This window comes from Lysinibacillus sp. IITD104, assembly GCF_036698265.2.
Classification (GTDB): Bacteria; Bacillota; Bacilli; order Bacillales_A; family Planococcaceae; genus Lysinibacillus; species Lysinibacillus boronitolerans.
Genome location: NZ_JBAHYH020000001.1, coordinates 406652 through 464322 on the forward strand (window position 1 = coordinate 406652; position 57671 = coordinate 464322).

Consider the following 57671-nt stretch of genomic DNA (forward strand, 5'->3'; position numbering starts at 1 on the left):
GTTTACTGGGTCATCAGTTAAGTTTAAAGGCTGCAGAGATGGAATTAAAAGGTACTATATTCGCTGGATTAACATTAATAGAATATCTACAAGAAATTCAACAAAGCAGACAAATAAAACAATTACCACTTTTTGCTTTTGCTATTCAGTAGATAAATTTCTTCATGGGAGGGCTAAATATAAATGAATTTAATCCTAGAAAACATTAGTAAGAGTTTTAATAATCGAACTGTGCTGAAAAGTGTGAATTTAAATTTTCCATCAAAGGGATGCCATTTATTACTGGGGGAAAATGGGGCAGGAAAAACTACATTAACAAAGATTATTGAAGGTGAATTATCTATAGATTCTGGTCAAGTTTATTTAAAGACTGACAAAAAAAATGTAGTTGATTGCGCCATTCAATATCAAAATTTTGAAGCATTTCAATATCTGAAAATTAGTGAGGTTATAGAGCTCTTTAAAAAAACAATAAAGCAATACGATTTTAATCAAGATCTCTTTAATTTATTGGACCTTAAAAAATTCGAGAAAACTCTAATCAAAAATGCTTCTGGTGGTATGAAAAAAGCAGTCTCCATCTTCATCACTTTTCTACTTAATAAACCTATTATTATTTTGGATGAGCCATTTGCAGATTTAGACCTGAAGAAGAAAAAAGATCTTCGTTCTTTTTTGACTTATTATGCAAGAGAAAAGGAAAAAATTTTAATAATTATTAGCCATGAAGTAAATGAATATGAAGAATTATTTGATACTGTTTCGATATTAGATGATGGTGTTATAAAGGAATCTGATCACTTGGGAAAATTATTAAATAAATATAAAACAACAGATAATTTTGGTATCGAGGACTTATTCTATGCGGTGACTGGAAAAAGGCTGGTGTTAAATAAATGACTTTTATGATTACTAAAATTTACTTAAAGGAAACACTTCGAAATTTTGGAGCACTTATCGGTACTCTATTACCTGCAATAATGTTTTTTGTGATATCTATATTTGTAAAAAATGCAGCTTCAGTCGGTACAGAGACACTTGACTTAATGATTCGTGGTCAGTTTCTTACTACCTGTATATTATTCACTATTTTCTCTGTGGCATTTTCTGGGGGTACTGTTTATTTAACTGATAAGAGATCTGAGCGAGTTTTTGAATGGTTAGATAAAACAAATATTAAGTTTTATAAGTATTTCATAGGTTTAGGTTTAGGTATTTTAATTATATTAAATATATTTTTAACAATTATTTTATTAGCGTTCAGCACAATTACAACACTTGAATTGGTAGACATAGGTAAAATTTTGTTGATCTCTAACTTTACATTCATTGCATTATATCCAATTAATTATGTTTTGTCATCGTTATTCCCTAATGGCAAAACCGCAACAAGTATGTTAGTACCATTGATGTTAATATTACTATTTTCGGTTACCATGACAGATTTATTTGTATCACTAAGTGGTAATGACCCACAAAACTATTATAAGTTTTTAATTTGGAACCCAATGCTATTTTTAAATGATACATTGCATTATATTTTAGGACTAGCTGAATCACCATGGCTGGAATTGACAAATTATTTACTCATTCTTTTAGCCTTATTTATTTTATTATTTATAATTTCAAAAAAGACTTTTCGTTATTTGAAGTAAAGAGTTTTATTCACTGAAAGGAGGTGATACTGATGGAAGAGAAAAACAATCTTTTATCAATAGAATCAAAGATTTACATCGAAGAGCAAGAAGAACTAAATGAAATAGCAGCTTCATTTGGTACATTAAGTACTGTTTCGAGTGGTTCTTGTCCAGGTTCTTCATTAAATACTACTTCATCTGTGTCTACAGCTGGATAAACTTGTATCTGTGAATTAGATGAATAGTATTTTGATGAATCAAAAAGTTAGAGTAGAGCATAGGAGCCTGAAATGAAGAGCAGGAGTAATGATTAAATAAGAACTGGACCAAGGAATTTACAAGAACAAGCCTAAACTTGTCTATCTTTTTCTAATCTTTCAAATTCAGTAATCTCTTTATTTTGGATGAAAAAGATGAAAGATTAAATATGAAATGTTGGGAGAGTATTTAAATGGAAGAATTCGCTGAAAATAAAGTAGAAGAAATGAGCCTTTATATTGAAGAACAAGAGCAGCAGTTAAATGAAGTTGCTGGTACATGGGGCTGTACATCAAGTTTTTCTTGTCCAGCTGCAACTGCAGCAACTGCTTCTTCAGTTGGATGAAATTTGAACTTGAATTTTCTAGAAAATATTAAACGGAGGTATTTAAATGGAAAAACACGAAAAAAATAAAGCAGACGAAATGGGCTTATATATTGAAGAGCAAGAGCAGCAGTTAAATGAAGTTGCTGGTACATGGGGGTCCGCAACAACATTTGCTTCAGCATCTACAATTGGTAGTAGTGCATCAACTGCAAGCTCTGGAGCAACTGCTTCATCATTCGGTTGATAGAGAGGATGGATATTATGAATGACAATCAAAATTTTAATAGAAACCTAAAAGATACTTTATATATCGAAGAGCAAATGGACGTGTCAGAGTTTGCTGGGTTTACAACAACTAGTAGTCTAGCAACAGGCGGATCTTTTGCTTCTGTCGGAAGTTGTGCAAGTTCTGTTTCTACAGGATCATGTATCTCCAGCGCAGGTGACTAAATTTAACATTAAATAATTCTCATACATAATACTCATTAAATATGTTATGTATTTAATGAGTATTATATCATCTTTCCTTTCATTATACTCTCTAAAGCAATTGTCTATACCATTCTTATCGATATTTATTTACATATTTTAAAACATTTTTTCTATGTTATTCAAATTTGAGTTTGAATATTCCGTTTCTTTCTAAATTTTTAAGAGTTACTTTGAATGTCAACAAAAGGTATTCAAATAGAACGTACTACTAAAGCGGAAATAGAAAATATATGGTTGTGATTGATGTTGTATAAAATGTAAAATAATACAAAATATATAAAATTGTTTTTTATACTTATCCTATTGTAGTATTTGAAAGGTGGTGAGAATAATGACGTATAACAAAAAAAAATCAAATGTACTAGAATTGAAAAAAATGGATGTCAATAATAAAAAGTTGAATGGCGTAATGGGTTATTCAACGACAAGTAATTTCCTTTGTATCGGTACACCAAGCATGATGAGTCAATTTACTTGTAGCAAATAAATAGGATCTGTAACGAATAAAGAGTGGAGGTAATAATTATGGATATGCGTTATGTACAGTATATTAATCTTAAAGAAAAATATTATGAGCCTCCACTTGAAAAGGCGACAGAGTCAGCTCTGAAAATTTCTGATGTACCCTTCAATTGGGTTATAAATTCTGACAAACATTGGACATATTATTCTAAGCCAGACTCTGATTTGCCTATTCAGGGTTGGAAGATACATATAAGTTCTATACCAAAAGAAGCTAAAGAAATATTGAGAGTCGTTTCGGATTTTTTGTTTGAGAATTCTGTTCCGTTTAAACATGTATCTAATGTGTGGGAATTAGTATTAAAGAATTCTAAATATGGTGACAGAGCCTCGTCAGGTAAATTTATTACGATCTATCCGAATAACGAAAGTCAGTTTACTTTCCTTTTAGAGAAATTACATTATCTATTGAAAGACTTTTCAAACGGACCATACATACTGAACGATAAAAGATGGTTAGATGGGAATGTTTATTTTAGATATGGGGCATTCAAGGAGATGTATTTAATTAACGGTGCATCAAAAATTCCAGCCATTCAAAATTTTTCTGGTGAATTAATACCCGATTCAAGAGCGCCATATTATACGGTTCCTGATTTTATAGAAGAGCCACTAATTGTTAAAAAAATGTCAGAAGCGCATGGGGAAATACAAACTGCTGTATCAGAGCTTGATAATTATATTATTGAATCTGCTTTGCACTTCAGTAATGGTGGAGGGGTTTATGTGGCAAATCACATTCCTTCAAACACTAAAGTAGTATTGAAAGAGGGGCGACCAAATGCAGGTTTAGATGGTCAAGGAAGAGATGCGGTAGAGCGTTTAAATCATGAAGGTAGTATATTAAAAAAACTCCTAGGATTAGAATCCGTGGTTTCATTCCATAAAATATTCCATGAGTGGGAACATGTATTTTTAGAAGAAGAGTATATTAGTGGGACATCTTTAGATACTTGGATAGCAACGAATTATCCATTCTCTGCACAGCAAAACTCAAGTGAATACTGTGACAATGCATGTTCTATACTAAAACAATTAAAAGATGCTCTGCAATCTATCCATGCTAGAGGCGTTGGTATGGGCGATCTACAGCCAGCCAATGTAATGGTAACAGCTTCTAATGATATTAAACTAATTGATTTTGAAGCAGCGAGTCATTTAAACGATAGTATTCCTTCAGGTTTAATGCGACTTGGTTTTGTAGGTGCTCCAAATCTTTCACGGGAACAGACAGATTGGTTTGCCTTACTTCGTATAGCAAGATATCTGTTTCTACCGATAGGGCCCGTTCAAGATATAGCGGTAGACATCATAAAAAAACATGATCAATGGATTTTTGATCAATTCGGTAGTAAGGCAATGAGATGGATTGAAGAAATTGAAAGTGAATGTAATAAAAGGTGCGTTATACCACAAAAAAGTTTCCTCTCAGCGCCATCTAAATATTTTAATAGATCAGATATACCCAAAATTCTCTCATCAATCAGAGCTGGTATTATTACTGATTTGAGGTGTGATGTCAAACTATTATCGGGGGATATCCGTCAGTATGAAAGTTTAGGTGGTATCTTTAATATACTAACAGGTGGCTTTGGTGTAATCATGGCATTAATGCGCACTGGCGAGGTACCTGAAAAGGCAAAATCTTGGGCAATAAAATATAGTTCGCAAGAAGTTATTAATCAGCTTGACATGGGGCTTTTTTCAGGAAAAGCGGGAATAGCAGGAGTACTTTATGATTTAGGGATGATTGAAAGATCCAAAGCAATCTATGATTCAATAGAAATAGAATCAAATAATGAGGATATTTCAATAAGAACGGGATTAGCTGGAATAGGCTTAGCATTTATATCTGCATCCTATATATCTGATTTTAAGTATATGCTTGATCGTGCTATTAAAATAGGCCTTCAGTTACATTCCCTTCTTGAAAAAGATATAGTGGTAACTTCTAACGATGCTGATGCCATTCCACTAGGGCTAGTAGATGGATGGTCTGGTGTTTCTCTATTTTATAGTGCTTTATATAAAGCTACTGAAGAAAAAGTATGGTTAGAACTTTCTCTGCAAGCTTTAGAAAAAGATATAAGTATATGTACTATGGATAATTCAGGAACGTACCAAGTTATCGATAAAGAAAACACAAGGTTTATTCCGTATCTTGCAGGAGGCAGCGCGGGCATAGGTCTTAGCATGATAGAGTTGAGACATTTGCTAAAGGACAAGAGATGGGAAACTGAATTAAAAGGCATAGGGGAAGTGGCTAGTTCCAAATGCTTTTACGGTTCAGGTCTTTTTCGTGGCTTAGGCGGGATAATTCTAACTGCCAACGCAGTTGATATCGAGCTTCAAACGGGAGGACAATTCTTAGATAAAGCAATAAATACCTTAAATTTATATGTACTTAGTGATAATGATAAATATTTTATGCCAGGGGACTATTGCTATAAACTTTCGGGTGACATTTTTTCTGGAGCAGCGGGGATGTTATTGGCACTTTCAGGAATTGAAGAAGATATATTTTCTTGGCTACCATTACCTAATTTGAAAGAAACTTTTTCTTCTTATCAAAATTCAACTAATGGAATAGCTGTTCTTTAAAATCATTCATTTGCTATAAAAATATTACAATCAATTAGCTAGAATGAGGCAAATTTAAATGAATAAAAATAGTGAACGGAAAAATTCGAAAACTTTAAGTGGTAAAGTTTTTTTAAAGCTTATTAAAGAAGCAAATCCACCAAAATGGATAATTTTTTTTGCTATCGTTTTAGGAATAATCGAAACTGTTGTTGGGTTACTAGTTCCACTTTTTACGATGAAATTAGTAGATCAATTGGTTAGCTCAGCGTTTAATTTTTCTTATATGCTTTTATTTGGGATTATTTTAATTATGCAAACAGTATCCTCAGGATTATCCTTCTATTTTATGACTTATATAGGAGAATCCATTGTTGCCTCTATTCGAAATCGATTGTGGAGACATGTGCTACGACTCCCCATTTCCTTTTTTGATGACCGTCAGTCTGGGGAAATATTGAGTAGAATTACGCAGGACACAAATATTGTAAAAGCATTGATTACTCAGCATTTAATCACATTTGTCACAGGGCTCATTACGATTATTGGGTCAATTATTTTCCTATTGCTCATTGATTGGAAAATGACTGTTATTATGCTGATTTCTATTCCTTTGTCAATTTTATTTATCCTACCCTTGGGACAAAAAATGTACAAGATTGCAAATGCTACGCAGGATGAAATGGCGAATTTTTCTGCTAACCTTGGTCGAGTGTTAGCAAATATTCGTCTTGTAAAAGCGTATCATGCTGAGAAAACCGAAGGCAAGTATGGTGAGAAAAACGTTCACAACCTTTTTAAATTTGGCTTAAAAGAAGCAAGAGTTCAAGCCTTCGTTTCCCCATTCATGACATTTGTAATTATGCTTGTACTTGTTATATTAATTGGTTATGGTGGCGTACAAGTAGCCTCTGGTGCACTAACTGCTGGTGCGCTAGTAGCGATTATAATTTATATGTTTCAAATTACGGTGCCCTTTACTCAAATGGCCTCCTTCTTTACATCTCTACAAAAGGCACTTGGGGCGGTTGAAAGAATTCGAGATATTCTTTTTGTTCAGCATGAGGGCGAGGGCGAGCACGCAAAGATAGAAGTGCAGAGTGCAGAACAAAATATATCATTTTACAATGTTTCTTTTGCCTATCAAGAAGATATGATTATTAAAAATCTCTCATTAACAATTCCTACTGGAAAAATGACGGCATTTGTTGGTCCTAGTGGTAGTGGGAAAACGACATTATTTTCTTTGCTAGAACGTTTTTACAAGCCCATCTCAGGTGAAATATTACTAGGCCAAACTAGTATTTATGACATTTCACTGCAGTCATGGCGCAGTCAGCTTGGTTATGTCTCACAAGAAAGTCCCTTAATGTCAGGGACTATTAAAGCAAATATTTTATATGGTGTTGAACACGGAGTGTCAGAGACAGCTATTCAACATGCTATACAACAAGCCAATGCATGGGAGTTTATTGATAGACTACCTGATGGTGTTAATACGCAGGTTGGAGAAGGTGGTATGAAGCTTTCAGGAGGGCAACGACAGCGGATTGCCATTGCAAGAGCTTTAATTCGAAATCCAAAAATTTTATTGCTGGATGAGGCTACTTCCAATCTAGATAGTGATTCTGAATTACTTGTTCAAAAAGCATTACAAAAATTAATGGCGGATCGAACAACACTCGTTATAGCTCATAGACTTTCTACAATACTTGATGCCGATCAAATTGTTGTGTTAGAACGTGGAGAAATTACAGGTATCGGTACACATAAAGACTTGATGCAAACACACATGTTCTACGAAAAGCTAGTGCGTCAACAACTGAAAAACGAGGTTTGAAATTCCCCATATATTTTTACTGGGAAGTTCATTATGAATGGGAAATACAATTTTAATATGATATTTAAAAAAATCTCCCCAAATTTTTAGAAGAATTTCTAACAATCTGAGGATATTCAAATAGCTTTATATGTTTAAATGTTCTCAACCTCATGTCTTATATTATATTACTTTTAGAACATTAGGGCAGACCACTTTTTAAAATATCTAAACGGATTACTTCTGTTACAGCTTCTGTGCGAGAGTTTACGCCTAATTTTTTATAAATTTTAGTTAAGTTGTATTCAATGGCTCGTATACTTAAAAATAATTCATCGGCAATTTCTTGATTACTGTACCCTTTAATCAAGCTTCTAAGGATGGATATTTCTTTTTGAGTGAGTAGTGTACTTAAATTATTGCTTGAGGGAATTGGTTCTTTTAGTTTTTTTAATAAGGGTAAAGGCAGTAACACATACCCTTTTAATGTAGCACGTATAGTCATAATTAAATCTTCATATGGAACAGTTTTACTAACTATTCCACAAATGTTCAAATTTATAAGCGAGCTAAATTGTGAATAGTAATCGAAGCCAGTATATAGAATAACTTTAGCTTTAGGTCGTATTGCTAAAAGTTTTTTTGTTAGATCTATACCCGAGCACTCAGGCATTTGTATATCAAATAAGTAAATATCATAGTCGCTAATTTCAAATTCTTTATATATTTCTTCTAGCTCGTGAAGATAAGTAACCTTAAAATCTTGTTCATTTTCTAATATGGCTTTAGTACCTAGACCTACCATTTGATGATCATCTACCAAAAGAATATGAATCAATTTTCTCACCTCGGTATTGTTATATGGATTTCCGTACCAATACCAATTTCAGTAATGAAGTTGATATTTCCGTTAAAGCTATAAACTCTTTCTTTTATACCATTTAGTCCTGTATGTGAGTTATTGACTGATACTGAGTCCGGCTTAAAACCATTACCGTTATCTCGATAGTCAAGATATATGTTCTTTTCATCATCCCATAAACTTAATGATATTTTAGTTGCATTAGCATGTTTATGTGCATTGTTTAGAAGTTCTTGAATAACCCGATAAATGCAAATTTCCAAATTATAGTCGTCGTGTTCGATGATAGGGGGAAAATCATATGTAATGTCAAAGCTAGCCTTTTTTTGCATATTTGCACACAATTCTCTTAAAGCTACAGTTAATCCCCCTTTTGTTATTGAGATTGGACGAAGCTCATTGCAAGTAGTGCGTATTTGATTAATTACATCTTGCATCCCGTTCTTTATTTGATGTAATTGACTTAGTGTATCTCTTGGAAGGTAGGGTGTTGTAGTGATTAAGTTTTCAAGTGAACGATACCAAATAATTTGATCCTGTAAGGCTGAATCATGAAGATCAGCTGCTAAACGTCTTCTTTCTTGCTCGGATAATTGAAACAGAAAACGTGATAAAGTGGAAGATGATTGTAACTGTTGAACCTCTGTTTGTTCAATGGTATGTATTAGATTTTCAACAGCAAAAACGTTTTCATAAACGAGTCTTATATATTTAACAATATTAATAAACCAAACTTTTTCATGAAGGTTAAAAACTGTTTGATTTTTTTTATAGCCAATCCATATGTATGTATGGGTTGTTTCGATTGTATAAATCCTCATACCAATTAAACCTTGGTAATCAAGTAAATCTATCTTTTTATTTTTATGATTACGTATTTTATCTTTGAATTTTTCAGAAAGGTGAATAGCTTGCTCGTTTTTTGAAATTTCCTCTAAATGGAAATTGTCTGTAAGATAGTCAAACGTTATAAAAGCAATAATGCTTGGCCCTAATGATTCTTGAAGTTGGTTGATAAACAAATTTTTTAAATCTTTTTCTTTCATGCTCGATGATAATTTTCCAATAAAAAACTCAAGCTGCTGAGACAAACTATCATCCCGCATCCAAAGGCGATGTCGAAGGACAAAGTCTACTTTCTCTTTGATAAAAAGTAAAATAATAATCATACTTACAATTACAAAAATTAAAAAGAAAAAATATAAAATCTGAGAATTAGGATTTAAGCTGCCAAAAATAATAATTGTAGCAATGCTTATAGCAGGTAAAAGAGAAAGTAAAAAGTAATAAGGAATTCTACTTAATATGAAGTTTAAATCTATTACTTGTTTAGAGACAGATAAATAGAAATATCCAATAGGGATAATAAACAAAAAAATTTCAACGGTATCATCATCTAGGTAGGGTAAATTTAGCATAAATGGTAATGCATGCAGCGATATGAATGGTGTGAATGCGAGGACATTAATCCATACTAACCATTTTAGGATTGTCTTCCCTTCATGATATATGTTTTTTATGTAGTAATAACATAATAAAAGAATCACAAAAAAAACATTTGAGCAAAAGTAAAATAAAACTATATTTGCACTAATCGCTGAAAAATGACCTTTATATAAAAAATTTAATATACTGATTGATATGATAATGATGGAAAAAACTTTATTAAAGTTAAACCACATCGATGATTGTTGTTGAATAATTCTTCTTTCATGAAGAAGAGCAAAAATAAATAAAACTAAATACATTGATCCTAGTGGTAGAAAAGTAATAATAATGATATTAGCGATAATATCATCCCTTCCAGACTCGGTCGAAGCAAATAAACTCAAAGCAGCTGATAACAAGAATCCAATGAAATATCGATTCACTGCATTTGGAGATTTAACCATTAGCATGGATAAAACTAATGCTAGTATAGAAAATAAACTTGGAATAATTAGTTCTTTAATAGTACTTCTTGTCTCATACTTTGGGGTAGCAACTGTTTGTGTAATTTCGCCGTCTGTAATTTCTACTTTGCTTCCTCTGTTTATAGAGACATCAGTGATTGGCTGTCCGTCAATCTTTTTGATAATATTTCCGGGTGAAGCGGTTGTATAACGTACCCATCCATCATTTTGGTTAATGTTGGTTATTATATATTCACCAGTTGAATTATTAGATATATTTATGCCCATATATGGCGTTAGCATTAATGATAATAAATAAAAATGTATAATGATAAATATACTACTTAAAATTAAAACAAATTTTTTGAAAACCATAGTCTCACTTCCCATAATTATAGTGTTTTAAGAACAAATAATATAGTTGAAAGGATGTAATCTAAATGTTAATGGATGTAATTCATTTATTATTAAATAATTCGAGTAACATTGATCAAAAAGAATTGATATATATGTTATCTGCAGATGAAATTAAAGTAATTACTGATGCTCTGAAATCGCTTGAAAGCGTGAATACTTCTATTCTACCGGCTTCAAGTTCGTGGGCTTCAAAATAATGACTAAACTTTAATGTTAAGTAGTAAATTTTTGTGTTTATTTGAGATATCTAAAGAAGATATACAATCCTTAAACTTCTTAAGATATATTTGCTCAACAACATGACAATATGTTATTGCACCACCATTCATAATACAAAGTAGTAATTCTTGAAGTTCGCTATCAAGCAATTCCTCAAAAGATTTATTATTGTTATAATATTCCTTTAATAATGAAAATTTTGGATCTTGTATATGTAGATAATATAAAATAGGAAGTGTCTTCTTTTTATCTTTGATATCATTTTTATGTATCGAATAAGATAAATCATTTACATCATTTCTTATTTGTGCAATAACTCCGAGATAATAGGAGTATTCTTTTATTTTTTCAAATGTTGATGGACATACATTTCCGGCACCAAGTAAATTTGCTAACAAGATGAGAGATCCTGATTTCAATGCAGTCATGTCAAAATACTCTTGTTCAGTAATAGTGTCATTAATTAAATCAGTGTGCTGCCCATTAATTGCATCAAGCATTAATGGATAAATAAAGATGTTAAAGAATTTTTTTACATCACTGGAACAATTGATATAATGTATTCTTTGGAGAGCTATAAATAAATACCCGAGTAGAATATTTAAATTATAACTAAGGGGTTTATTACTCCAAGGATTACATGGGGCATCATTATCCTGAATATCATCCAAAATATCGGCAGATAAAAGTATAAGTTCTACAATAGTTTGGATTTCTATTAATTCGCTTTTATTATGTACGTTTCTAAAAATATTGTAGTGTATTTCAGTTAATTTTGAGAAACTTAAAGGTTGTTTAAATTTAAATTGTATATACTTAATTGCAGTATCTTGTAATTGCTGGTTGAAAAAAGACTCAATAATCCAATTATATGCACAATCCATAATTTCTTGTTGGGAAGTAGTGTTCATTTTTTTCTCCTTTTTTTTAAAATGTCTGTAAGTAATGGAATGTATTTTTTACAATATTAGTAATTATGTGAGTATATTACAGTATAGCATGTTTTTTTATAAATAGTTAAGATGTTTTAAATATTAGATAGGTCTTTACAAATCCTCTTTAATAATTTTTTTAAGATAACACATTTGTAATAGTTTCTTTTTATTTAGTAATTCCTTTTTTGATTATTGAAAAAAGGATTTCCTTTTTTTAGTTTCATCATTAATTGAAAATGATAGGAGTGGAGGATTGACGACTCCTTTGGAATCACCCTGAAGTGAGATAATTAGAGGAAAGAGTTCAAAAATCTAAAAGCATATATTCCAGTATTGAGTGATGCCTTTGCATCGAATTCCTATTACAGCAGGAAACTAATCGGTCGCTCTCAGAAAAGTGACTGTCGGAGTGGTAATAATCATGATGAACGTTATGGTGATGGATCCTTTAAAAAGAAATATTGTAATTGACAATTTCTGAAAAATTAGCTAATATTGATAACAACTAAATGGAAAGTAGGTGATGTGACATGATGAATAGATCTGTAATTAGCGAACTGCAATTCGGTTTGTTCAATTTCACACGCCTAAAATATACAAAGTGACGCCGTGCTATAACTCGGGGTATTTGTGTATCTTTTAAACGTGCCTGTGAAACCTTGTAACTGCCGAATTGCAGCTACAAGGTTTTTTTATCGTAGTTAGGGTTATTGCGATATGGCCTTTTGCGGATGAAATCGATTTTCGCTGAGGCATCATTGATAAGCACGTTTAGGAGGAAAATAAATTGAATTTAACAACATTGGGTTTTACAACATATTTTGAAGAGCAAATGATAGAAATGAAAAAGCAGGCTAAATTAAAAAATTGTGTGCCTGCAAGGGTTACTTTAGAGCATAAGCATTCTTATCGCGTGTTAGCTGAAGAGGGAGAATGGCTGGCGACAATAGCTGGTCATTATGCGTATACCTCTTTAACTCGGGAGGACTATCCAGCAGTTGGTGATTGGGTGCTAGTGGAGAAAATGCCTGGTGAGGAACGAGCAATCATTCATCAGCTATTCCAAAGAAAATCTGTATTTTCACGTAAAGTTGCAGGAACGGAAATTCAAGAACAGATTGTCGCATCAAATGTCGATATCGTATTACTTGTTATGAGTTTGAACGCTGATTTTAATATTCGACGTTTGGAGAGATATTTAGTGGCTGCTTGGGATTCAGGGGCAAAGCCTATTATTGTCCTGACAAAAGCTGATTTGTGCGAGGATGTTTCGAGCTTAGTGCAAGAGGTGGAATCTGTAGCCTTTGGTGTAGAGATTTTTGTAACGAGTGCTCTATCTGGTGAAGGTCTAGAGGAAATTCAAACGTTATTTACAGAGGGCGTCACAGGGGCATTATTGGGGTCTTCGGGAGCAGGAAAATCCACATTAACAAATGCTTTATGTGGTGAAGTACTGATGAAAGTGGCGGGAATTCGTGAGGATGATGCGAAGGGACGTCATACAACGACCCATCGAGAGCTAGTAGTATTGCCTGCTGGTGGCTGTCTAATCGATACGCCAGGGATGCGTGAGCTTCAACTATGGGATCAAGGTGACAGTTTAGCTTCAAGCTTTCAAGATATTGAGGAACTAGCAACAGCTTGTCGTTATCGTGATTGTACACATCAAAAAGAGCCGTATTGTGCTGTCCAGCAAGCTATTGTAGATGGGGACTTAGATCAATATCGACTACAAAGCTATTTTAAGCTACAAAGAGAATTGGCTTATATGGAGCGCAAAACAAATACACAAGCAAAACTTGAGGAGCAACGCAAGTGGAAGCAAATAGCTAAGGGAATGAAAAAGGGGAAAAAATAATCATTGGGAGCACAGCCATGACAATTCAAAACATAAATCATCTACTGTTTTCAGTTTCTAATTTAGACGAATCCATCACATTTTATGAAAAAGTATTCGATGCCAAGCTGCTAGTAAAGGGGAACAGCACAGCCTATTTTGATGTAAATGGGCTGTGGCTTGCTCTTAATGTAGAAAAGGATATACCACGTAATGACATCCATCAGTCCTATACACATATTGCCTTCACAATCGCTGAGGATGACTTTGATATGATGTATGACAAATTGGAGCAACTAAAGGTCAATATTTTAGCAGGTCGACAAAGAGATGAGAAGGACAAAAAATCGATTTACTTTACGGATCCTGATGGTCATAAATTTGAATTTCATACAGGAACTTTGCAGGATCGTTTGGATTATTATAAGCGAGAAAAGCCACATATGACGTTTTTTGGTAACTAATTAAGGAGGGATTCTATGAATAAAGCGTTTATTTTTGATATGGATGGAACATTATTTCAAACCAATCTTATTTTAGAGCCTGCGCTTGATGCAACATTTGATGTGCTACGGACAAATGGCCTGTGGCAGGGAGAAACACCAATAGAAAAATATAGAGAAATAATGGGGGTTCCTTTACCTGTTGTGTGGGAAACATTATGTCCTATGCATACGCTAGAGATACGAGAAAAGAGCAATGTATTATTTCATGTAAAGCTGGTTGAGCAAATACGTGGACATAAAGGCGCATTGTATCCACATGCTGAACAAACCCTTGCAACATTGTCAGAGAAATATCCGTTATACATAGCGAGTAATGGACAGGTCGACTATTTACAAGCAATCGTTGAAACCTATCAGTTGGAGCGTTTTATAAAGGGAATCTATAGTATTCAAGCTATTGCAAGTGGGCATAAATCAGATCTGGTCAAAAGCGTTGTAGATGAAAATAAAATTGATTACGGAGCAGTGGTAGGAGATCGTTCTTCGGATATCCAAGCTGCACAGGACAATCAATTACTAGCGATAGGTGTACGCTTTGATTTTGCACAGGACAAGGAATTAGAAAAAGCAGATATAGTAATTGATGATTTAACTGCATTGGTAAATGTTACATTAGATTAACCTAAGAAAGTGTATCAAAATAAGGGATGATTTAGCGACAAACATTGCATTTCCTCACAAGAAGGCGTAAAATAATGCCAATCCTATAGAAAAAGCATTGAGAAGGAAAAGTAAATTGGATGAGCATTTTGTAGAGAGCCTCTGTTGGTGGAAATGAGGTAAATGAACCCTTTTGAAAATGACCTTTGAGCTTCGTACCGAAAGCTTTTTAGCCAGTAGATTACGACGAGAGGGGCACTCGTTACAACAGCGGCAGTATCTCTCTTTTTGAATGAAGACGTACTGATAGAGGCAAATAGTGTGAGCTATTTGTAAATATAGGTGGTAACACGGGTATACTCGTCCTAATCAGATTTGATTAGGGCGATTTTTTTTACCATTTTTTCTGTGAGGGGAGCAATTTAGAATGACGATTATTATTGGAGGCGCTTGGCCGTATGCAAATGGCTCTTTGCATTTAGGGCATGTTGCCGCATTATTACCAGGTGATATTTTGGCTAGATATTACCGACAAAAAGGTGAGCAGGTTTTATATGTATCAGGCAGTGATTGTAATGGTACACCCATTTCTATACGTGCCGCACAAGAGAATACAACGACAGAGGCTATAGCTAATCACTATCATGAGGAGTTTACTAGATGCTTTCAAGATTTAGGATTTACCTATGATTTGTACACAAGAACGGATGCGGAGCACCACCATGAATCCGTTAAGTCCCTTTTCTTACAGCTACTGGCTAATAATTTCTTATACAAAAAGAAAATTGAACAGGCTTACTGTGAGACGGATAATCAATTCCTACCAGATCGATTTGTCGAGGGTCTTTGTCCAAATTGTGGAGCGAAAGCAAGGGGAGATCAATGTGATAACTGCTCAGAAATTTTAGACCCTTTGGATTTAATTGATAAGCGCTGCAAAATTTGTGGGAACGAACCTGTTATTCGGGAAACTGAGCACTTTTATTTTACCTTTAGTCAATTTCAAGGAAGGTTGGAGTCTTATTTAGCACAAGCAAAAGTCGAGAAACGTTGGCGTGACAATGCTTTAGGGTTAACAGAGCGATACTTGGCAGAGGGAGTTCCCGACCGAGCAGTAACAAGAGATTTACCGAATGGCATAGATGTTCCAGTGCCAGGTTTTGAAGGGAAAAAAATATATGTATGGATTGAAGCTGTAGCAGGGTACTTAACAGCAAGCTTGGAATGGGCAAAAGAGCATCAAATAGCTATTGAAGATTTATGGAATGAAGAGACTATTTCATACTATGTACATGGGAAGGATAATATTCCATTCCATACAGTTATTTGGCCAGCCATTTTAATGGGAATTGGATCTAAGGCAGTACCTACCCATATCGTATCCAATGAGTATTTAACATTAGAAAAGCGCAAATTATCTACTAGTCAGAATTGGGCTGTATGGGTTCCTTATATTTTAAGTCGTTATGATGCGGACTCTATTCGCTACTTCTTAACGATGAATGCGCCAGAAAATCGTGATACTGATTTTTCATGGCGGGAATTTATTTATAGCCATAATGGCGAACTACTCGGAGCCTATGGTAATTTTGTAAACCGTACATTGAAGTTTATTGAGAAATCATTTGCTTGTCAGGTGCCACAAGCTGAGGTGGATAGCGACATTCGAAAACAAACCGTACAATTGTTTAATGAAGCGGGCGTTCTTATCGAAGGTGGTCATTTCAAACAGGCGTTAGAATCCATCTTTGAGTATATTCGAGGAGCTAATCGTTATTTTGATGAACAACAGCCATGGCTACAGGTAAAAGAAAACGTAGAGGCAGGTAATCGTACATTAGCAACTTGCGTCTATATCATTGCGAATTTAGGACAGCTGCTGCATCCTTTCTTACCGTTTTCAGCAAAGAAAGTAAGAAATATGTTAGGTATAAATGAAATGATGTGGCATGAGCAAGTAGATCTGCCTAAATTAATTCAAGAGGTGACGCCATTGTTTGAACGTCTTGATATCGAACGAATCGATGAGGAATATCAAAAACTAGTTAGGGATAGTCACTAGGATTGAAAAAGCAGTATGGCTCGCGCGCCATACTGCTTTGCTATTTACGTTTAATTCATAACAGGTGTTAATTTTGTCACTACAATGCTATTGATTGCATTAATATAGGCTAAGGCACTTGCCTTTAGAATATCTGTATCTGCTGCTTTTGCAATATACTTTTCGCCTTCGTGTTCAATCGTAATTTTTACTTTACCTAAAGCCTCTTTGCCTCGTGAAACACTATTGATATTATATTCCACTAGTTTTACATCCATATTTGTAATTTCTGCAATGGCTGAATACAGGGCATCAATTGGGCCAGAGCCTACTGCACTAGCTTTAAATACTTCACCGCCTTTACGAACCTTAACACTTGCAGAAGGAAAGCTTGTATTACTGACGACTTGTAGATCATCGAAATCAAAGAATTGTTCACTATAATGTGTAGCATTTTTATTATTGGCATCATGCTTTTCATAATAACTTTCAACAATAACGTATAAGTCGTGATCGTAAACTTCTTTCTTCGCATCGGCTAGCTTTAAGAATCCTTCAAAAATACCCTCAAATTCCTCTGTAGAAAGATTAGTAAACCCTAATTTTTCAAGAGCGTTTTTTACTGCATGGCGACCAGAGCGAGCTGTTAGTACTAGCTCCATATCATCAAGACCTACATCCTCAGGGTGAACGATTTCATAAGCATCACGTGATTTTAACAAACCATCTTGATGAATACCAGAAGAATGGGCAAATGCATTATCTCCTGTAATGGCTTTATTGACCTGTACATCTAAGCCCATAAAGCTAGAAACAAGACGTGAAGTATTCATAATCTCTTTTGTATTAATACGTGTTTCGGCATTGTAGACGGAGCTACGAGTTTTAAGTGCCATGACAACTTCTTCTAATGCAGCATTACCTGCACGTTCGCCGATACCATTGATTGTACACTCTACCTTATCCGCACCATTTTTAATTGCAGCTAGCGTATTAGCCGTTGCCATTCCAAGATCATTGTGACAATGAACACTTAAAAGAACGCTATCATCTAAGTTTTTCATACGGTCGTTTAATTTAAAAATCATTTCTCCAAATTCCTCTGGCTCTGCAAAGCCTACCGTATCAGGAACGTTAATCATTGTTGCGCCAGCTCTCATAACAGCCTCAATTGTTTTCCAAAGATATTCAAAGTCAGAACGAGATGCATCCTCTGTGGAATATTGAACTTGCGGCAAGAATGTTTTAGCGTATTTCACAGCATCTACGCCAATTTGTAAAATTTGATCTTTTGACTTGCTGAATTTTTTCTCCACATGAATATCAGAGGTTCCTAGTACCATGTGAATCATCGGGTTTTGAGCATACTTCACAGCATTATAGACAGCATCGATGTCAGCCTTTACAGCACGTGCTAATGCTGTAATCATAATGTCGTTTGTATTGCCAACCCTTTCAGCTACAGCTTTGACAGCATCAAAATCACCTTGAGAGGAAGCGGGGAATCCAGCCTCGATAATATCGACACCCAATTTTTTCAGCTGCTGTGCGATCTCTACTTTTTCATAAAGATTTAGCTTTGCTCCAGGCACCTGTTCGCCATCACGTAAAGTTGTATCAAACACCCAAATTTTTCTTCCCATTTTCAAACACTCCTTTTTAGTGATTAGTATCTAAAATCTACACTTAGGCCAATAAGTCATTAAAAAATAAAAAACCCGTCTCTATTTAAAAATAGAGACGAGTTTATGCTCGCGGTACCACTCTAATTGACCTTTTCTTTATAGAAAAAGTCCCCTTATCGACAGCTATCACTGTCTATCCTGTTAACGGGGGAAACCGACATCCCTTACTAAAAAGTTCAGGGAGTAGCTCTTGGACGAGTTCAAAATGTGTGCCTACCGATTTACACCAACCATCGGCTCTCTACAAGTACACAACCACTTTTACTATTTCCAATCTTGGCCTGCAATGTGTTGTTGAAAGCTATATTACTTGGATATTAACTTCATGTCAATAATATTCTAAAAATTTATTTAATTCTGTCTTAAGTATTAACTACCTTATTAAAAATTTGATATTTAGTGAAATGTAGTTGAAGCACTAATAAATGTATTTTTCTGGGAGATAATGATATGGAGAGTTAGCCTATGAAAGGTAGGAAAATTTGTCTTTGATTTAGATGGTACTATTTGTTTTAAAGGTAAGCCATTAAGTGAAGAGATCACAAATGCTTTGAAGGCATGTAGACGGCTTGGACATGAAGTCATTTTTGCCTCAGACAGACCGATACGGGATCTACTATCTGTATTACCGGAATCGATGCGAAAATATCCAATGGTAGGTGGGAATGGTGCATTTACTGCTCATGATGGTGAAGCAATTGAGGTAACAGCATTTACTACAGAAGTAGCTGAGGCCATTCGCCAGGTTATCACAACTTTTCAATTACCATATCTAGTAGATAGTCATTGGGATTATGCTTATACAGGTAGTGAGGATCATCCATTTTACAAAAATATAGACTCTTTAAAAGCAGCTAAAAAGGTAGCCTTAGAGGATATTAGAGACATAGTGAAAGTTGTTTTATTTCCTGGAGATTATCTTGATGCTGTATTATCTGAGCTACAAAAGCTTCCTGTTTGTCTATATGAGCATACATCAGAAAATATTGTGGATATAAGCCCTTATGGCATCGACAAGTGGAATGGCTTATCTAAATTGGGTGTTGAGGCAGGGAAGTTTATCGCCTTTGGCAACGATGCAAACGATGCTTCCATGTTTTTGAAAGCTAAGGAAAGTGTCTGTGTAGGAGGGCATCAGGTTCGTGAAATGGCCTCTTTACAGGTTGTGAGCGAGGAAGCAGCTGTAATTGAGATGCTTGAGATGTTTAGCGAAAAGTACAGCGGAAACATAGCAAATAGAAATACATAAAACATGAAAAAGCTGCTCATTTTCTAGAGACTATAAGCCTAAAGAAAACGAGCAGTCTTTTATTCTACCTTAAAGCGAGAGACTTGCGTGTGAAGTTCTTCTGCCATATTTGAAAGTGTTGCAGCTGAAGCTGCTACTTCTTCGATAGTAGCTAATTGTTCCTCGGAAGCAGATGCAACATTTTGTAAATTAGATGAGGACATTTGGGCAATAGTTGCAATTTCATCAAAGGAAGCATAGATTTGCTCTGCACTAGAGGACATTTCCTCTGAAACAGTCGTTGCTTCTTGGATTTGCATGGATACTTGCTCAATCAGCTCAACAATCTTAGAGAAACCTTCTTCTGCTACCTTCACTACTTGCATTCCAATTTGAACCTCTTGCGTTCCAGTATCCATTACCGTAACAGCACGGTTTGTATCCTGCTGTATTTCAGAAATCAAGGTAGCGATTTGCTCAGCAGATTTTTTTGATTGCTCTGCTAACTTTTTCACTTCATCTGCTACGACTGCAAAGCCGCGTCCATGATCGCCTGCACGGGCTGCTTCAATTGCAGCATTAAGTGCTAATAAATTTGTTTGTTCTGCAATATCAGTAATAATACCAATGATATTGCCAATTTCAATGGAGTGCCCGTCTAGATTTTTAACAACACTTGCTGACTCTAAAACAGCCGTGTTGATTGTTGTCATCTGAGAGATAACACGATGTAATGAATCATTCCCTTTCTTAGCCTCTGAATTTGTTTCGATTGCCAGTTCAGAAACAGCAGCAGTAGTAGAAGCTAATTGTTGGATACCCTTTGTCATGTTTTTCATTGCTTCTGAGCTTTCAGTTGCGTTTTTCCCTTGAGCCTCTGAGCCACTAGCAACCTCTTGAATAGAAGAAGTGATTTGTTCTGTAGCCTGGATAGTTTGCTCTGCACTAGCTGTTAACTCAGCAGCAGAACCACTTACTTGTACAGTGTTTTGGCGAACATTCGTAATTAAATCCTTTAAATTTGTAGCCATTTGATTAAACGCAAGCGCTAAATCACCCACTTCATCACGATTCTTTATACGAATTTGTTCAGCTGTTAAGTCACCCTCAGCTATTTTTTTCGCAGCCTTAGCCATACCGTTAATTGGACGAGACATTAGACTACCAACCACCATAGCAATTATCAGACTTATGACAACTGCAAAGACCCCAAGAAGCATCATTTGGAGCTTGATATCTTGAATTTGATTGGATGTAGCAGCCATTTTACCTTCTACATATTCATTTTGATAATTAGAAAGGTTTTCAACACGTTCATCGAATTGTTTAATAATTAAGCGTCCTTGAGTACTATCCAATTTTTCGTACTTCTCTGTTTCGCCAGCAGCTTTTAACTCAAACATACGATCTGCAAATTCTTGAACATTTTGCTCACTTTTATTAATAGCTTCAAGCAGCTTAATTGATTTTTCTGAATCTAAAGTAGCCATTAATTCTTCTGATTTTTGTTTGAATTCTTCGCGTGAGGCTTGATTACTTTGAAAGTTTTGTTTGTCTCCAAGTAGTAGGTAACCTCGCATGCTGACAATTTCCTGTTTTGCAATCACCCGTAATTCCTGAATACTTATAGATTTAGTAGTTTGTTCCTCCAGTAATGTACGATATGTCTTATTTACAGAATCAAGCTGTTTTATATTTAAGCCGATTGTTGTAACGAGTACTAAAATAACTATAAAAAAACCGAGTAATAATTTCTTGTAGATAGTAAATCGCATAGTTGAAATATCCTTTCTCAGTAATTAGTAGAAATGTTACAAAATAATGAAATATGTATATATATCATTTATATCAGATTATATGGATTTTACAAAGTATTATGAGTATTTCTACTGTAATTAGTAGTTTGAAAATGGGTATTCTTAATATATGAAGTAATAAAAAAAGTAGATTTTATAGCTATAATGCTACTAATAATAGGGATAGTTAATGGTGCATGTTGAATATTAAGTCAATTTTCATAAATTTTGAAACTTTAATAGTAGTCATTACGTAGAAGCAGTAAAGGAAAAGAACAGGGGTGGAGAAAATGTATAGGCCAATTTTAAAGTTACCTAAAACGAAATCAGAAAAGATATGGGACTATATTGGTGGTAGTATATTTATTTTATCCATCTTTTATATTATATTGGCATGGGGTAAGTTGCCTGATGAAATACCTGGTCATTTTAATGGGATGGGTGAGGTTGATCGCTGGGGTTCAAAAATTGAATTATTTATTCTTCCATTCATCGGTTTATTTTTATGGATTGTAATGGGGCTGCTAGAAAAAGCACCTAATATGCATAATTATCCGTCACGTTTGAATGAAAGTAATGTAAAAGCATTTTATTTGAATAGCAGAAAAATACTAAATCAGGTGAAAAATATCTGCCTCATTTTATTTGCCTTTATATCGATTCAGATGGTTCGGATTGGTCTTGGTGAGGTAAATTCATTAGGCTGGTGGTTCCTACCCATTGTATTGATAGTTGTATTGATCCCAATTATTAAAGGGTTTATAACAAGCTCCAAAATAAAATAGAAACTCAAGCGCTTAGGATATCCTTAAGCGTTTTATTTTTGTGAAAAAATTTTTTAATGTGTGTCACAAATGGCTGTTGATTTCAGTTATATAGGCGAGGAAGGGAAGATGTAAAACATTTCTCCAAGTAACTTGTTGACATTCAATAATATTTTTAAGATTTTTTATCTAGTGTCACAAACTTCTATTAATTTCAGTTATATAGATTGGAAAGGGGGGAACAACTTTGACGGCACTAAATCAATCAAAAGAGCGAACTGATATAGATATTCAATCCATTGTGGAGCAAGTTCAATCAGGTGACACACGTGCCTATGCAGAAATCATTCGTTGTTTTCAAAAGCAAATTTATATTTATTGTTACTATATGCTAGGAACCAAAGAGGAGGCGGAGGATGCCTCACAAGATATTTTTATTAAAGGATTAGAAAATATTCATAACTTTTCTTATACGGTTTCCTTATCGGCATGGCTTTATAAAATTGCCCATCATCATTGTATTGATGTCATAAAAGCCAAAAATAGGGGCTATAAATTTTGGCTAAATATGAAGCAAGAACAGGTGAAGCAGACGCAAGCTCCGATACCTGAATATGATGAAATGGTGCATAGGCTATTGGAAAACTTACATGTAGATGAAAAAAGGATTTTATTACTTCGTTCTATTGAAGAGTATAGCTTTGATGAAATTGCTGCCATTATGGATATGAAAGCAGCCACAGTAAGAAAAAAGTATGAACGATTACGTAAAAAATTGATGAAGGAAAATATGTTAGGAGGGGATATTTATGGACACTCGTTCAAGATTGGAGGTTAAGGAGTTAACTCAGATAGAAAGGTTTATTCGGGAAACACCTGTGGAAGTGGATTTAGTAAATCGGACAATGAACAAATATGAAAGCAGCCGTGATACAAAGCCGTCCAAAAAATTTAAAACTCGTAAGAACTTACGTCCAAGAGTCATGATGATTACCGTCTCCGCAGCAATGATTTTTAGTTTGATTATTGTTACAGGTTTAATTTCACCAACCATGGCTGCGACGATGAAAGAAGTGCCTTTATTATCATCTGTTTTTAAATTTACAGGGGATCTTGGTTTACACGCCGCAGATGAAAAGGGACTCTCAACAAAATTGAATATAAGCGCTACGCATGAAGGCTTTACATTAAATGTAACAGAAGTAGTGTATGATGGTACACGTGTTGCAATTGGGATCGAACGCCATGATAAAGAAGGTGAAAATGCCAAAGAAAATTTATCAGAGCAAATCAGTAATATTGAATTTTTACTAAATGGTGAACCATTGAATCACACCAATTTTAGTAGTGTTTTTGAACAACCAAGTAAGGATAAGAATTCCGTAATTCTTGAATTTGCAGATTTGAAAAACCAAGGTGGAAGTCCTTTTCCAAAGCAATTTAATTTGACATTATCTGCTACAATAACTGGGATCTCTGAACCTTTTAAAATGGATATTCCAGTGAGTGATATTGGTAACTATGTAAACCTACAACCTAATATAAGTAGAAAGTACAAGAATAATCAGTTTACTATTGAACAAATTATGCTAACTCCTATTACAACTAGTATTACGACAAGAATAGCCTTGCTTGATAAATCAACTTCTGTAGATTTCCGGGAAGGAATAAGTATCGAAGTTTATGATGAACAAGGGCATGAACTAAAACTAATTCATGGCAATGGTAGACGTGAGACAAATAAAGGAAATAGCGATCTCATTATGGATTTACGGTTACATCCATTTGAAACCTTACCAAAAGCTATTACGATCAAACCATATATCCATCTTTATAATGACTACCCAAAAGGAACATATCAAGAGAATGAAAACGGTGACCCGATCATTCAATACATTTCAGAGCTAGAAATAACAATACCAATTAACTCAAAAGAATAAAAAAGTAAGGAAAGTGAGGTAAAGCTCACTTTCTTTACTTTTTAGTACTTCAAACTATCCTCCTATTTAAAAATAATAAAGTACAAAGTAGTGCACCGCTAGATTTATAAGCTTGAACTACAGCATCCCCTACATTGACGGACAACTCTCTCCTTTCGAAATTGCTCAATGACGACCCTTCAACGCGATGCTAGAGCCAACAAATGTGTTAATATGTTGATCTTGAGTGCTGATAGATCCATCCGCAGGCACAAAAGTAACTGTAACTTTAAACTCATCAGTTGAGTTGATTGATTCTTCTAAAGCTGATGCAGGAACCTCGTATGTAGTTCCTACTGCAATTGTTTCTAATTCAGAAGCGATAGCATTGCTATTGAATTCACCACCGACAATAGTTGTAGCTAAGGCTACAGAAGCTAACTTCCAAAATATTTATTCGATTCACTTCCTCTTTTGATTTAATTTCCAATAAATGTTTTATAGCAAAATGTAGCAAAGTGAGTAATACATAAAATAAAGTTAACTTTTTAATAGAGAGAATAATGAAAGCATTAATAAAGTAAACTTTTTTATAACACGTTTTGTTGTAGTTTTTGTTGCCTTTATTTAAAGTAGTTTGTAAGGCTACAAAGATGATTACATTTTATGTATGTTCCAATCGATGAAAAAGTTTTTCGTAAGCTTTACAATAAAGAAAATGTATTGTTAACAGAAATAAAGGAGAATAGAAGATGACGGTAACTTTAGTGAGACACGATATCAAATATGCCGAGGCTATGCATGCGTTGTCTTCTATGCCACAGGTTCGAGATGCCCTTGGCTTACCTGCTGGCAAGGTAGAAGACACGATTCATTTTATTAAGCGTGAACGTATAGATGAAGAAGAAGGTAAGACCGTTCCTCGCGTGATTTTAGATGAGGAGGGGCAAGTCATTGGTGTGACATCATTAATGTTTATTGATCGTCATAAAAAGAGCTGTCATATCGGCTCTTGGCTTGGCTATCAATTTTGGGGAAAGGGCTATAATCTTGAAGCAAAAAAGGCTATCTTAGATATTGCTTTTTTTGAACTAGGATTATTACGTGTATTTGCAGGAGCACGGAAGGTTAATATCCGTTCACAAAAAGCCCAAGAAAAACTACCTTTTGTTCGATTAGGGGTGGAAAAAGATTATCCTGAGGAGCATTCGTGGTTAGAAGTGAAGGAAAAGCAACCATGTGTGTTAAATGTTTTTGAACGAGAAGACTATGTCCGTTATCGAACATCCCTAGAAAAGGTAGAAGGAAACCGAGAAGCTTTTTTACCCCAGCTTTTATTAGCGGATGAAAGTGAGGTAGCGGTTCGGAAATATTTAGATAAGGGTACATTATATAAAATTAATTGTGGAGAACTGCTAGTGGGAGTGGCATTGGTCATTCCTCAATCTGACACTACAATTGAATTGAAGAATATTGCTATTGAAACCAAGTATCAAGGGAAGGGAATAGGCAAAGAGATATTACGACAACTTACTGAAAAGTGCCGTAAGGAAGGCTATCAGGTAGTATTGGTTGGAACGGCGAACTCTAGTATTGATAATATCGCTTTTTATCAAAAAGCAGGCTTTCGCATGGAGGCTATTGAAAAGGATTTCTTCCGTCATTACCCAGAACCAATTTATGAAAATGGTATTCGTGCATTGGATATGATTTTCTTTACAAAGCAATTATAAGCAAACTTCATAAAAAAATACCCGTTCAACAAAGGTTGAGCGGGTATTTTTATTTACCGAGCAGTAGAGCCATTAATTTTTCCTTGGAATGAAGGAAGTCGTCCAAGGTGTATTGATCTAACACGTTCAAATAGGCTTGCAAAGCTTCATACAGCACACCTTTTAGCTGACATTCAGGAGCTATTTTACATAGGTTATTTTCTTTATCGAAACATTCTACAAGATGAAAATCCTCTTCTGTATGACGCACAATTTCACCAATAGTAATGGTTTTTGGATCGATGGCTAGGCGAATACCACCACCCCGTCCACGAATAGTTTCAATATAGCCTAATAACCCGAGCTGGTGTGTCACCTTCATTAAATGGTTTTTCGATATATTATAAGCATCTGAGATCTCTTGAATAGTTGATAATTGACCATCTTCCTTTGCGCCTAAATAAATAAGTGTGCGCAGAGAGTAGTCCGTGTATAAAGTTAAGCGCATCCGAACACCCTACTTTCTATAATTCATAATAATTATAGCATTTTTACATTGAAGTATAATATCTTCAACCTATTTTTAAAGATGTATTTAGAATACATCAAATATGTCTATTTTGTTAAAGATGTATTTTATATATTGCTTTAAGAGAATGAAAGCGTTATATTGTAATCACGAAAGGATGGTAAGCGATATGTTAAAACAAGAAACAATTCAAATTATTAAAGCAACAGTACCTGTATTAGAAGTTCACGGTGTTGAAATCACAAAGACGTTTTACAAAAATATGTTTCAAGCTCATCCAGAATTACTAAATATTTTTAATCACACGAACCAAGAACAAGGTCGTCAGCAAACAGCATTAGCTAATACTGTTTACGCTGCAGCAGTTCATATTGAAAACTTAGAAGCAATTTTACCAGCAGTAATGCTTATTGCACATAAACACCGTAGTTTAGGAATTTTACCTGAACATTACCCAATCGTGGGTGAAAACTTATTAAAAGCGATTAAAGAAGTACTTGGTGATGCAGCAACAGATGATATTATTGGTGCATGGGCTGAGGCATATGGCGTTATCGCAGATATTTTCATTCAAGTAGAAGAAGAGTTATACCAAAAAACGGAGAACAATGGTGGATGGCGTCTATTTAAACCATTAAAAGTGGCGAAAAAAGTTGTGGAAAGTGACTTAGTAACTTCTATTTATTTTGTAAACGAAGATGGATCACCGCTACCAACTTATGAACCAGGTCAATACATCTCTATCCGAGTGAAAGTGCCAGGAGAAGAGTATTTAATGAACCGCCAATACACACTTTCTCAAGCAAGTGCAGAAGATGGCTATCGTATTTCGGTGAAACGAGAAAGCGATCATACGCCAAATGGTAAAGTGTCGAATTATATTCACGATCACTTACAGGTTGGAGATTTAGTGGATGTAAGTGCCCCAGCTGGATTATTTGTGTTAGAAGAAACGGATGCGCCAATTACATTTGTGAGTGGTGGTATCGGTGTAACACCTTTAAACAGTATGCTGCAATCTTTAAATGATAATGCAGTGAATGAAGTGAACTTTATCCAATGTGCTCGTAATGAGAAAGTTGTAGCGTTTAGTGATGACATTCAAGAGAAAGTAAATGTATTACCAAATGCATCCTATACAGCTTTATACTCTGATGAAGACAAGCTTATTACAAAAGAATTATTAGCTGAAAAAGTAGCTGATAATGCAGATGTTTATGTATGTGGCCCTGTAGGCTTTATGGAAGCGGTTATTAAAAATTTACAGGAAATTGGCGTGAAAGATGAGAAGATTCACTATGAATTCTTTGGACCAGCCATGCAATTAGCTAAATAAAAATGATTTCCCTGCTATGAGTAATAACTCGTAGCAGGGTTTTTTTATTGAAATAATAAGGAAGCAGATGGATGGGGTTAAAGAAATGAGGAGAAACATTGTGCCCCTGAATTTTAGCCCTATAAAAAAGTTTGAAGCTTTCATATTGACAATATACCTACAGGGGTATAATATGAATCTCGTAAGGAAGTTCACTCAACCGTTTTGAAAGGGGGCGTAACAGAATGGCATATGGCCCAAACACTGCAAATCGTGTGAAACGTATGGAAGGTCAAATGCGCGGTATTTTACGCATGATGGAAGAAGGTGAAAGCTGTAAAGATGTGATTACACAGCTATCTGCCGTGCGTTCTGCTGTTGATCGGACGATTGGTGTCATTGTAAGTGAAAATTTATTAGATTGTGTATCGACTGCTAAAGGTAATGCTGAAAAAATGAATGCTGCTATCCAGGAAGCAATGGATTTGGTCGTGAAAAGTCGATAACTAAGATATACCCATAATCGTATAAAAGGGAGGACTGATCCTATGGAAATATGGATTATTATTGTGCTTGTCGCAGCCTTTTTCTTTTGGCGAATGAAGCCAGCGAAGGGCGTTCGATCAATTTCTACAGCCCAATTAAAAGATATGCTGAATGATAAGGATAAGATATTTATCGATGTACGTACGCCTGCTGAGTATAAAGGTCGGCATATCTCGCAATTTAAAAATGTTCCGCTTGGATCGAGCTTTGAAAACCTACCGAAGGATAAAGAGATCATAGTTATTTGTCAGAGTGGCATGCGAAGTAGTCAGGCTTGTAAGCAACTGAAAAAGCAAGGCTTTGAGCGTGTTTCCAATGTTCGTGGTGGAATGAGTGCATACTAGGAGGAGAAAAAATGAAAGAAATTACAGCCAAAGAAGTTCAGCAAACGATGGAGCAAGGAGAGAAGCTGAATCTTATTGATGTGCGAGAGGTAGATGAAGTGGAGGCTGGTCACATCCCAGGCGTTATTCATATCCCGCTAGGTTTATTAGAGTTTCGATTACATGAATTAAATAAGAGAGAGTCGTATATTATGGTTTGTCGATCAGGTGGACGAAGTGCTCGAGCTACTCAAATATTAGAAAGTAATGGTTTTAATGTAACTAACATGACTGGTGGTATGTTAGCTTGGGAGGGTAAAGTACAGTTATAGATTATTGCTATATTTTTTTGAGTAAAATAATACCCTTGTAGGTATGTGGAGGTTGAGGAAATTATGAAGGCGGATTTTCAGCTAGATGCCAAGGGTCTTTCTTGCCCAATGCCGATTGTGAAAACAAAAAAAGCGATGGCTGATTTAGTAGATGGTCAAATTTTAGAAGTAGCTGCGACAGATAAAGGGTCAAAAGCTGATATTGCAGCATGGGCTGAAACAGTAGGTCATCAGTATATTGGTACTTTAGAAGATGATGGTGTACTGAAACATTATATTCGTAAATGTACAAACGACCAAATAGAAGAAATGACGTTTGATCAAACAATTGATTTAGAGCAAATCACAAGTCGTAAAGGATTAATTCTTGATGTACGTGAGGAAACAGAATTCGCTTTTGGGCATATTGCGGGAGCAAAATCGATACCAATGGGCGAACTGGAGACGCGACTTTCTGAGCTTGATAAAGAGCAGGAGATATATGTTATTTGTCGTACTGGAAAACGCAGTGACATGGCTGCGCAAAAGCTGGCTTCACATGGTTTTACGAAAGTATTTAACGTACTACCAGGTATGACATCCTGGTCAGGCGATTTAACAAAAAACATTTAAATTGGAGGAATTTTATTATGTCGAACAAAGTAGCAATTATTGCAAGTAACGGTGGTTTATTTGATGCGTATAAGGTGTTTAATATCGCAACTGCAGCAGCAGCTTCTGAGAAAGAGGTAGCGATCTTCTTTACATTTGAAGGTTTGAATTTAATTCATAAGCAAGGTATGCATGCATTACCAATGCCAGCTGGAGCAGAACATTATGCTGAAGGTTTTACAAAAGCAAATGTGCCAGCTATCCCTCAACTAGTAGAGATGGCACAAGAATTAGGTGTGAAATTTATTGCTTGCCAGATGACAATGGATGTAATGAGTTTAACTACTGAAGATTTCATTGAGGGTATTGAAGTGGGAGGAGCCGTAACGTTCCTAGAATTCGCGAAAGACGCAGCACCGTCACTTACATTCTAGTGTCCTAAAAGCGGAGAGGATACCCCTCTCCGCTATAAAAAACATAAATATAATACCAATGGGGGTAAAAGAGATGTCAATTCAAAAATGGAGTGCGTCACAAGTAGCTAAAAAGGTTATTCATAATGAGGAATTATTTATTTTAGATGTTCGTAATGCGGATGCATTCGAAGATTGGAAAATCGACGGACATCGCTTTGAGTATTTAAATATACCTTATTTTGAACTGTTAGATGGTATTGATAATATTTTACCAAATATCCCAACTGATAAAGAAGTTTTAGTCGTTTGTGCAAAAGAAGGATCGTCTTTAATGGTCGCTGAAATGTTAGCTGAGGCAGGTATTGAGGTTGCCTATTTAGCAGGAGGTATGAAATCCTGGAGCGAATATTTAGAGCCAGTCAAAATAGGAGATTTAACAGGCGGTGGTGAGCTTTACCAGTTTGTTCGTTTAGGAAAGGGTTGTCTGTCTTATATGGTCCTTTCTGAAGGTGAAGCAGCTATTATTGATGCTGTACGTTTTACAGATGTGTTTATAAATTTTGCAGAACATAAAAATGTCCAAATTAAACATGTTTTTGATACACACTTACATGCTGATCACATTTCAGGTGGGCGCCATATTGCAGAGATGACAGGCGCAACCTATTATTTGCCACCTAAGGACGCTGAGGAAGTTGTGTTCCACTATACACCATTAGTTGATGGCACGACTGTTCAAATCGGTGCATCAAAAATAGATGTAGGGGCGATCTATTCTCCTGGTCATACGATAGGCTCTACTTCATTTGTTGTTGACAGCAAATATTTATTAACAGGAGATATTTTATTTATCGATTCAATCGGACGTCCTGATTTAGCTGGCCTTGCTGATGACTGGGTTGGAGATTTACGAGACACGCTTTACAAGCGTTATCGAGAATTGTCTGATGAACTTATTGTCTTACCGGCACATTTTATGATTATTGATGAGCTGAATGAAGATGGAACGGTTGCGAAACGACTAGGGGATTTATTTGTACAAAACCATGGATTAAATATTCAAGATGAAGAAGAATTTAGACGTGTGGTAACAGATGAATTACCTCCACAGCCAAATGCTTATCAGGAAATTCGTCAGGTGAATATGGGGAAAATAACACCTGGGTTAGATGAGCAAACAGAAATGGAAATTGGACCAAATCGCTGTGCAGTACGATAAAACATGCTAAAGTGCAATGAGTATGCCTGTAAATTTCGGGAATTGAAGGCGCATGAAGATATAAAACAAGATGAACCGGCAAAATCGCTTACAACCTTTGCCGAGTAGAAGGAGATTATGATGAAATCAAGTATACAACTAGATGCAAAAGGCCTTTCTTGTCCAATGCCTATTGTGAAGACAAAAAAAGCAATAGATACCCTAAAGCCTGGGGAAGTTTTAGAAGTTCAGGTGACAGATAAAGGAGCTTTAGCGGATATTCCTGCTTGGGCAAAAGCTGGAGGTCATATCATTTTAGATCAATCTGAAGAGGCTGGCGTCATTACATTTTTCATTCAGAAAGCATAGGGCTGATTGAGGGTTGTCTATTACAGTAGAACAACCCTTCTTTCCTTTTATTGAATACAGCCAGAAAGAAGGAAAAATAAATGGATATTGCATGGATCTTAACCATTTTACTTATTGGTTTTCTCGGTTCATTTGTATCGGGGATGTTAGGTATTGGCGGTGCCATCATTAATTTCCCAATGCTACTGTATATACCGCCATTACTAGGGTTTGCGGCCTTTTCGGCACATGAGGTGTCAGGGATAAGTGCGATTCAGGTGCTTTTTGCTGCTCTTTCAGGTGTTTGGGTCTATCGCAAAGGTGGGTATTTAAATAAATCACTCATTATTTATATGGGGAGCGCCATATTAACGGGAAGCTTTGTAGGTAGCTTCGGTTCGAAATTTTTATCAGAGTCGGGTATTAACATTGTCTATGGAATTCTTGCATTAATTGCAGCTGTGATGATGTTCATTCCGAAAAAGCAAATTGATGATAAACCAATGCAGGCTGTTACATTTAATAAACCATTGGCGGTCCTATTAGCTTTCGTTGTTGGTATCGGTTCCGGGATTGTGGGGGCAGCTGGTGGATTTTTATTAGTACCAATCATGCTTGTGGTCTTAGGAATTCCTACTCGTATGACTATTGCGTCAAGCCTTGCTATTACGTTTATCTCCTCAATAGGAGGTACCATTGGTAAATTAATGACTGGGCAAGTAGAATATTATCCAGCGCTCATCTTGATTGTATCTAGTCTAATAGCTGCTCCTCTAGGTGCGAGAATAGGGGGCAAGTTAAATACAAAATTCCTACAAATTATTTTAGCGGTTCTTATATTAGCAACAGCTATTAAAATTTGGATGGATATATTATAAAGGGGATATGGTAATGAAAATTGAAGTCTTCTCTGATTTTACATGTCCATTTTGTTATATTGGTAAGCAAGAACTTGAACGGGCGATTGACATCGCAGGCTATACAGGATTAGTGGAAATAGAATATAAAGCATTTCAAATAAGCCCAGATACCCCGAAAGTGAATGCACCATCTTTTTATGAGGCGTTGGCTAAAAAATATGATGTTACGCTTGAAGAAGCGGAAGAAATGGTTGAGGGTATAGCTATGAGAGCAGCCGAAGTTGGTTTACATTATAATTTTGCTAAGATGAAAACGGCACATACAGAAAAGGCGCATCGTTTAGCTAAATGGACGCAGCAATTTGGTAAAGCGACAGCATATACTGAATTACTAATGGCTGGTTATTTTAAAGATGGTGAAGATTTAAATAAAGATGAATTCTTATTAAAAGTTATTGCGCAATTAGATTTGGATAGAGAAGCTGCGGAGGGAATATTAGCTTCAACTGATTTTAGTGAAGAGCTAGACAAGGATCGCTATGAAGCACAGCAACTTGGCGTGCGAAGTGTACCGTTCTTTGTATTTGAAAACCGTTATGGTATTAAAGGGGCTGAGCCGAATGAAGTGTTTGTGCGGACTTTGCATCAAGCTGCGGAAATAGCTGGTATTCAGCCAACGATAATGATAAATGGTAATGGAGAATCGGCATGTGCTGATGGACAGTGTAAACTATAAGACGTAAGAGGTGTCGAGTGCGAATTTGTACTCGACGCTTTTTTGTTTCGAAGTAGATGAATACTGCAAGAGGTATTAAGTCTTGTTTTCTGTGTTATAGAACAAAATAAAATGTATAAAATATCCATTTTTATCATCTGAATGGTTCTATTTTATGGTAGTGTGAGAAAAATCACATCCAATAAATTGTTATGTTGCTAAAATATAAGTGAGAATACAAAGGGGGGTATTATAGATGAAACCTATAGTAGCAGGAGTAGCAGGAACAGTACTGTTAGCAGGCGCCATTTTTGTTGGGACGTTTGTCAGTGACAAAATTACAGTTGATTCGAATGTGAGTGAGAAAGAAGCGACAGTGCAAACACAATTACCAACAACAGCAGCTGCTCAGTCAGTGGTCTATGCTCCGCCGAGTATTGAGGAAGTACCAGAAGGTCCAATGAAAGAAGCAATATTATATGGCTATGAACTTGTAAATAACACGCATGTTGCGGCAGATGAATATGTGGGCAACCAATTATCTTGCACAAGCTGTCATGCTGGTGCTGGCTATGATGAGCAAGCCTCCTCATTAGTAGGTGTAATGGCAAATTATCCACAGTATATTGGACGCTCGGGTGGTGTGGTTACAATAGAGGAGCGCATTAATGGCTGTATGGTTCGTAGTATGAATGGTAAAAAATTCGAAATGAATAGTGATGAACTAGAGGCTATGGTGGCGTATTTTGCTTATATTTCTGAAGGTGTTCCGATTGGAGCAAAACGTGAATGGGCGGGCACTAGTGATATGAAGAATGTGCCGATCCCAAATGTTGCAGATGGTGAGGAGCTTTATGCGCAGTCCTGTATAGCCTGTCATGCAGCAGATGGCGCAGGAACTGGTGCTAATACTGGCCCGGCTTTATGGGGAGATAATTCATTTAATGATGGCGCAGGCATGGCACGTATGTCAAAAATGGCTGGCTATATTCAAAATAATATGCCAATAGGTGCAGCAGGAACATTAACAGATCAAGAAGCTGCAGATTTAGCTGCCTTTATTTTATCGCAGGATCGTCCAGAGTGGGCAAACCATGAAAAAGACTGGCCAAAAGGCGGGCGTCCAAATGACATCATGAATAAGGAAAAACGTGAACAAGTTAAAAATGGAACGATTGACTGGGAGAAAGTTTTGTCTACAAACTAACGAAGAAAAGGGATGCTCATAATTGGCATCCCTTTTAAGTTATTTAAAATTATACGCAGTTACGATTTTATCTCTGTTTGTTGTAATGTCTGTAAAATATTCATATAAGCTAATCCCAAGGAATGACCCGCTTACATTAAAGATGTTAGAAAAACCGCTATTTTGAAGGGTCATAACAGCATTATAGCTACGTTGACCGGATCGGCAATGTACATATACTGCTTGATCCTTTGGGATTTCATTCATTCTTTCCCGAAGTTCACTTAGAGGAATATTGTGTGCATTGATGAGATGACCAGATTCAAATTCATTTTTTTCACGAACGTCTAAGAAATAGGCTTGATTTTCAATGAGTTTCCTCACTTCATCAACTTGTACCTGCTTAAAGTGTCCGTGTAATAGATTTTGAGCTACAAGAGCTGCCAAATTGACAATATCACGGGCAGTGCTAAACATTGGAGAATAAGATAACTCTAGCTCCTTTAAATCTTCTAAAGTACCGCCCATTGTGATGAGGGTAGCTATAACATCAATCCTCTTATCTGCATTACCTTTACCTATTGCTTGAGCCCCTAGTATTTTACCCGTGGGTGTTTCATAAACGAGCTTAAAGTGAAGTGGATTACTATTTGGCATTAGTCCTACTTTGTCGGGAGCTATCAAATAAACACTTTTCGCTGGAAAACCATTTGCCAGGGCTGTTTTTTCGTTTAAGCCTGTTGTCGCACATGCGAGGTCGAAAATTTGTACACTTGAAGATCCAATGACTCCCTTGTTGTGATGAGGGATGTTATACATATGATTAGCTGCAGCACGTGCTTGTCGTTGAGCGGGTCCGGCTAAAGCAAGGCGCGTCTGCTTATGGGTAAGCTGATGGAATACTTCAATTGCATCTCCCACGGCGTATATGGAAGGATCGGACGTCACGTAATTTGCATCAACTTGAATACCTCCGAGTTCACCGATTGTTAGCCCGGCCTCTTTAGCTAAGCGGATTTCGGGGCGAACGCCAATCGCTAATACTACTGCCTGTGCTTTCAATTGTTTGCCTGAGTTCAACGTCACATTATTTGGTGTAACCTTTGCAAGACCGTCATTGACAATAACTTGAACCCCTTTATCAGTCATTTCCTTGTGTAAGATTTGAGCCATATCATAATCAAAAGGGGCCATAATTTGTTGGCCAAATTCAACTAGAGATACATTATAGCCTGCTAGCTTCAAATTTTCTGCTACCTCTACACCAATGAAGCCTCCGCCAACCACGGCAATATCCTGTACATTATCTGTTTGTAGATACCAATTTAAACGGTCAATATCAGCCACGTTTCTAATGGTAAAGACGTGCTTAGAATGAATGCCCTCTAAGTCAGGGACGATAGGACTTGCTCCTGGGGATAAAATTAACGTATCGTAACTTTCCTCATAATCTCTATTCGTTTTTAAATCCTTAATGGTGATGGTTTTTTGCTCTCTGTTAATACGTACAACTTCTTGCTGAACACGAGCCTCTATATTGTATTTTGTTTGGAAGCCTTGAGGCGTCATTAAAATTAATTTGTCGCTATTTTCAACAATCCCGCTTAAATGGAAGGGGAGAGAACAATTAGAGAATGAAACATTCGGCCCTTTTTCAAACATAATAATTTCTGCCTTTTCATCGAGACGACGAAGACGTGCCGCTGTGGATGCACCACCTGCAACGCCACCGACTACTAAAAATTTTTTACTCAATTATAAACACTCCTTTTCTCGTTAAATACATATTGGGGTATTTAAAAGCTTTTAAATAAAGGTTTTGTTTCTAAAAATAGGTGAATTATGTAGTTTTAATACTACAAATAAATAATATACCCTAAAGGGTATATTATCAAGGTGCGAGATAAATAAATTTTCTGTGGTGTTCCTCGTTCAAGAAAGTTGGTGCATAAATTTGCTATACTAGCGGTAGTAGGAAATGGAAATGGCACAGGGGGTGACACTGTTGATCATATTGAAATTTTTAATCCAAATACTGGTAGTTTCGGGTTTGATTTATATTGTGAGTGGACGATTAATTGGCTCAAATATTAATTTCGTGAGAAGAGTGCTGTCAGTCGTTATTAGTGTGATATTAACCTCTTTTGTTTACTGGTATTCTTATCTGCGCCATACAGATTTTTTATCAGAAACGATGATGCAAACAGTAACTGAGGTAAGCACACTGATTTGGATCGGTAGTATGCTACTAATTTCGATGTTGCTTTATTTGGTATTTGAGCTTTTTGACCCAAGTGGCATTACAAATGGAGATCGCCGTAACGGCCAAAAATCTTTATTATTGCGATTGCGTAGCTACTGGCGACAGCAGAAACGCCTGCGTCAGGTATTGAAAATTGCTGTTACAAACGGTGTTGTACAAACGATTAAATATGCGAGGCAACGGGAAAATGAAAAAGAGCTTGCGATTGCTTTGCGAGCAACACTAGAACAATGCGGTGGGATTTTCATCAAGTTTGGCCAGGTACTCTCCACACGAAAAGAGCTTTTTTCACCTATTTTTATTGATGAATTAGAAAGACTCCAACACCGAGTAAAACCTTTATCAGAGGAGCAAGTGAAACAAATTTTAGAGAGGTCTCTTCCGCAATCCATGGGCGAAATATTTAGCCAATTTCAAATGGAACCCATTGCAGCAGCCTCTATTGGCCAGGTGCATAAAGCAAGGCTTAAAGATTATGAAGAGGTGGTAGTCAAGCTATTGCGTCCAGAAGTAAAGGGAATTATGCGCGATGACCTTGAAATTTTAGAGGAATTTGCTAACTGGCTATCCACAAAATCGACGTGGGCAGAATCATTGGGCTTTCGAGAGTTGGCCGGGGGATTTGCAGATGGACTACGTGAGGAGATTCATTTAGATATTGAAGTACGTAATACGCTACAGGTGAAGAATGCACTGGCGAAAAGTGATTACAAGGTTCGAATTCCTAAAATATTTACGTCTTACAGTAATGAAAATGTTATTGTGATGGAGTATATTCGTGGACAAAGTGTGGCAGATGGGGCATCTGAATTTAATCGTTTGTCTATTGATCGTAGGCAGTTTGCAAGAACCGTACTGTATTCATTTTTTGAGCAGATGCTATTCTCTGGTATTTTTCATGCAGACCCCCATCCAGGAAATATCCACATAGATGAAACAGATGGCACACCTGTTTTGCTTGACTTTGGTGCAGTAGGACGTTTAGGTGCAACACAGCAAGAAGGCTTGAAGTTATTTTTGATGGGTATTCAACTAAATGATTCAAGCGTTTTATACGATGGTTTAACACTATTAGTGGAAAATGCTGATCATGCAGAACGTGCGAGAATGGAACAGGCAATCGATCAAATATTACTGAAAATTTCCTATGTTGACCGTATACCTACTGAAGAACTAATTCACGCGCTCTTTACAGTGGTAAGAGATTTTGGACTTGCATTTTATCCAGCGGTGGGATTGGCTCTCCGTTCCTTAGTGACGTTAGATGGCACACTACGGGTAATAGATCCACGTTTTGATATTTTTACAGAGGCAAAGGATTTTTCTGCTACATATATGCGTGCCTCTTTCCTTAAGCCATTTAAAGAACCAATGGCCACAAAGGAGAGGCTGCAAGAAGAATTATCTATGCTTATACCGACTTTACGTAAAATGCCTAGAAGAGTCGATCAGCTCATTCAGCGAGTTGAAAGTGGAAAAATCATTTTACATCATGATGTCTTTTCGGATGAACATAACGCACGTTTTATTACACATTTGTTTTCTCAATTTGTATTGCTGCTGGTGGGTATAACTTTTGGTATTATATCTGTCGCTCTTTTAGCTATTTCACAATTTATCCACGATTCTTATGCGGTCTATTTGAACACAGCGGCATATTTAGGTTTATTTTTATGTGCTATTTTGTTAGTGAGATTATCTATACAAGCATTAAGGTCGATGAAGCAATAGGTAGGGAATCTTTTCCCTACCTTTTTCTTTGGCATCCTCAAATATTACAAAAACATTACAAAAGATCTGTTAGGTCTAATGTCGAATTAGCTAATAGTTTCTCTGTGTAGAAGAAAAATGTATTATGTAGAATAATGTAGTTTAAGTGCGAATGTTACAGAAATATTTCGAGTTTTACTAATGTATTAAATAGACATGAAATAGTATAAAAGTTATGTAGAAAATGCTAAACTTTAAAAGGCTAAAATAAATATAAGAACATTTAATTAAAATAGAAATCGTTCAAGTGATTACATAGAATATCGAGAGCGAAATTGATAGACGAAGGGAAATGAAGGTAACGTGGCTAAGCGTAACAAATGGCGTAAGTCGATGGTGCTAGCATTAGCACTAGCTGGCGGCTTATTATTTAATACAATTCAACCAACAGAAGTACATGCCGAAGAAACTTCTCAACAAATGATTGAGAAAAAGGCTGAAATAGATGCACAAATTAAAAAATTACAAGAAGAACTAACGAAACTACAACAAGAGATCGACGCAAAAGTAAAGGTATTTAAACAAGTACAAGCTGATATTAAAGAAGTGGATGCTAGTATTGCTGAAACACAAAAACGCATTGAGCAACGTTCAAAAATTTTAAGTGAACGAATGGCTGCATATCAAGCGCAAGACAACACTGTAGGTGTTTATTTAAACGTAGTTCTTGAGGCAAAAAGCTTTGCAGATTTAATGGATCGTGTCGTAGCGGTAAAAACATTAATGGATGCTGACCAAGAATTAGTGGATCAACAGGAAGCAGATAAAGCAAGCTTAGAGCAACAAAAAGCTACATTAGATGAAAAGCAAAAGGAACTTCAAAAACAATTCCAAGAGCTTCAGCAAAAAGAAAGCGAAATGGAAGTGAAGAAAGCTGAGAACGAAGCGAAATCACTTGCACTAAAAGCTGAAATTGCAACGAAACAAGAAGAAGAACGTTTAGAGGCAGAGCGTAAAGCAGCTGAAGAAGAGGCAGCTCGTTTACGTGCACTTCAAGCAGCTACACCAGTTATACAAGCAACTCAAAATAATGGTGGAGGCGAACCACAAAAAATTATTGTTGGGTCAGGAGCTGGTACTGTTTCTTCAGGAGATGCCATTTCAACGGCTAAACAATTCCTAGGACGTCCTTATGTTTGGGGTGGTAGCAACCCATCAACAGGTTTTGACTGTTCAGGTCTTGTACAATGGTCATATAAGCAAGCGGGTGTTTCTTTACCTCGTACAGCATCACAGCAATATCTAGCAACACAACGCATTTCAGCAGGTGAAGCACGTGTTGGGGATTTAGTATTCTTCAGCTATGGTTCAGGGGTAGCACACGTAGGTATTTATTTAGGTAACAACACAATGATCGATGCTCAAAACAATGGTGTCGTAATTGAATCACTTGATTGGTGGAATCAATACTTAGTAGGCTTCGGACGTATTCAATAGGCCTCACTATTATATAGACGGTTGACATAAGAAAAAGGTCATCTTTGTAGATAAAAATATACAAAGATGACCTTTTTATTTTGCTTTTCTTTCAAAAGAAACAAGACTGCTACTTCTATCCTGGAAGAGAGATTTTTCTAGTAAGCTAGATTAATATCAAATTTTAAAATTTACTTTGATGACACCTGTCTCTTTCAAGGCAATAAAGAAAATAATAACGAATGGGCCGACAAGTAAACCGATAATACCAAATAACTGTAGACCTATGAACATGGAAATTAATGTTGGCAAAGTAGATAAACCGATATGGTCTCCCATTAATTTAGGCTCGACTACTCGACGAATAATAAGTAAAATAGCAGCTAAGATGAATAATTTTACAGCTATAGAGGTGTTTCCCATTAACAGGTGGTAGAGTCCCCAGGGCGCTAGAATAATGATAGAGCCTAGGAATGGTACAATATCTATTAACCAGATAATAATCGTCATTGTTACTGCGTATTTCGGTTGGATTAACAGCAGTCCAATGAGTGTGACGCCTCCAATAATAAAGCTTACAAATAAGTGAGCCTTCATATAGCCAAATGTAGCATCTTTTAGGCGATTTAAAATAATTTTTATTTTCTTTGCTGTATTGGGCTTTAAATATTTATAAGTGATTTGCTTTAACTTAGGCAAATCAAGCATAAATAGAAATAGCGCAATCATATAAACGAGAAGACTGATAAATAGGCTGGGTATCTCTGAAAAGAAGGCAGAAACTTTGCTATAATTAAAGAAGCTTAAAAAGGATTCTTCAACTTTCTTTATGAAATCCATTGTGGTTTTTTGAAGCGAAGCACTTACTTCAGGTGGAAAGTCTTCTGTGTATTTAGAAATATTTTCTTGCATATGAAGCCACATATCTGATAGCTTGGAAATATAATAAGGAGCTTGCTTAGACAGTAAAATTATTTGCGTCATAATTTGTGTAATGGAAAGATAGCAAATAATAGAAATAACAAAAACACTCACTATGTAAATAAAAGCAACTGCTATTTTCCGTGACATTTTCCATTTCCGTTTAAAGAACATGACAATTGGTTCTAAGAAAAATGCACTAATCCCAGCAAGTATTAAAGGCATGGATACGGGGATAACAAAATAGGCAGCTATAAGTAGTGATAAAATCACAATCAACCGAAAAATCAATTTCCTAGCATGAAATTTATTCATAAACTCACCTTCTTTGCGAAAAAAATTAAGTTAAGTGTACCATAAATCAAGTTTTATTACGTTCTGAAACAATAAAGGTAGGGATAAATTATGGAAAAAGAGATTTTGCAACTTTTTAGTAATCTAACAGAGCATGATCGCGATATTCAATATGAATCTTACGAGGAATTAATGAAAATTATGCAGGAACCTGTAGATTGGACATATGCAGTTTGGGAACAGCTAATAAAAGCACTTACATACAATAATGGTTATTCTCGTGCACGTGCTGCACAAATTTTATGTGCTTTAGCTGCAAAAAGTGATCCAGAAGAAAGGGTCTTGGAGGATTTTTTAAAGATTTGGGCTGTGACTTACGATGATCAATCTGCTACAGCGAGGCATGCATTACAAGCAATTTGGAAAATTGGACAAGCGGGTCAGGTACAAAGAGATTTGGTTGTGTCGTATCTAGCTAAAAGATTTCAAACATGTATAGATGAAAAACAGCCATCTCTTATTCGCCAGGATATTATTATGTCATTTAAAAAGCTATATGATCAAACGAATGACTCGAAATTATTAGACATTGCCCATCGTTTAATTAATGAGGAACAAGATGCTAAATATAAAAAGAAGTATAAGTCAGCCATCCGTTCAAAGTAGCGAGATGGTGTTTTTTTGTGCAAATTCTTTGATGAACTGTAGAATAGTCAACTATAATGAATGAAAAAAAGAGGTTATGGCATGAGCATTTATAATTATCTAATACGAAAGCCTAATGGTGAAATTTTATCGATGGAAACATATCGTGGAAAAACAATGTTAATTGTTAACACGGCAAACCAATGCCGATTTACATATCAATTTGAAGACTTACAGAAAATGTATGATAAATATGGAAAAGAGAATTTTGTAGTTCTTGGATTCCCTTGTGATCAATTTGGTCATCAAAATCCTGAAGATGGAGAGGAAACAAAGCATCTATGCAAGGTAAACTATGGAGTCACATTCCCGATTTTTGAGCTTGTACAGGTAAATGGAGAGGCAACACATCCACTCTTTAATTATTTAAAGCATGAAGCGGATTACCGCGAATTTGGGAAGGCAAGTATGCAGGAGAAAATGCTGGCAGAAGCAATAGTTCAACTTGCTCCAAGCTTTTTAGATGGTCGTAATATTCGCTGGAACTTTACAAAATTTCTAGTAGATGCTAATGGTAAAACCGTTGCTCGCTTTGAACCAACAGATTCACAGCTTGATATTGAACAAGCAATTGAAACACTATTGTAGTAAACTTATTAAACAGTTTTAATTCTTCTCTTAAAGTAGCAATATTGCTGTAATTTTAAAGTTATCCATTCTAAGTATAGCTATTTTTTCTGAATCATATATGATAAACTGCTTTACAAATGAAATATTCTTGCAGAATAAAGGTGCTAGTTAGCATAATCGGGAATCCGGTGAAAAACCGGAGCTGTTTCCGCAACTGTAAGTACAGCCAATATAAAGATTTACCACTGTCTCAAAGAAGATGGGAAGGTACTTTATAACTCATTTGTTTCATGTGATGAACTGTACAAGCCAGGAGACCGACCTTTATTTGAACGTATAAAAACTTCTCGGAAGCTAGGAGGATATACGGCAAATACATAGGCTATGTCCAGTTTGATGGTACTTATTATGTTATTTTTGTCGTTCCTTTGCAAAAGGAGCGATTTTTTTATGCCTTTCAAGTAAGAATTTTTCATTATAGAAAGTAGGGGGGAAGCAAGTGAAAAAAGATGCCCGTTATTCTTGTTATCCATTTATGCGTGAGAAAGCTTCAACGGTAGATTTTGAAATTCGAACAGATAGCCTTACAACACATTTAGGAGTTGCATTAGCTGCAGTAAAAAAAGAGGATGTTCAAGTTGTTGCTGAGGATTTATTGCTTATTTTACCTATGGCTTATCATGTAAATGGCTCAGTTCGTGGGAAATTAGCAGTAACTGAAGAGGATTTATCTTGGTTAAGTGAGCGGTATGATTTTTACGTTCGCCATGTGAAGGAAGAGATTCAAAGTTTTGTTTTACCACAAGGAACAGAGGCCGCTGCTGCTCTACATCTTTGCCGCAGTGAAGCGAAAAAATCATATCGTATCTTACACAAAGTATCAGAAGAACGAGAGGTTCCTGCTATTCTTTTCGATTACCTTGGCTTATTAGCTAATGTATGTTTTGTTATGGCTGTGTTTATGAATCAGCAAGCAGGAATAGCTGAAATACCATTTATTAGTAAATCTTACCCAATGAAAAAGAAAAAGGAGAATAACAATGAAGAAAGTATTTAATTTCCAATGGCTATCAGTGCTCTTACTTGCACTGGTATTAGCAGGCTGTGGCACGGCTGAAGATACAACAAATAAAGAAGCTTCACAGGATATACAACAAGAAGAGAAAACAAGCTATAAAGTGACAGATGATCGTGGAGTGGAAATAGAGTTTAATGAAGTACCGAAAACAGTCGTATCATTACAACCGAGTAATACTGAAATTTTGTTTGCTTTAGGTGTTGGCGATAAAATTGTGGGGGCAACTGAGTACGATACTTACCCAGAGGAAGCACAAAAAATTGAACGTGTCTCTGATACTATGAATTTTAACAGTGAAAGAATTATAGCGTTAAAGCCAGATGTTGTCATTGCTTATACAATCGGTGATAAGGATGCACTAAAGCCGCTTGAGGATGCAGGAATTAAAGTGTTTGTTATTCAATCTGCGACTACTTTCGAAGATGTTTATGGAGATATCGAACAAATTGCTGCAGTGATGGATGTTGCGGATAAAGGAAATAAATTAAACGAAGAGATTAAAGCGAAAATTGCTGAAGTCCAAACGAAGGTGAAGGACGTAAAAACGCCAAAAAATGTTTATTTAGAGGTTAGCCCTAAGCCAGACATTTATACAGCAGGCTCTAGTACTTTCCAACAAGAAATATTGGATGCAGCTAATGTTAATAATGTTTTTTCTGACCTGACTAGCTGGGCAAAAGTGAATGAGGAAGATGTTATTGCAAAAAATCCAGATGTTATTTTAACGACAGTAAACTATACAGAAGATCCTATAGGGGAAATTCTTGGACGAGATGGTTGGAATACAGTGACAGCTATTCAAAACAAAGCGGTGTTGTCTCTTGATACAGATATCTCTAATCGACCTGGTCCACGTATTGGTGAAGCTGTAGAATTAGTAGCGAAAGCTGTATATCCAGAGTTATTTAAATAAAATATTATTCCATGCTAGCTGTAAGCCTTTCAGCTAGTATTTTTTGTGTTTTAATTATTACCTAGCGTGAAAATTGGAATTAATGTAGTTTGTTCTTTAGAATAAAAGTAAGTATGCTCGATAATTTTAGGAGGTGTAGTGATTGGAACAATTAGAGACAAAGGTGATTCCATTTGAGGCAGTCTATAATTTCCGAGACATGGGTGGATATAAGACAAGGGATGGACGTAGGGTAAAGAACGGATTATTTTACCGATCAGCGGCCCTTGGGAAAATGACACTGGCGGATAAAGAACTATTTGAAACGCTAGGGATTAAAACTATTTTTGATTATCGCGATAACAATGAGGCATATCATAATCCTAACCCAGTGTTCTCGAATGCTCAATATATTCAAATCCCAGCGAAGGGTAAGCATGCTTTTGAAATGCCTACGAATGCTGAGGGTAGAGATTTTTATAAAGCGGTAAGCCCTGATATGTTCCGGGATTTTTATGCACAAATGCCTTTTAACAATCCTTCATTTAAAGAGTTAATGCAAACGATTCAAAATCCTGATAATCTAGGTCTTGTTCACCATTGCGCAGTTGGTAAGGACCGAACTGGTATTGGGGGAGCTCTTATTTTACTAGCTTTAGATGTACCTGAGGAGACTATCATGGAGGACTATTTAGATACCAATATGTATTTACGTCCAATGGTGGAAAGAATGGCTCAGGCTATTCAGCATCAGTATAATGAGCAAGAACTACAGCAATTTTATGCTTTAATGTCCGCCCGTGAAGACTATTTACAAGCAGCACTGGATGCTATGGATGGTCGCTATGGTTCAAAGGCTGGGTTTTTAGAGCAGGAATTTGGCCTAACAATTGAAAAACGAGAGCAATTGCAATCCTATTGCTTAATTTAAAAATGTGCCCCTTCACTCCTATGTGAGAGGGGTTTTTTTATGTGGAAGCGCTGTCTTCCTATAAATCTCTTTACAGTCAAAATATTTGTGATAAGATACAATAGATTTTTAAGAAAATATAGGAGAAGTGAAAGTATTGGCAGACACAATTAAAGAGACAAATAAGTTAAGTCTATTCCATTTAACATGGCCGATCTTCTTAGAAGTTTTTCTATTTATGTTGATGGGACTAGCCGATACTTTTATGCTCAGTGCTTTATCAGATAATGCTGTATCAGGAGTAGGTGCAGCCAATCAATATATCCATATTGCCATCTTAATACTGGAAGTAGTGGGCAATGGTGCATCTATTGTTGTTTCACAGTATTTAGGTTCCAGACGCTTTTTTGAGGCGGCGAAAATCTCGGCGTTAGCGGTCACGATGAATTTGGTCGTTGGGCTTTTAATGAGTATTTTATTTTTCTTCTTTGCGAGACATTTAATGACAATGATGAACCTGCAGGGAGAAGTACTCCACTATGCACAAAGTTACTTAGTCATCATTGGGAGTTTTATTTTCCTGCAGGCTATTATTAATGCACTTGCTGCAATTATTCGTGTACATGGTTGGACAAAACAAACTATGTACGTTTCACTTGGCATGAACGTCTTACATGTTGTGCTAAACTACGGTCTTATTTTTGGGAATTTAGGTTTACCAGAGCTTGGTGTGAAAGGAGCGGCTATTTCCTCAGTCATTAGTCGCGGACTAGCCGTACTAGTATTTTTCTGGTTGCTATATCAGGTAATGGAAGTACGCGTAAAGTTACAATATTATTTTGAGTATTCAAAGGAATATGTAAGAAAAATACTAAACATTGGTTTACCATCTGCGTTTGAGCAGGTGCTTTATCAATTTTGTCAAATCATCTTTTTATATTATGCGACTTACTTAGGAGCAGAAACGCTAGCAGCACGACAGTATGCTATGAATATTTCGATGTTTACGTATTTATTTGCGATAGCCATTGGTACAGGAACAGCCATTATTATTGGTCGTCATGTGGGTGCAGGCGAGCAAGATGAGGCGTATCATCAGCTATGGAAAAGTGTTCGAGCAGCATTTGTTTTTACGATAATTATGGTCGCATTCGTTACGATTTTCCGTAAGCCCCTCATGCAGGTTTTTACTGATAATCCAGAGGTCATTAAAATTGGAGCGTCCGTGTTAGCTCTAAGTATATTACTAGAGACTGGTCGCACGATGAATATCGTTGTCATTAACTCTTTACGCGCTTCTGGGGATGCTAGATTCCCAGTGAAAATTGGTTTCCTATCGATGGTTTGCATGAGTCTGCCGCTTGGCTATTTATTTGTATTTGTGTTGGATTGGGGCTTGGTCGGAGTATGGCTAGCCATTTCAGCAGATGAATGGGTGCGGGCGATTATTGTATACTTTAGATGGAAAAGTCGTAAATGGGAGCGTTATGCTCTTGTATCACCGAACGACAAGAAGGAGGCATAGAAATGGGCGCATTATCGAAACGTGCTATCGGGGCAGCATTAATGGATCAACATATCACCCTTTTTGCTTGTCCGATCTGTCAGCAATCAATGCATGTCTATGAGCAAGGGAGATTGGTTTGTGCTTCTAACCATTCCTTTGATATTGCGAAACAAGGCTATGTCAACATGTTGACACATAGCGCTGCTTCTAAATATAGTAAGAGCCTTTTTGAATCCCGCAAGGCTGTTATTGATAGTGGGATTTATGATGCTGTAGAAGCCCGAATCGGTGAGCTTATAAGCTCAGCAAAAACGGTGCTTGATACTGGTTGTGGAGAGGGCTCACATTTAGCTCGCATTATGAATGATAGAAATCATGGTATTGGCGTTGGAATTGACATAGCAAAGGAGGGCATTTTGGCTGCAGCACGTCATTATCCTCAACAAATTTGGTGTGTAGGGGATTTAGCTAAAAGTCCATTTGCTCAGACAAGTTTCGATGCAATTTTAAATATATTATCGCCAGCAAATTATGAGGAGTTTAAACGACTTCTTAAACCGAATGGCTGTCTTGTAAAGGTTGTTCCGCAAAGTGGATATTTGCAAGAACTGCGTGCTCAATTATATGCAGATTCAAGCAAGGAAACTTACTCAAATGAACAAATTGTGGCTCGTTTTCAAGATAGTTTTCGTGAGGTAAACGTAGAACGCATAACTTATACTTTACCGCTTGCAGATGAACTAGTACCTGCGCTATTAGAGATGACACCAATGGGCTGGCATAAAAAAGAGGAAACAGCCATTGTATTAAATGAAATTACGATTGATGTGGATCTATTAGTAGGGAAGGTTTAAGTTGGTCACCTGCAATTGCAGTATACTGGTCTTTTCGATTACAATGGGAATAACTATTGAATAAGGTAGGAATGTAACAGTGTATAAACTAGCAGCAAATGTTGTCAAAGTAATATTAAAATTAATGGGTTCAAAGGCTCGTGTGTATGGAGAAGAAAACTTGCCAAAAGAGGGTGGTTTTATTATAGCTTGTACACATACAGGCTATGTTGATATTTTAAACCTTGGTGTAGCCATGTACCCCCGTGAAATTCACTTTATGGCGAAGAAGCAATTATTTGAAATGAAAGGGCTTGGCTGGCTTGTTAAGCATTTAAACGCTTTCCCGGTAGACCGTGATAATCCTGGACCAAGCGTGATTAAAATCCCTTCACAGTTATTGAAGGAAGGGAAAATTGTAGGGATTTTTCCCTCTGGTACACGCAGTGCAGACGGAACAGATTTAAAACAAGGTGCTATTACCATTGCACAGTTGGCAAAGGCGCAAATTGTTCCAGCTGCTTATGTTGGTGCGCGTAATGCTGGAGATGTCATGAAGCGTGGCAAAGGCTATTTAATTTATGGTGAGCCATTTTATGTAACAGGTAAGGGAAAAGAAGGCCGTGAGCAGTTTACTCAACACCTTGAGCATGAGCTAGTCGCTCTAACAGAAGAATTACAGAAACGTATTCCCGTAAAATAAAAGAAAATGGCACTCAGAATCAAATTGATTTTGAGTGCTTTGTTGTAGGAGGAAAATAAAATGATTCGAGTACTTTTCGTGTGTTTAGGTAATATCTGTCGCTCCCCCATGGCAGAGGCGATTATGCGCGACTTGGTGAAGAAAGAGCATTTAGAAGATAAAATTGAAGTGGATTCTGCTGCTACTAGTTCGTGGCATATCGGTGAACCTCCACATCGGGGTACACAGGATAAGCTTAGGGAATATGGTATTTCCACAATAGGTATGCAAGGTCGACAATTACAAAAGTCAGATTTTGAAAAGTTTGCTTATATTATCGGAATGGATGAAAGCAATATTCGTAATATCCGCACAATACTAGGCAATCCAAACTCGCCAAAGATTTTTCGTTTTTTAGATTTAACACCGCATCGTAAGGATGTCTCAGATCCTTATTATACAGGTGATTTTCAGGAAACTTATGATTTGGTGCAGGAAGGTTGTCAGGCATTACTAGAAAAAATTAAACAAGAGCTGTTGTAAGAGGGCGCTAAAAACGTAAATTTTAACAGTGATTTCTTCAGAAAAATGCTACCTTAAACATTGGTATATCTAGCTTTGTAAGCATCATTGTGTTATTATTTGCAGAGTAAAGATACGATAAGTATTTAATTACCATTTACAGATATGCAACTGCGTATCTATTATTTTTATAAATTTATCTTTTGAAAGAGAGTGGAAACAATGGGTCGTAAGTGGAACAATATTAAAGAAAAGAAAGCGTCTAAAGATCAAAGCACAAGCCGTATTAATGCAAAATTTGGACGAGAAATTTATGTGGCAGCTAAATCGGGCGAACCAGATCCAGAGTCAAACCGTGCACTTAAAGTAGTACTTGAACGCGCAAAAACATACAGTGTTCCAAAACATATTATAGAAAAAGCCATCGACAAAGCAAAAGGTGGCGGTGATGAAAACTTTGATGAATTACGATATGAAGGTTTTGGACCAGCCGGCACAATGATTATCGTGGATGCTTTAACAAACAATGTAAATCGTACAGCATCTGATGTACGTGCAGCATTTGGTAAAAATAACGGGAATATGGGTGTCAGTGGATCTGTAGCTTATATGTTCGATTCAACAGCAGTTATTGGCTTAGAAGGCAAAACGGCTGATGAAGTACTAGAGATTTTAATGGAAGCTGATATTGATGCTCGCGATATTCTAGAAGAGGAAGAAGCCGTAATTATTTATGCAGAGCCAGATCAATTCTTTGCGACACAAGAAGCATTGAAGGCTGCAGGCGTAGAAGAATTTACAGTAGCAGAGCTTTCTATGCTTCCTCAAACAGAAGTGACTTTAACTGGCGACGATGTAGCGAAGTTTGAAAAACTAATTGATGCATTAGAAGATTTAGAAGATGTACAAAATGTCTTCCACAATGCAGATTTAGGCGAATAAACCAATTAGCAAAATGAGTAAACCAGTAGCATGTACGCTACTGGTTTTTAATTAGGGAGGAAAATGATGCAGACTGCTTTAGGCATTATTTTATTTTTAGTTACATTATTTTTTGTCATAGTGCAACCACGAAAACTATCAATAGGCTGGTCGGCCTGTATAGGAGCAGCTATTGCACTATTAATAGGTGTAGTAACCTGGCATGATGTATTAGAGGTAACGGAGATTGTTTGGAATGCAACACTATCATTTATTGGCATTATTTTAATTTCACTCATCTTAGATGAAATTGGCTTTTTTGAATGGGCAGCTCTCCATATGGCACGACTCGCAAAGGGAAGTGGAATTCGCTTATTTGTTTATATTAGTTGCCTTGGAGCTGTTGTCTCAGCTTTGTTTGCTAATGATGGGGGTGCTTTAATATTAACGCCGATCGTTTTAGCAATGGTGAGAAAACTGAACTTGACTGAAAAAATGATCTTTCCATTTATTATTGCAAGTGGTTTTATAGCAGACACAACCTCCTTACCTTTTGTTATTAGCAATTTAACGAATATTGTCTCAGCTGACTTTTTTGACATAGGGTTTATAGATTATGCAGTTCATATGATCGTACCGAACTTCTTTTCGTTAGTGGCAAGTATAGCAGTACTTTACATTGTTTTTCGCCGTTCCATTCCACAGCATTATTCTCTTGAGGCAGTTGAGCAACCAAAGCACGCAATCAGGGATCCCAAATTATTTACGATCGCTTGGTATGTGATTGCAATCCTATTAGTGGGATTCGTAGCTGGTGAGGTTTTACACATCCCTGTATCCTTTATTTTATGTGGGGTCGCTGCTTTATTCTTATGGCTTGCACAGCGTAGCTCTATTGTAGATACAAAGAGGGTTGTAAAAGGAGCTCCATGGAACATTGTGTTCTTCTCAATTGGTATGTATGTGGTTGTCTATGGGTTAAAAAATGTAGGGATGACAGGACTGTTAGCAAATTTATTCGAGCTAGCTATACAGCAGGGCTTCGTAGTAGCAACGATGACGATGGGATTTGTGGCTGCCATTTTGTCTGCTGTCATGAACAACTTACCTACTGTTATGATTGATGCTTTGGCGATTTCAGAAACAAGCGCATCGGGCATGATGAAGGAGGGACTGATTTATGCAAATATAATTGGTACGAATTTAGGTCCAAAAATGACACCGATTGGTTCACTGGCAACATTGCTATGGCTTCATATATTAGCCCAGAAAGGCATTAAAATTAGCTGGGGACAATATTTTAAAATCGGTGTTATTCTTACCATTCCGACACTGTTCGCCACTTTAATTGCATTAATTATTTGGATATGCTTAATATCATAGATTTATTGTCGAAATAGTTGAAAAAATAGTACAATAGGAACTATTAAGATATTAGTATATCAGTATATTAAAGGAGGAAAGTATGCGAGCGACAGGCAAATTAAGCAATAAAATAGTGTTAATGTCATTAGTAATGTTAGTGGCTTTGTTATCTTTTTTTGTTATAACAACTATCTACACAGCAAAATTATCTGTTAATAAAACCATGGGAACACAGGCAGTTGCAGTTGCTGAGAATATTGCAAAACATCTAAATGCTGATGAGTATGAGCAACTCTCAAAGGAACCAAAAGAATCTGAGTTATATTGGCGACTTCGAGAAGAGCTCAACGAATTACGTGAAATAAATGGTGTTCTCTATGCCTATACTTTCGCAGTACCACAGGAAGATAAAAAGGTACGTTTTTTAGTGGACGGTATGCCAGCAGATGATCAAGAAAATGCTGGAGCTATAGGAGATGAGTCCTCCACCACATACTACAAGGATATTGAAAAGGTAAAGAATACAGGAAGTTATTATTCCGCTATTTTACATAGTGATTTTGGAGATTATTTATCTGGTACTGTTCCATTAAAGGATGAGGCAGGGAATACTGTTGCCTTTGTTGGGGTCGATATAGAAGCAACAGAGGTAAGCAATGTTGCGAATGCCGTATTAACGGCTATTTTACCTGCATTAATTATTGTCATATTAGCTTTAACAGGTATTGTTATGTTCATCCTATATCGTTATATTAATGGAGCGTTAAAACCTCTTGCACATTTAGGTGATGCAGCACAAAGTTTTGCTCAAGGTGATATTGCTAAGGCAACGATAGCAGTGGAGAAAATCCAGCTAAAAGGAGCAAATGAAATTACAATATTTGCACAATCCTTCAGAGAATCACTACAAAAATTAAAAGAAACTTTCCATACGATTCAACAACGCACATTTGCTTTACAAAATGTTGTTCAAAAAATTGATGAGACTTCTCAGCATGTGGAAGAATCAAACGCTCAAATTGCAGATCGAATTATTGAAATTGCTGCTGGTAGTGAGCAACAGCAGCAAAATAATCAAGAGGTTGTATTAACTATGAATGAGATGTCGATTGGTATTCAACGACTGGCTGATACAACTTCAGAAATTGCAGAGTCATCATCAGCCATGACAGGACTTGTGGAAACAAGTGTTAATCATTCTCAAGAAGTTGTATCCCAAATTCAAAACGTAGAATCTTCTGTTTTACGTACGGCTAATCATGTCGAGGAAATGGGTGATAAGTTCCAATCAATTGAAGAGATGGTGACAATCATTACAAGTATAGCGGATCAAACCAACCTACTAGCTTTAAACGCGGCAATAGAAGCAGCTAGAGCAGGAGAAGCTGGTAAAGGATTTGCGGTCGTGGCAGATGAAGTTCGGAAACTTGCAGAGATGTCTAAAGCATCTGCTGACGAAATACACATGCATTTAGAAAGCTTTAAGAAAATTACTGATCGAGCATTACAGGAGATGGCTAGCAGTACCATAGATGTACAGGCAGGCAATAAAGCAGTGCAACACATAGGCGTAAGTCTAGAGAAAATATTGCATTCTGTCCTTGAGGTGAATAATAAAATTCAAGATGACTCTGCTGTCATTGAAGAAATGTCAGCAGGCTCTGAGGAAGTATTAGCTACTACCGAGCAGATGAATGCTATTGCGAAGCATAGTGTGCTAGGAACAAAGGAAGTAGCAACTGCCTCGGATTTACAAGTAACGATGGTTTCTGAATTAAATGAAGTTGTAACCATATTAGATCAAACAACGAAAGAGGTTATAGAAACGATTAATACATTTAAATTATGATAAGCACAAAACTATTTCTCTATAAGTGTACGTCTTGTGGAGAAATAGTTTTTATAAATTTTTGGCCATTAAAATATATCAAGAGGTTAGCATGAAAGTATTAAAACGAACCATATTAAGGGAAATTAGAAAATAATTTGTGCTTTACCCATTGTGAAAACTTCCAAACCATAACATAATATAAAGTAATATATTGTTGAACGAAGAAAATAGGGGGGCTAAAGTATGAAGTTTTTACGTTCAATACAGGGGAAATTGATTATTATATCATTGGCACTACTAATTATCCCAAGTTTAATAATAGGTATAGTTAGTTATGGTAAGGCTAAGAATGGGATGGAGGATATAGGAGAGCAGGTACTTTACAATAGTGTCGAATCTGCTTTGCAATTAATCGAGCTCGCAAACGAAAGTGTTGAGAAAGGTAATATTCCATTAGAGGTTGCACAGGAACGAGTACGAGAAGCATTTCTTGGTCCGAAAGATAGCGAAGGAAAACGGCCGATTAATTATCCTGGTGATTTAGGGGAATATGGCTATATTTATGTGCTGGATGATAAGGGAACATTAACAACACATCCAACACGAGAAGGAGATAATCTTTGGAATGACCAAGATAGCAGTGGCAATTACTTTATTCGAGAAGTAACTGAAAAGGCACTTGATGGTGGTGGCTTTACACAATATGAATTTGAACTACCAGGTCAGAATGTCTTAGCGGATAAAATTATTTATTCTGAGAAAGATCCACATTGGGGATGGATTATTGCATCAGGTACATATATGCAGGATTTTAATGCAGAGGCAAATTCTTTATTGCTAGTAATTGGTTTGACATTAGTAGGTGCCATCATTATTGGGACAATCGTTGTCATTCTTGTATCAAGACATCTTGCATTACCAGTTCAAAAATTATCTAAACGTGTGCGTGAAGTAGCAAAAGGGAATTTAACGGTTAAAATTGAGCATTTACAGCGCTCGGATGAAATAGGACAGTTAAATGATGGCTTTAATGAAATGGTACATCAACTTAAAACACTTATTTCAGATGTGGAGGAAGCGATTGTAGAAATACAATCAACTTCAGCGAACTTAACTGCAGTAGCTGAGGAGACAAATGCCTATGGTGATGAAATCGTCAAAGCAATCAATGAAGTATCCAAGGGTGCAGTCAAGCAAGCATCTGATGCAGAGGATACAAACAGAACGGCTATCGAGTTTGCGCAGCAAATTGAAGGATTGCATGATAAAAATGAATTAATGTTAGATGCCTCACAGCATATGAAAAAATCAAATGAAGAAGGCCTAGTTAATCTAGAAATCTTAAAGGATAAGTCGCAGGAGTCTTCAAATCTCGTTCAGAATATTCAGTCTGTATTTGGTAGCTTAATTGTTAAGGTACGTGAAATTGAAGGCATCGTGGGGACGATTACGGAGATTTCAGATCAAACAAATTTACTTGCACTTAACGCCTCTATTGAAGCAGCAAGAGCGGGTGAACATGGTAAAGGATTCGCAGTTGTCGCGGAAGAGGTACGTAAACTTGCTGATCAAACCTCTGTAGCAACTGAGCTAGTACGCACGACGCTAAAAGGCATTGAAAGTGAAACAAACTTAGTCAATGATGAAATGCAGAAAACCCATATCATTGTAAGCCAACAAAATGATTCTGTCATGGTTACAGAATCATCCTTTAAAGAAATTAAATTAGCTGTTGAAAAAATCATAGCCATTATAGGCGATACGACGGATAGTGTAGAATATTTAAATAGCTCTAAGAATAATATTATGCAATCGATTGAAAGTATTGCGATGATTAGTGAAAAGAATGCTGCTGCGTCTGAAGAGGTAACAGCATCTGTAGATGAGCAACAACGCGCAATCCAACTCGTTAGCGAATCATCCAATGATTTAACCGATGAAATATCTGCTTTACAGGAGTCTATTAAACGATTTATATTGAGATAATATCTTTCAGGATGCTTGGTTAACAAGCATCCTTTTCTTTTTATCATCGTTAATAAAAGGTAAAGGAGGAATGATTTGTGAGAAGATGGTTGGTGACAGTTAGTGTTATTTTAATCGGTATTGGAATCGTTCTTTATATTTGGCTGGGAAGAGAGATTGATCAGGGTATAGAACCAAATGCCAATGGTTCAGCTGATTATATGATTATATTGGGAGCAAAAGTAAGGCCAGGTGGTGTACCATCGCTTTCATTAAAAAGTAGATTAGAGGTGGCTGTTCCATACTTAACAAGATACCCACATGTTAAGGTCATTGTGTCAGGTGGACAAGGGCCAGATGAAGACCGTACAGAGGCATCTGTAATGCAAGACTATTTGGAACAGCATGGCATCGATGCCACGAGAATTATCATAGAAGATCAATCTACGTCTACTTATGAAAATTTAGTATTCTCTAAAGAATTATTACCAGAAGAGACAAAGAAAATTACCATCGTTTCAAATGACTTTCATTTGAAACGTGCAAAATATCTTGCTGAAACGTTAGATTTTGAAGTAGATGTCCTATCAGCAAAAACACCAAAATCAGTAGAAGCAAAATTAAGAATAAGAGAAAGAGCTGCCTTATTAAAAACATATATTGTGGGCTATTAAAACAATAACGCCTTTACATTTCTTTCCCACAAAAAAATCATCACAACAGAAAAGAGATAATTGTTTCTTAATAGATTCCATTTGGCATATAATAGAAATATTACGGGGTATAGGACAGAAAGAGGGGACTTTAATGACAACGTTTAAAGATTATCAATACAGCCGACCAAATGTGGCATCGATGAAAGAGCAGCAATTAGCACTTATTAAGCAATTTAAACAAGCACAATCGATGGACGAGCAAAGTAATATCATAGAAAAGCACAATGCAATTAGTAATGACTTTGCGACAATGGCTAATTTAGTGTATATTCGTGCTTCAATCGATACGAACGATGAATTTTATCAAGCAGAACGTGATTATTTCGATGAAGTAGGTCCTGAGCTAGAAGAAGTAACGACGGAATATTATAAAGCTTTAATTGATTCACCATTTCGTGAGCAATTAGAAGAAAAATGGGGTCAACAATTATTTGATTTAGCAACTTATCAAATTAAAGGCTTCTCACCAGAAGTTATTGATTTGATGCAAAAAGAAAACAGACTTGTTTCTGAGTACAATAAGCTTGTTGCTTCTGCACAAATCGACTTTAATGGGGAGACATTAACGCTTGCTCAACTAGGTCCGTTTGCAGAGTCAACGGATCGAGAAACACGTAAGGCCGCAACGGATGCTCGTTTTGGCTTCTTTGCAAAGCATGAAGATGAATTCGATCGTTTATATGACGAACTTGTCAAGGTACGCCATGAAATTGCGATTAAACTGGGCTATAACAACTATGTTGAACTAGGCTATATTCGTATGAATCGTATTGATTACAATGCTGATATGGTTAAAAAATTCCGTGATCAGGTTCGTGATTTAATTGTGCCTGTTGCAACGAAGCTATATGAGCGTCAGGCAAAGCGAATTGGCATTGAAGATTTTAAATTTTATGATGAAGCACTTAACTTCTTATCAGGTAATGCTACGCCAAAAGGGAATCCTGAGTGGATTGTAGCAAACGGTAAAAAAATGTATGAGGAGCTTTCACCTGAAACAGGAGAATTCTTCAATTTCATGATTGATCATGACTTAATGGATCTTGTAGCGAAGAAAGGGAAAGAAAGTGGCGGTTATTGTACGTTTATTGAAAACTATCATTCTCCATTCATTTTCTCAAACTTTAATGGTACTTCAGGTGACATTGATGTATTAACACATGAAGCTGGACATGCTTTCCAAGTTTATTCAAGCCGTAACATAGGCATTCCTGAGTATTTATGGCCAACCTACGAATCTTGTGAAATTCACTCGATGAGTATGGAATTCTTCACATGGCCTTGGATGGAGCTGTTCTTTGAAGGTGATACAGAGAAATATAAATTTACACATTTAAGTAGTGGTCTTTTATTCTTACCATATGGTGTGGCAGTAGATGAGTTCCAGCATGTTATTTATGAAAATCCTACAATGACTCCTGCTGAACGTAAAGCTGCATGGAAAAAAATTGAGGAAACATATTTACCACACCGCGACTATGATCATAACAGCTACCTAGAGGCTGGGGGCATTTGGCAACGTCAGGCCCACATCTATGCAAGCCCGTTCTATTACATTGATTATACGTTAGCGCAAATTTGTGCCTTCCAATTCTGGAAGCGTTCACGTGAAGAATTTGAAGCGGCTTGGAAAGACTATATTCATCTTTGTAGTTTAGGTGGCTCGATGTCCTTTACAAAGCTTGTAAAAGAGGCAGGTTTAATCTCACCATTTGAGGATGGCTGTGTTGAATCGGTAATTGGAGAAATTGAGACATTCTTAAACTCAATAGATGATTCCTCTCTATAATTGATGACTTAAATTCGTTTCACTTCCACGATAACTAGTGTGGAAGTGAGCGAATTTTTTAGTTTGTCAGAGGAGTTCTGTAAAAAAATACTAGGATACTTGCGAAATGGTTAATATATCAGTAGTATTTTCAGTAACTGCATTTAAAGGAAGTGAATGAAAGTGACGAGGAAAGTTTGGTTTCAAGTAGGAGTAGGGGTACTACTTACACTACTAATCATTAAATATTTTATAGAAATTCATTGGATTTTTTCACCACTTGTCATCATCTTAAAAGCCATTTTTGTGCCTTTACTACTTGGTGGTGTTCTCT

57 protein-coding genes, 1 pseudogene, 1 riboswitch and 2 other annotated features (2 of these 61 running past the window's edge) are annotated in these 57671 nt (G+C 36.2%); of the genes and pseudogenes, 50 read left to right on the forward strand and 8 right to left on the reverse strand.

Features of this window, described 5'->3' with window-relative positions:
* From V1L66_RS02120 to V1L66_RS02165, 10 genes are all read left to right on the forward strand, one after another.
* A protein-coding gene (locus tag V1L66_RS02120; RefSeq protein WP_016992643.1) for a hypothetical protein crosses the window boundary here: on the forward strand, positions 1–152 show its 3' end. It extends 478 nt beyond the left edge of the window; the window shows 152 of its 630 coding nt (coding positions 479–630); its start codon lies off the left edge, out of view; its stop codon occupies positions 150–152.
* A gap of 31 nt (positions 153–183) precedes the next feature.
* Entirely contained in the window at positions 184–900 is a 717-nt protein-coding gene (locus V1L66_RS02125; protein ID WP_312123916.1) for an ATP-binding cassette domain-containing protein, read from the forward strand.
* Complete coding sequence (locus tag V1L66_RS02130) at positions 897–1655, forward strand: ABC transporter permease (RefSeq protein ID WP_016992640.1); 759 nt, start codon at positions 897–899, stop codon at positions 1653–1655. Before V1L66_RS02125 ends, V1L66_RS02130 begins: the two co-directional genes overlap by 4 nt.
* Before the next feature lie 32 nt (positions 1656–1687).
* On the forward strand, positions 1688–1855 hold the full coding sequence (locus V1L66_RS02135; RefSeq protein WP_016992639.1) for a thiocillin family RiPP: 168 nt from the start codon (positions 1688–1690) through the stop codon (positions 1853–1855).
* A 233-nt stretch (positions 1856–2088) separates the two neighbouring features.
* Entirely contained in the window at positions 2089–2241 is a 153-nt protein-coding gene (locus tag V1L66_RS02140) for a thiocillin family RiPP (RefSeq protein WP_016992638.1), read from the forward strand.
* Positions 2242–2287: 46 nt separating this feature from the next.
* Positions 2288–2467 (forward strand): thiocillin family RiPP, encoded by a 180-nt coding sequence (locus tag V1L66_RS02145; protein WP_004231810.1) that lies wholly within the window; start codon positions 2288–2290, stop codon positions 2465–2467.
* Positions 2468–2484: 17 nt separating this feature from the next.
* Complete coding sequence (locus tag V1L66_RS02150) at positions 2485–2673, forward strand: thiocillin family RiPP (protein WP_004231811.1); 189 nt, start codon at positions 2485–2487, stop codon at positions 2671–2673.
* Between the two features lie 373 nt (positions 2674–3046).
* A complete protein-coding gene (locus tag V1L66_RS02155) occupies positions 3047–3202 on the forward strand; it encodes a SapB/AmfS family lantipeptide (protein ID WP_333004700.1) in 156 nt (51 codons plus the stop codon).
* A 38-nt stretch (positions 3203–3240) separates the two neighbouring features.
* Positions 3241–5838 (forward strand): class III lanthionine synthetase LanKC, encoded by a 2598-nt coding sequence (gene lanKC / locus V1L66_RS02160; RefSeq protein WP_312123917.1) that lies wholly within the window; start codon positions 3241–3243, stop codon positions 5836–5838.
* 58 nt (positions 5839–5896) lie between these two features.
* Positions 5897–7657: an ABC transporter ATP-binding protein gene (locus tag V1L66_RS02165; protein WP_333004701.1), complete on the forward strand. Its 1761-nt coding sequence runs from the start codon at positions 5897–5899 to the stop codon at positions 7655–7657.
* Between the two features lie 181 nt (positions 7658–7838).
* On the opposite strand, the gene V1L66_RS02170 is transcribed toward V1L66_RS02165, so the two are convergent.
* Positions 7839–8474, reverse strand: coding sequence for a response regulator transcription factor (locus V1L66_RS02170; RefSeq protein WP_016995051.1), 636 nt, complete (start codon positions 8472–8474; stop codon positions 7839–7841).
* A 5-nt stretch (positions 8475–8479) separates the two neighbouring features.
* Positions 8480–10765, reverse strand: a complete 2286-nt coding sequence (locus V1L66_RS02175; RefSeq protein WP_312123919.1) for a sensor histidine kinase — start codon at positions 10763–10765, stop codon at positions 8480–8482.
* 65 nt (positions 10766–10830) lie between these two features.
* Between V1L66_RS02175 and V1L66_RS02180 the strand changes: the two genes are divergently transcribed.
* Positions 10831–11004, forward strand: coding sequence for a hypothetical protein (locus V1L66_RS02180; protein WP_004231821.1), 174 nt, complete (start codon positions 10831–10833; stop codon positions 11002–11004).
* Positions 11005–11007: 3 nt separating this feature from the next.
* On the opposite strand, the gene V1L66_RS02185 is transcribed toward V1L66_RS02180, so the two are convergent.
* The gene (locus tag V1L66_RS02185; protein ID WP_312123920.1) at positions 11008–11937 is read right to left on the reverse strand and encodes a polyprenyl synthetase family protein; all 930 of its coding nucleotides are present in this window, start codon (positions 11935–11937) and stop codon (positions 11008–11010) included.
* Positions 11938–12748: 811 nt separating this feature from the next.
* Here V1L66_RS02185 and rsgA point away from each other — a divergent pair.
* From rsgA to metG, 4 genes are all read left to right on the forward strand, one after another.
* A complete protein-coding gene (gene rsgA, locus V1L66_RS02190; protein WP_333004703.1) occupies positions 12749–13819 on the forward strand; it encodes a ribosome small subunit-dependent GTPase A in 1071 nt (356 codons plus the stop codon).
* A 17-nt stretch (positions 13820–13836) separates the two neighbouring features.
* Complete coding sequence (fosM, locus tag V1L66_RS02195) at positions 13837–14262, forward strand: FosM family fosfomycin resistance protein (RefSeq protein WP_333004704.1); 426 nt, start codon at positions 13837–13839, stop codon at positions 14260–14262.
* Between the two features lie 15 nt (positions 14263–14277).
* Complete coding sequence (locus V1L66_RS02200) at positions 14278–14925, forward strand: HAD hydrolase-like protein (protein ID WP_333004705.1); 648 nt, start codon at positions 14278–14280, stop codon at positions 14923–14925.
* Between the two features lie 88 nt (positions 14926–15013).
* Positions 15014–15275, forward strand: a binding site (T-box leader).
* A 56-nt stretch (positions 15276–15331) separates the two neighbouring features.
* Positions 15332–16966, forward strand: a complete 1635-nt coding sequence (gene metG, locus V1L66_RS02205) for a methionine--tRNA ligase (protein ID WP_333004706.1) — start codon at positions 15332–15334, stop codon at positions 16964–16966.
* Positions 16967–17016: 50 nt separating this feature from the next.
* On the opposite strand, the gene V1L66_RS02210 is transcribed toward metG, so the two are convergent.
* Positions 17017–18588, reverse strand: a complete 1572-nt coding sequence (locus V1L66_RS02210; protein WP_258858850.1) for a 2-isopropylmalate synthase — start codon at positions 18586–18588, stop codon at positions 17017–17019.
* Between the two features lie 90 nt (positions 18589–18678).
* Positions 18679–18917, reverse strand: a binding site (T-box leader).
* A 191-nt stretch (positions 18918–19108) separates the two neighbouring features.
* Between V1L66_RS02210 and V1L66_RS02215 the strand changes: the two are divergent.
* Positions 19109–19879, forward strand: a pseudogene (locus tag V1L66_RS02215) (HAD-IIB family hydrolase); the annotation flags it as partial.
* A 59-nt stretch (positions 19880–19938) separates the two neighbouring features.
* Here the strand turns inward: V1L66_RS02215 and V1L66_RS02220 are convergent.
* Positions 19939–21633 (reverse strand): methyl-accepting chemotaxis protein, encoded by a 1695-nt coding sequence (locus tag V1L66_RS02220; RefSeq protein WP_036079514.1) that lies wholly within the window; start codon positions 21631–21633, stop codon positions 19939–19941.
* A 311-nt stretch (positions 21634–21944) separates the two neighbouring features.
* Here V1L66_RS02220 and V1L66_RS02225 point away from each other — a divergent pair, with 311 nt between their 5' ends.
* The 5 genes from V1L66_RS02225 to V1L66_RS02245 all read left to right on the forward strand — a co-directional run bounded on the left by V1L66_RS02225 (position 21945) and on the right by V1L66_RS02245 (position 26070).
* Complete coding sequence (locus tag V1L66_RS02225) at positions 21945–22439, forward strand: DUF1648 domain-containing protein (protein WP_333004707.1); 495 nt, start codon at positions 21945–21947, stop codon at positions 22437–22439.
* A 226-nt stretch (positions 22440–22665) separates the two neighbouring features.
* A complete protein-coding gene (locus tag V1L66_RS02230; protein ID WP_312123926.1) occupies positions 22666–23256 on the forward strand; it encodes an RNA polymerase sigma factor in 591 nt (196 codons plus the stop codon).
* Entirely contained in the window at positions 23228–24358 is a 1131-nt protein-coding gene (locus tag V1L66_RS02235; RefSeq protein ID WP_036079507.1) for a DUF4179 domain-containing protein, read from the forward strand. The genes V1L66_RS02230 and V1L66_RS02235 overlap by 29 nt, the downstream gene beginning before the upstream one ends.
* A 226-nt stretch (positions 24359–24584) precedes the next feature.
* The gene (locus tag V1L66_RS02240) at positions 24585–24815 is read left to right on the forward strand and encodes a hypothetical protein (RefSeq protein ID WP_333004709.1); all 231 of its coding nucleotides are present in this window, start codon (positions 24585–24587) and stop codon (positions 24813–24815) included.
* Positions 24816–25089: 274 nt separating this feature from the next.
* Positions 25090–26070, forward strand: a complete 981-nt coding sequence (locus tag V1L66_RS02245; RefSeq protein WP_312123929.1) for a GNAT family N-acetyltransferase — start codon at positions 25090–25092, stop codon at positions 26068–26070.
* A 49-nt stretch (positions 26071–26119) separates the two neighbouring features.
* Here V1L66_RS02245 and V1L66_RS02250 read toward each other — a convergent pair whose 3' ends face one another.
* On the reverse strand, positions 26120–26557 hold the full coding sequence (locus tag V1L66_RS02250) for an Rrf2 family transcriptional regulator (protein ID WP_004231845.1): 438 nt from the start codon (positions 26555–26557) through the stop codon (positions 26120–26122).
* 190 nt (positions 26558–26747) lie between these two features.
* Between V1L66_RS02250 and hmpA the strand changes: the two genes are divergently transcribed.
* The 11 genes from hmpA (at position 26748) to V1L66_RS02305 (ending at position 34429) form a co-directional block, all read left to right on the forward strand.
* Positions 26748–27914, forward strand: a complete 1167-nt coding sequence (gene hmpA, locus V1L66_RS02255; RefSeq protein WP_016992894.1) for an NO-inducible flavohemoprotein — start codon at positions 26748–26750, stop codon at positions 27912–27914.
* Positions 27915–28138: 224 nt separating this feature from the next.
* Positions 28139–28399 (forward strand): metal-sensitive transcriptional regulator, encoded by a 261-nt coding sequence (locus V1L66_RS02260; RefSeq protein WP_333004710.1) that lies wholly within the window; start codon positions 28139–28141, stop codon positions 28397–28399.
* A gap of 42 nt (positions 28400–28441) precedes the next feature.
* On the forward strand, positions 28442–28783 hold the full coding sequence (locus tag V1L66_RS02265) for a rhodanese-like domain-containing protein (protein ID WP_036079498.1): 342 nt from the start codon (positions 28442–28444) through the stop codon (positions 28781–28783).
* An 11-nt stretch (positions 28784–28794) separates the two neighbouring features.
* Positions 28795–29094 (forward strand): rhodanese-like domain-containing protein, encoded by a 300-nt coding sequence (locus V1L66_RS02270; RefSeq protein WP_016992897.1) that lies wholly within the window; start codon positions 28795–28797, stop codon positions 29092–29094.
* Between the two features lie 63 nt (positions 29095–29157).
* A complete protein-coding gene (locus V1L66_RS02275; protein ID WP_312123930.1) occupies positions 29158–29706 on the forward strand; it encodes a sulfurtransferase TusA family protein in 549 nt (182 codons plus the stop codon).
* A gap of 17 nt (positions 29707–29723) precedes the next feature.
* Positions 29724–30119 (forward strand): DsrE/DsrF/DrsH-like family protein, encoded by a 396-nt coding sequence (locus V1L66_RS02280; RefSeq protein WP_016992899.1) that lies wholly within the window; start codon positions 29724–29726, stop codon positions 30117–30119.
* Positions 30120–30192: 73 nt separating this feature from the next.
* Positions 30193–31320 (forward strand): MBL fold metallo-hydrolase, encoded by a 1128-nt coding sequence (locus tag V1L66_RS02285; protein ID WP_333004711.1) that lies wholly within the window; start codon positions 30193–30195, stop codon positions 31318–31320.
* 117 nt (positions 31321–31437) lie between these two features.
* Positions 31438–31668 (forward strand): sulfurtransferase TusA family protein, encoded by a 231-nt coding sequence (locus V1L66_RS02290; RefSeq protein WP_258859870.1) that lies wholly within the window; start codon positions 31438–31440, stop codon positions 31666–31668.
* An 80-nt stretch (positions 31669–31748) separates the two neighbouring features.
* Complete coding sequence (locus tag V1L66_RS02295; RefSeq protein WP_036079489.1) at positions 31749–32525, forward strand: sulfite exporter TauE/SafE family protein; 777 nt, start codon at positions 31749–31751, stop codon at positions 32523–32525.
* Positions 32526–32538: 13 nt separating this feature from the next.
* Positions 32539–33243: a DsbA family protein gene (locus V1L66_RS02300; protein WP_258859871.1), complete on the forward strand. Its 705-nt coding sequence runs from the start codon at positions 32539–32541 to the stop codon at positions 33241–33243.
* A 235-nt stretch (positions 33244–33478) separates the two neighbouring features.
* Positions 33479–34429: a c-type cytochrome gene (locus V1L66_RS02305; RefSeq protein ID WP_016992904.1), complete on the forward strand. Its 951-nt coding sequence runs from the start codon at positions 33479–33481 to the stop codon at positions 34427–34429.
* A gap of 39 nt (positions 34430–34468) precedes the next feature.
* Here V1L66_RS02305 and V1L66_RS02310 read toward each other — a convergent pair whose 3' ends face one another.
* Entirely contained in the window at positions 34469–36163 is a 1695-nt protein-coding gene (locus tag V1L66_RS02310) for an FAD-dependent oxidoreductase (RefSeq protein ID WP_333004712.1), read from the reverse strand.
* Between the two features lie 250 nt (positions 36164–36413).
* On the opposite strand from V1L66_RS02310, the gene V1L66_RS02315 reads away from it, so the two are divergent.
* Together V1L66_RS02315 and V1L66_RS02320 are read left to right on the forward strand one after the other, a co-directional pair.
* Positions 36414–38402: an AarF/UbiB family protein gene (locus V1L66_RS02315; RefSeq protein WP_333004713.1), complete on the forward strand. Its 1989-nt coding sequence runs from the start codon at positions 36414–36416 to the stop codon at positions 38400–38402.
* A gap of 342 nt (positions 38403–38744) precedes the next feature.
* Positions 38745–39878: an NlpC/P60 family protein gene (locus tag V1L66_RS02320; protein ID WP_312123935.1), complete on the forward strand. Its 1134-nt coding sequence runs from the start codon at positions 38745–38747 to the stop codon at positions 39876–39878.
* 156 nt (positions 39879–40034) lie between these two features.
* Here V1L66_RS02320 and ytvI read toward each other — a convergent pair whose 3' ends face one another.
* Positions 40035–41093, reverse strand: coding sequence for a sporulation integral membrane protein YtvI (gene ytvI / locus V1L66_RS02325; RefSeq protein ID WP_036079481.1), 1059 nt, complete (start codon positions 41091–41093; stop codon positions 40035–40037).
* 90 nt (positions 41094–41183) lie between these two features.
* Here ytvI and V1L66_RS02330 point away from each other — a divergent pair, with 90 nt between their 5' ends.
* The 16 genes from V1L66_RS02330 to V1L66_RS02405 all read left to right on the forward strand — a co-directional run.
* Entirely contained in the window at positions 41184–41738 is a 555-nt protein-coding gene (locus V1L66_RS02330) for a hypothetical protein (RefSeq protein WP_016992907.1), read from the forward strand.
* Between the two features lie 81 nt (positions 41739–41819).
* Complete coding sequence (locus V1L66_RS02335) at positions 41820–42365, forward strand: glutathione peroxidase (RefSeq protein ID WP_333004718.1); 546 nt, start codon at positions 41820–41822, stop codon at positions 42363–42365.
* 124 nt (positions 42366–42489) lie between these two features.
* A riboswitch (cobalamin riboswitch) is annotated at positions 42490–42688 on the forward strand.
* A gap of 158 nt (positions 42689–42846) precedes the next feature.
* The gene (locus V1L66_RS02340) at positions 42847–43404 is read left to right on the forward strand and encodes a hypothetical protein (RefSeq protein WP_016992909.1); all 558 of its coding nucleotides are present in this window, start codon (positions 42847–42849) and stop codon (positions 43402–43404) included.
* Positions 43388–44338 (forward strand): cobalamin-binding protein, encoded by a 951-nt coding sequence (locus tag V1L66_RS02345; RefSeq protein WP_333004721.1) that lies wholly within the window; start codon positions 43388–43390, stop codon positions 44336–44338. Before V1L66_RS02340 ends, V1L66_RS02345 begins: the two co-directional genes overlap by 17 nt.
* Positions 44339–44480: 142 nt before the next feature.
* Positions 44481–45248, forward strand: coding sequence for a tyrosine-protein phosphatase (locus tag V1L66_RS02350; RefSeq protein WP_312123937.1), 768 nt, complete (start codon positions 44481–44483; stop codon positions 45246–45248).
* Positions 45249–45384: 136 nt separating this feature from the next.
* Positions 45385–46752, forward strand: coding sequence for an MATE family efflux transporter (locus V1L66_RS02355; protein ID WP_333004723.1), 1368 nt, complete (start codon positions 45385–45387; stop codon positions 46750–46752).
* Positions 46753–46754: 2 nt separating this feature from the next.
* Entirely contained in the window at positions 46755–47588 is an 834-nt protein-coding gene (locus tag V1L66_RS02360) for a putative RNA methyltransferase (protein WP_016992912.1), read from the forward strand.
* A 79-nt stretch (positions 47589–47667) separates the two neighbouring features.
* Positions 47668–48270: a 1-acyl-sn-glycerol-3-phosphate acyltransferase gene (locus tag V1L66_RS02365; RefSeq protein WP_016992913.1), complete on the forward strand. Its 603-nt coding sequence runs from the start codon at positions 47668–47670 to the stop codon at positions 48268–48270.
* Between the two features lie 60 nt (positions 48271–48330).
* Positions 48331–48792, forward strand: coding sequence for a low molecular weight protein-tyrosine-phosphatase (locus V1L66_RS02370; protein ID WP_333004725.1), 462 nt, complete (start codon positions 48331–48333; stop codon positions 48790–48792).
* A gap of 201 nt (positions 48793–48993) precedes the next feature.
* Positions 48994–49713, forward strand: a complete 720-nt coding sequence (locus V1L66_RS02375; RefSeq protein ID WP_016992915.1) for a YebC/PmpR family DNA-binding transcriptional regulator — start codon at positions 48994–48996, stop codon at positions 49711–49713.
* Between the two features lie 66 nt (positions 49714–49779).
* On the forward strand, positions 49780–51075 hold the full coding sequence (locus V1L66_RS02380) for an arsenic transporter (protein ID WP_333004726.1): 1296 nt from the start codon (positions 49780–49782) through the stop codon (positions 51073–51075).
* A gap of 82 nt (positions 51076–51157) precedes the next feature.
* Positions 51158–52906 carry a methyl-accepting chemotaxis protein gene (locus V1L66_RS02385; protein ID WP_333004727.1) on the forward strand — a complete coding sequence of 583 codons (1749 nt, stop codon included), beginning with the start codon at positions 51158–51160 and terminating at the stop codon, positions 52904–52906.
* Between the two features lie 225 nt (positions 52907–53131).
* Positions 53132–54874, forward strand: coding sequence for a methyl-accepting chemotaxis protein (locus V1L66_RS02390; protein WP_333004728.1), 1743 nt, complete (start codon positions 53132–53134; stop codon positions 54872–54874).
* A gap of 77 nt (positions 54875–54951) precedes the next feature.
* Entirely contained in the window at positions 54952–55527 is a 576-nt protein-coding gene (locus V1L66_RS02395) for an ElyC/SanA/YdcF family protein (protein WP_333004730.1), read from the forward strand.
* 133 nt (positions 55528–55660) lie between these two features.
* Positions 55661–57358, forward strand: a complete 1698-nt coding sequence (locus tag V1L66_RS02400; RefSeq protein ID WP_333004731.1) for a M3 family oligoendopeptidase — start codon at positions 55661–55663, stop codon at positions 57356–57358.
* A gap of 156 nt (positions 57359–57514) precedes the next feature.
* Positions 57515–57671: the beginning of an AI-2E family transporter gene (locus V1L66_RS02405; RefSeq protein ID WP_333004732.1), read on the forward strand. It continues 941 nt past the right edge of the window; 157 of the gene's 1098 nt are visible here — the first part of the coding sequence; its start codon is at positions 57515–57517; its stop codon lies beyond the right edge, outside the window.

Excerpts from the sequence above, each read along its gene's own strand:
- V1L66_RS02270 (WP_016992897.1), top strand. The coding sequence starts at position 28,795 with ATGAAAGAAATTACAGCCAAAGAAGTTCAGCAAACGATGGAGCAAGGA.
- V1L66_RS02400 (WP_333004731.1), top strand. The coding sequence starts at position 55,661 with ATGACAACGTTTAAAGATTATCAATACAGCCGACCAAATGTGGCATCG.
- hmpA (WP_016992894.1), top strand. The coding sequence starts at position 26,748 with ATGTTAAAACAAGAAACAATTCAAATTATTAAAGCAACAGTACCTGTA.
- V1L66_RS02375 (WP_016992915.1), top strand. The coding sequence starts at position 48,994 with ATGGGTCGTAAGTGGAACAATATTAAAGAAAAGAAAGCGTCTAAAGAT.
- V1L66_RS02335 (WP_333004718.1), top strand. The coding sequence starts at position 41,820 with ATGAGCATTTATAATTATCTAATACGAAAGCCTAATGGTGAAATTTTA.
- ytvI (WP_036079481.1), bottom strand. The coding sequence starts at position 41,093 with ATGAATAAATTTCATGCTAGGAAATTGATTTTTCGGTTGATTGTGATT.
- V1L66_RS02300 (WP_258859871.1), top strand. The coding sequence starts at position 32,539 with ATGAAAATTGAAGTCTTCTCTGATTTTACATGTCCATTTTGTTATATT.
- V1L66_RS02155 (WP_333004700.1), top strand. The coding sequence starts at position 3,047 with ATGACGTATAACAAAAAAAAATCAAATGTACTAGAATTGAAAAAAATG.
- V1L66_RS02390 (WP_333004728.1), top strand. The coding sequence starts at position 53,132 with ATGAAGTTTTTACGTTCAATACAGGGGAAATTGATTATTATATCATTG.
- V1L66_RS02125 (WP_312123916.1), top strand. The coding sequence starts at position 184 with ATGAATTTAATCCTAGAAAACATTAGTAAGAGTTTTAATAATCGAACT.
- V1L66_RS02140 (WP_016992638.1), top strand. The coding sequence starts at position 2,089 with ATGGAAGAATTCGCTGAAAATAAAGTAGAAGAAATGAGCCTTTATATT.
- V1L66_RS02145 (WP_004231810.1), top strand. The coding sequence starts at position 2,288 with ATGGAAAAACACGAAAAAAATAAAGCAGACGAAATGGGCTTATATATT.
- V1L66_RS02380 (WP_333004726.1), top strand. The coding sequence starts at position 49,780 with ATGCAGACTGCTTTAGGCATTATTTTATTTTTAGTTACATTATTTTTT.
- V1L66_RS02175 (WP_312123919.1), bottom strand. The coding sequence starts at position 10,765 with ATGGTTTTCAAAAAATTTGTTTTAATTTTAAGTAGTATATTTATCATT.
- V1L66_RS02295 (WP_036079489.1), top strand. The coding sequence starts at position 31,749 with ATGGATATTGCATGGATCTTAACCATTTTACTTATTGGTTTTCTCGGT.
- V1L66_RS02290 (WP_258859870.1), top strand. The coding sequence starts at position 31,438 with ATGATGAAATCAAGTATACAACTAGATGCAAAAGGCCTTTCTTGTCCA.
- V1L66_RS02360 (WP_016992912.1), top strand. The coding sequence starts at position 46,755 with ATGGGCGCATTATCGAAACGTGCTATCGGGGCAGCATTAATGGATCAA.
- V1L66_RS02180 (WP_004231821.1), top strand. The coding sequence starts at position 10,831 with ATGTTAATGGATGTAATTCATTTATTATTAAATAATTCGAGTAACATT.
- V1L66_RS02305 (WP_016992904.1), top strand. The coding sequence starts at position 33,479 with ATGAAACCTATAGTAGCAGGAGTAGCAGGAACAGTACTGTTAGCAGGC.
- fosM (WP_333004704.1), top strand. The coding sequence starts at position 13,837 with ATGACAATTCAAAACATAAATCATCTACTGTTTTCAGTTTCTAATTTA.
- V1L66_RS02235 (WP_036079507.1), top strand. The coding sequence starts at position 23,228 with ATGGACACTCGTTCAAGATTGGAGGTTAAGGAGTTAACTCAGATAGAA.
- V1L66_RS02150 (WP_004231811.1), top strand. The coding sequence starts at position 2,485 with ATGAATGACAATCAAAATTTTAATAGAAACCTAAAAGATACTTTATAT.
- V1L66_RS02220 (WP_036079514.1), bottom strand. The coding sequence starts at position 21,633 with ATGCGATTTACTATCTACAAGAAATTATTACTCGGTTTTTTTATAGTT.
- metG (WP_333004706.1), top strand. The coding sequence starts at position 15,332 with ATGACGATTATTATTGGAGGCGCTTGGCCGTATGCAAATGGCTCTTTG.
- V1L66_RS02280 (WP_016992899.1), top strand. The coding sequence starts at position 29,724 with ATGTCGAACAAAGTAGCAATTATTGCAAGTAACGGTGGTTTATTTGAT.
- V1L66_RS02370 (WP_333004725.1), top strand. The coding sequence starts at position 48,331 with ATGATTCGAGTACTTTTCGTGTGTTTAGGTAATATCTGTCGCTCCCCC.
- V1L66_RS02130 (WP_016992640.1), top strand. The coding sequence starts at position 897 with ATGACTTTTATGATTACTAAAATTTACTTAAAGGAAACACTTCGAAAT.
- V1L66_RS02210 (WP_258858850.1), bottom strand. The coding sequence starts at position 18,588 with ATGGGAAGAAAAATTTGGGTGTTTGATACAACTTTACGTGATGGCGAA.
- V1L66_RS02265 (WP_036079498.1), top strand. The coding sequence starts at position 28,442 with ATGGAAATATGGATTATTATTGTGCTTGTCGCAGCCTTTTTCTTTTGG.
- V1L66_RS02250 (WP_004231845.1), bottom strand. The coding sequence starts at position 26,557 with ATGCGCTTAACTTTATACACGGACTACTCTCTGCGCACACTTATTTAT.
- V1L66_RS02285 (WP_333004711.1), top strand. The coding sequence starts at position 30,193 with ATGTCAATTCAAAAATGGAGTGCGTCACAAGTAGCTAAAAAGGTTATT.
- V1L66_RS02200 (WP_333004705.1), top strand. The coding sequence starts at position 14,278 with ATGAATAAAGCGTTTATTTTTGATATGGATGGAACATTATTTCAAACC.
- V1L66_RS02345 (WP_333004721.1), top strand. The coding sequence starts at position 43,388 with ATGAAGAAAGTATTTAATTTCCAATGGCTATCAGTGCTCTTACTTGCA.
- V1L66_RS02135 (WP_016992639.1), top strand. The coding sequence starts at position 1,688 with ATGGAAGAGAAAAACAATCTTTTATCAATAGAATCAAAGATTTACATC.
- V1L66_RS02245 (WP_312123929.1), top strand. The coding sequence starts at position 25,090 with ATGACGGTAACTTTAGTGAGACACGATATCAAATATGCCGAGGCTATG.
- V1L66_RS02275 (WP_312123930.1), top strand. The coding sequence starts at position 29,158 with ATGAAGGCGGATTTTCAGCTAGATGCCAAGGGTCTTTCTTGCCCAATG.
- V1L66_RS02225 (WP_333004707.1), top strand. The coding sequence starts at position 21,945 with ATGTATAGGCCAATTTTAAAGTTACCTAAAACGAAATCAGAAAAGATA.
- V1L66_RS02330 (WP_016992907.1), top strand. The coding sequence starts at position 41,184 with ATGGAAAAAGAGATTTTGCAACTTTTTAGTAATCTAACAGAGCATGAT.
- V1L66_RS02260 (WP_333004710.1), top strand. The coding sequence starts at position 28,139 with ATGGCATATGGCCCAAACACTGCAAATCGTGTGAAACGTATGGAAGGT.
- V1L66_RS02385 (WP_333004727.1), top strand. The coding sequence starts at position 51,158 with ATGCGAGCGACAGGCAAATTAAGCAATAAAATAGTGTTAATGTCATTA.
- V1L66_RS02185 (WP_312123920.1), bottom strand. The coding sequence starts at position 11,937 with ATGAACACTACTTCCCAACAAGAAATTATGGATTGTGCATATAATTGG.
- V1L66_RS02165 (WP_333004701.1), top strand. The coding sequence starts at position 5,897 with ATGAATAAAAATAGTGAACGGAAAAATTCGAAAACTTTAAGTGGTAAA.
- lanKC (WP_312123917.1), top strand. The coding sequence starts at position 3,241 with ATGGATATGCGTTATGTACAGTATATTAATCTTAAAGAAAAATATTAT.